The sequence below is a fragment of the Rhodobacter viridis genome (genome assembly GCF_003217355.1).
Classification (GTDB): Bacteria; Pseudomonadota; Alphaproteobacteria; order Rhodobacterales; family Rhodobacteraceae; genus Rhodobacter; species Rhodobacter viridis.
The window spans coordinates 1-55919 of sequence record NZ_QJTK01000015.1 but is presented as its reverse complement, the minus strand read 5'-3'; the positions used below and the strand labels follow the sequence as shown (position 1 = coordinate 55919).

Annotated in this window: 50 protein-coding genes, 1 tRNA gene and 2 pseudogenes (1 of these 53 running past the window's edge); 30 read left to right on the top strand and 23 right to left on the bottom strand. The window is 66.4% G+C overall.

The window, feature by feature from the left end; translation table 11 throughout:
* From C8J30_RS15395 to topA, 3 genes are all read right to left on the bottom strand, one after another.
* Positions 1-275: the 5' end (the start) of a 3-oxoacid CoA-transferase subunit B gene (locus C8J30_RS15395; RefSeq protein WP_110806724.1), read on the bottom strand. 352 nt of this gene lie to the left of the window's left edge; the window shows 275 of its 627 coding nt (coding positions 1-275); the start codon lies at positions 273-275; its stop codon lies off the left edge, out of view.
* A gap of 3 nt (positions 276-278) precedes the next feature.
* Positions 279-980, bottom strand: a complete 702-nt coding sequence (locus C8J30_RS15390; protein ID WP_110806723.1) for a CoA transferase subunit A — start codon at positions 978-980, stop codon at positions 279-281.
* Between the two features lie 75 nt (positions 981-1055).
* Complete coding sequence (gene topA, locus C8J30_RS15385) at positions 1056-3683, bottom strand: type I DNA topoisomerase (protein ID WP_110806722.1); 2628 nt, start codon at positions 3681-3683, stop codon at positions 1056-1058.
* Positions 3684-3796: 113 nt separating this feature from the next.
* On the opposite strand from topA, the gene C8J30_RS15380 reads away from it, so the two are divergent.
* The gene (locus tag C8J30_RS15380) at positions 3797-4240 is read left to right on the top strand and encodes a hypothetical protein (protein WP_110806721.1); all 444 of its coding nucleotides are present in this window, start codon (positions 3797-3799) and stop codon (positions 4238-4240) included.
* On the opposite strand, the gene dprA is transcribed toward C8J30_RS15380, so the two are convergent.
* Positions 4241-5368, bottom strand: a complete 1128-nt coding sequence (gene dprA, locus C8J30_RS15375) for a DNA-processing protein DprA (protein WP_110806720.1) — start codon at positions 5366-5368, stop codon at positions 4241-4243.
* A 182-nt stretch (positions 5369-5550) separates the two neighbouring features.
* Positions 5551-6972, bottom strand: a complete 1422-nt coding sequence (tldD, locus tag C8J30_RS15370) for a metalloprotease TldD (RefSeq protein ID WP_110806719.1) — start codon at positions 6970-6972, stop codon at positions 5551-5553.
* A 162-nt stretch (positions 6973-7134) separates the two neighbouring features.
* Between tldD and thrC the strand changes: the two genes are divergently transcribed.
* From thrC to C8J30_RS15350, 4 genes are all read left to right on the top strand, one after another.
* Positions 7135-8541 (top strand): threonine synthase, encoded by a 1407-nt coding sequence (thrC, locus tag C8J30_RS15365; RefSeq protein WP_110806752.1) that lies wholly within the window; start codon positions 7135-7137, stop codon positions 8539-8541.
* On the top strand, positions 8538-9797 hold the full coding sequence (locus C8J30_RS15360) for a M16 family metallopeptidase (protein ID WP_110806718.1): 1260 nt from the start codon (positions 8538-8540) through the stop codon (positions 9795-9797). Before thrC ends, C8J30_RS15360 begins: the two co-directional genes overlap by 4 nt.
* Positions 9797-10381, top strand: coding sequence for a GNAT family N-acetyltransferase (locus tag C8J30_RS15355; RefSeq protein WP_110806717.1), 585 nt, complete (start codon positions 9797-9799; stop codon positions 10379-10381). Before C8J30_RS15360 ends, C8J30_RS15355 begins: the two co-directional genes overlap by 1 nt.
* An 89-nt stretch (positions 10382-10470) precedes the next feature.
* Positions 10471-11880, top strand: coding sequence for an FAD-binding oxidoreductase (locus C8J30_RS15350; RefSeq protein WP_110806751.1), 1410 nt, complete (start codon positions 10471-10473; stop codon positions 11878-11880).
* A gap of 152 nt (positions 11881-12032) precedes the next feature.
* On the opposite strand, the gene C8J30_RS18725 is transcribed toward C8J30_RS15350, so the two are convergent.
* From C8J30_RS18725 to C8J30_RS15340, 3 genes are all read right to left on the bottom strand, one after another.
* On the bottom strand, positions 12033-12194 hold the full coding sequence (locus C8J30_RS18725) for a hypothetical protein (protein WP_181420909.1): 162 nt from the start codon (positions 12192-12194) through the stop codon (positions 12033-12035).
* Between the two features lie 182 nt (positions 12195-12376).
* Positions 12377-12907 (bottom strand): adenine phosphoribosyltransferase, encoded by a 531-nt coding sequence (locus tag C8J30_RS15345; protein ID WP_110806716.1) that lies wholly within the window; start codon positions 12905-12907, stop codon positions 12377-12379.
* Positions 12908-12910: 3 nt separating this feature from the next.
* Positions 12911-13789 carry an S-methyl-5'-thioadenosine phosphorylase gene (locus C8J30_RS15340; RefSeq protein ID WP_110806750.1) on the bottom strand — a complete coding sequence of 293 codons (879 nt, stop codon included), beginning with the start codon at positions 13787-13789 and terminating at the stop codon, positions 12911-12913.
* A 123-nt stretch (positions 13790-13912) separates the two neighbouring features.
* On the opposite strand from C8J30_RS15340, the gene C8J30_RS15335 reads away from it, so the two are divergent.
* Complete coding sequence (locus C8J30_RS15335; RefSeq protein ID WP_110806715.1) at positions 13913-14800, top strand: DMT family transporter; 888 nt, start codon at positions 13913-13915, stop codon at positions 14798-14800.
* Between the two features lie 82 nt (positions 14801-14882).
* Positions 14883-16124, top strand: a complete 1242-nt coding sequence (locus C8J30_RS15330) for a glycosyltransferase (protein WP_110806714.1) — start codon at positions 14883-14885, stop codon at positions 16122-16124.
* Between the two features lie 214 nt (positions 16125-16338).
* On the opposite strand, the gene C8J30_RS15325 is transcribed toward C8J30_RS15330, so the two are convergent.
* Positions 16339-16929, bottom strand: coding sequence for a flavin reductase family protein (locus tag C8J30_RS15325; RefSeq protein WP_110806713.1), 591 nt, complete (start codon positions 16927-16929; stop codon positions 16339-16341).
* Positions 16930-17007: 78 nt separating this feature from the next.
* On the opposite strand from C8J30_RS15325, the gene C8J30_RS15320 reads away from it, so the two are divergent.
* The 5 genes from C8J30_RS15320 (at position 17008) to cydX (ending at position 21391) form a co-directional block, all read left to right on the top strand.
* Entirely contained in the window at positions 17008-17493 is a 486-nt protein-coding gene (locus C8J30_RS15320; RefSeq protein WP_110806712.1) for a GNAT family N-acetyltransferase, read from the top strand.
* Between the two features lie 51 nt (positions 17494-17544).
* The gene (locus tag C8J30_RS15315) at positions 17545-18303 is read left to right on the top strand and encodes an EcsC family protein (protein WP_110806711.1); all 759 of its coding nucleotides are present in this window, start codon (positions 17545-17547) and stop codon (positions 18301-18303) included.
* Positions 18304-18525: 222 nt separating this feature from the next.
* Entirely contained in the window at positions 18526-20106 is a 1581-nt protein-coding gene (locus tag C8J30_RS15310) for a cytochrome ubiquinol oxidase subunit I (RefSeq protein WP_110806710.1), read from the top strand.
* Positions 20107-20110: 4 nt separating this feature from the next.
* Positions 20111-21268 carry a cytochrome d ubiquinol oxidase subunit II gene (gene cydB, locus C8J30_RS15305; protein WP_110806709.1) on the top strand — a complete coding sequence of 386 codons (1158 nt, stop codon included), beginning with the start codon at positions 20111-20113 and terminating at the stop codon, positions 21266-21268.
* A gap of 12 nt (positions 21269-21280) precedes the next feature.
* Complete coding sequence (cydX, locus tag C8J30_RS15300; RefSeq protein WP_110806708.1) at positions 21281-21391, top strand: cytochrome bd-I oxidase subunit CydX; 111 nt, start codon at positions 21281-21283, stop codon at positions 21389-21391.
* 160 nt (positions 21392-21551) lie between these two features.
* Here cydX and C8J30_RS15295 read toward each other — a convergent pair whose 3' ends face one another.
* Positions 21552-22124: a response regulator transcription factor gene (locus C8J30_RS15295; protein WP_110806707.1), complete on the bottom strand. Its 573-nt coding sequence runs from the start codon at positions 22122-22124 to the stop codon at positions 21552-21554.
* A complete protein-coding gene (locus C8J30_RS15290; RefSeq protein ID WP_110806706.1) occupies positions 22111-23373 on the bottom strand; it encodes an ATP-binding protein in 1263 nt (420 codons plus the stop codon). Before C8J30_RS15290 ends, C8J30_RS15295 begins: the two co-directional genes overlap by 14 nt.
* 130 nt (positions 23374-23503) lie before the next feature.
* Here C8J30_RS15290 and C8J30_RS15285 point away from each other — a divergent pair, with 130 nt between their 5' ends.
* The 3 genes from C8J30_RS15285 (at position 23504) to ribD (ending at position 25599) form a co-directional block, all read left to right on the top strand.
* Complete coding sequence (locus tag C8J30_RS15285; RefSeq protein WP_110806705.1) at positions 23504-23875, top strand: hypothetical protein; 372 nt, start codon at positions 23504-23506, stop codon at positions 23873-23875.
* 168 nt (positions 23876-24043) lie between these two features.
* Complete coding sequence (gene nrdR / locus C8J30_RS15280; protein WP_110806704.1) at positions 24044-24511, top strand: transcriptional regulator NrdR; 468 nt, start codon at positions 24044-24046, stop codon at positions 24509-24511.
* Positions 24508-25599, top strand: a complete 1092-nt coding sequence (ribD, locus tag C8J30_RS15275) for a bifunctional diaminohydroxyphosphoribosylaminopyrimidine deaminase/5-amino-6-(5-phosphoribosylamino)uracil reductase RibD (RefSeq protein ID WP_110806703.1) — start codon at positions 24508-24510, stop codon at positions 25597-25599. Before nrdR ends, ribD begins: the two co-directional genes overlap by 4 nt.
* Here the strand turns inward: ribD and C8J30_RS15270 are convergent.
* The 3 genes from C8J30_RS15270 to C8J30_RS15260 form a co-directional block, all read right to left on the bottom strand.
* Entirely contained in the window at positions 25596-27635 is a 2040-nt protein-coding gene (locus tag C8J30_RS15270) for a capsular polysaccharide biosynthesis protein (RefSeq protein WP_110806702.1), read from the bottom strand. The two genes, ribD and C8J30_RS15270, sit on opposite strands and share 4 nt — an antisense overlap.
* On the bottom strand, positions 27635-28765 hold the full coding sequence (locus C8J30_RS15265; RefSeq protein ID WP_245909856.1) for a polysaccharide biosynthesis/export family protein: 1131 nt from the start codon (positions 28763-28765) through the stop codon (positions 27635-27637). The genes C8J30_RS15270 and C8J30_RS15265 overlap by 1 nt, the downstream gene beginning before the upstream one ends.
* Before the next feature lie 82 nt (positions 28766-28847).
* Positions 28848-30134: a capsule biosynthesis protein gene (locus tag C8J30_RS15260; protein WP_110806701.1), complete on the bottom strand. Its 1287-nt coding sequence runs from the start codon at positions 30132-30134 to the stop codon at positions 28848-28850.
* A 212-nt stretch (positions 30135-30346) separates the two neighbouring features.
* Between C8J30_RS15260 and C8J30_RS15255 the strand changes: the two genes are divergently transcribed.
* The 5 genes from C8J30_RS15255 (at position 30347) to C8J30_RS15235 (ending at position 33590) form a co-directional block, all read left to right on the top strand.
* Entirely contained in the window at positions 30347-30937 is a 591-nt protein-coding gene (locus C8J30_RS15255; RefSeq protein ID WP_110806700.1) for a riboflavin synthase, read from the top strand.
* The gene (ribB, locus tag C8J30_RS15250; RefSeq protein ID WP_110806699.1) at positions 30934-32067 is read left to right on the top strand and encodes a 3,4-dihydroxy-2-butanone-4-phosphate synthase; all 1134 of its coding nucleotides are present in this window, start codon (positions 30934-30936) and stop codon (positions 32065-32067) included. Before C8J30_RS15255 ends, ribB begins: the two co-directional genes overlap by 4 nt.
* A 1-nt stretch (position 32068) precedes the next feature.
* Entirely contained in the window at positions 32069-32584 is a 516-nt protein-coding gene (locus C8J30_RS15245; protein ID WP_110806698.1) for a 6,7-dimethyl-8-ribityllumazine synthase, read from the top strand.
* A 26-nt stretch (positions 32585-32610) separates the two neighbouring features.
* The gene (gene nusB / locus C8J30_RS15240) at positions 32611-33108 is read left to right on the top strand and encodes a transcription antitermination factor NusB (protein WP_110806697.1); all 498 of its coding nucleotides are present in this window, start codon (positions 32611-32613) and stop codon (positions 33106-33108) included.
* 128 nt (positions 33109-33236) lie between these two features.
* Positions 33237-33590 carry a hypothetical protein gene (locus C8J30_RS15235; RefSeq protein WP_110806696.1) on the top strand — a complete coding sequence of 118 codons (354 nt, stop codon included), beginning with the start codon at positions 33237-33239 and terminating at the stop codon, positions 33588-33590.
* A gap of 282 nt (positions 33591-33872) precedes the next feature.
* Here the strand turns inward: C8J30_RS15235 and C8J30_RS15230 are convergent, their stop codons facing one another.
* A complete protein-coding gene (locus C8J30_RS15230) occupies positions 33873-34250 on the bottom strand; it encodes a DUF6404 family protein (protein WP_220033776.1) in 378 nt (125 codons plus the stop codon).
* 67 nt (positions 34251-34317) lie between these two features.
* Between C8J30_RS15230 and C8J30_RS15225 the strand changes: the two genes are divergently transcribed.
* A complete protein-coding gene (locus tag C8J30_RS15225; protein WP_110806694.1) occupies positions 34318-34761 on the top strand; it encodes an MmcB family DNA repair protein in 444 nt (147 codons plus the stop codon).
* Here the strand turns inward: C8J30_RS15225 and C8J30_RS15220 are convergent.
* Positions 34758-34982, bottom strand: a complete 225-nt coding sequence (locus tag C8J30_RS15220; RefSeq protein WP_110806748.1) for a DUF6324 family protein — start codon at positions 34980-34982, stop codon at positions 34758-34760. The two genes, C8J30_RS15225 and C8J30_RS15220, sit on opposite strands and share 4 nt — an antisense overlap.
* A 120-nt stretch (positions 34983-35102) precedes the next feature.
* Between C8J30_RS15220 and C8J30_RS15215 the strand changes: the two genes are divergently transcribed.
* A tRNA-His gene (locus C8J30_RS15215) sits at positions 35103-35179 on the top strand.
* A gap of 37 nt (positions 35180-35216) precedes the next feature.
* Here C8J30_RS15215 and C8J30_RS15210 read toward each other — a convergent pair.
* Positions 35217-36437, bottom strand: coding sequence for an NnrS family protein (locus tag C8J30_RS15210; RefSeq protein ID WP_110806693.1), 1221 nt, complete (start codon positions 36435-36437; stop codon positions 35217-35219).
* Between the two features lie 204 nt (positions 36438-36641).
* Here C8J30_RS15210 and C8J30_RS15205 point away from each other — a divergent pair, with 204 nt between their 5' ends.
* Positions 36642-39020 (top strand): methyl-accepting chemotaxis protein, encoded by a 2379-nt coding sequence (locus tag C8J30_RS15205; RefSeq protein ID WP_110806692.1) that lies wholly within the window; start codon positions 36642-36644, stop codon positions 39018-39020.
* Between the two features lie 171 nt (positions 39021-39191).
* Here the strand turns inward: C8J30_RS15205 and C8J30_RS15200 are convergent, their stop codons facing one another.
* Positions 39192-39890, bottom strand: a complete 699-nt coding sequence (locus C8J30_RS15200) for a Crp/Fnr family transcriptional regulator (protein WP_110806747.1) — start codon at positions 39888-39890, stop codon at positions 39192-39194.
* Between the two features lie 303 nt (positions 39891-40193).
* On the opposite strand from C8J30_RS15200, the pseudogene C8J30_RS15195 reads away from it, so the two are divergent.
* Together C8J30_RS15195 and C8J30_RS15190 are read left to right on the top strand one after the other, a co-directional pair.
* A pseudogene (locus C8J30_RS15195) lies at positions 40194-40850 on the top strand (calcium-binding protein); the annotation flags it as partial.
* 203 nt (positions 40851-41053) lie between these two features.
* A complete protein-coding gene (locus C8J30_RS15190; RefSeq protein WP_220033772.1) occupies positions 41054-45280 on the top strand; it encodes a beta strand repeat-containing protein in 4227 nt (1408 codons plus the stop codon).
* A 164-nt stretch (positions 45281-45444) separates the two neighbouring features.
* Here the strand turns inward: C8J30_RS15190 and C8J30_RS19110 are convergent.
* From C8J30_RS19110 to C8J30_RS15170, 4 genes and pseudogenes are all read right to left on the bottom strand, one after another.
* A pseudogene (locus C8J30_RS19110) lies at positions 45445-45733 on the bottom strand (hypothetical protein); the annotation flags it as partial.
* A 347-nt stretch (positions 45734-46080) separates the two neighbouring features.
* Positions 46081-46698 (bottom strand): glycosyltransferase, encoded by a 618-nt coding sequence (locus C8J30_RS15180; RefSeq protein ID WP_110806689.1) that lies wholly within the window; start codon positions 46696-46698, stop codon positions 46081-46083.
* 135 nt (positions 46699-46833) lie between these two features.
* Positions 46834-47952: an alpha/beta hydrolase family protein gene (locus tag C8J30_RS15175; protein WP_110806688.1), complete on the bottom strand. Its 1119-nt coding sequence runs from the start codon at positions 47950-47952 to the stop codon at positions 46834-46836.
* Positions 47953-47981: 29 nt separating this feature from the next.
* Entirely contained in the window at positions 47982-49100 is a 1119-nt protein-coding gene (locus C8J30_RS15170) for a helix-turn-helix transcriptional regulator (RefSeq protein ID WP_110806687.1), read from the bottom strand.
* A 136-nt stretch (positions 49101-49236) separates the two neighbouring features.
* Between C8J30_RS15170 and C8J30_RS15165 the strand changes: the two genes are divergently transcribed.
* The 5 genes from C8J30_RS15165 to C8J30_RS15140 all read left to right on the top strand — a co-directional run bounded on the left by C8J30_RS15165 (position 49237) and on the right by C8J30_RS15140 (position 53526).
* Positions 49237-50031 carry an alpha/beta fold hydrolase gene (locus C8J30_RS15165; protein ID WP_110806686.1) on the top strand — a complete coding sequence of 265 codons (795 nt, stop codon included), beginning with the start codon at positions 49237-49239 and terminating at the stop codon, positions 50029-50031.
* A 355-nt stretch (positions 50032-50386) separates the two neighbouring features.
* The gene (locus C8J30_RS15160; protein ID WP_181420907.1) at positions 50387-51781 is read left to right on the top strand and encodes a VCBS domain-containing protein; all 1395 of its coding nucleotides are present in this window, start codon (positions 50387-50389) and stop codon (positions 51779-51781) included.
* A 204-nt stretch (positions 51782-51985) separates the two neighbouring features.
* Positions 51986-52300, top strand: coding sequence for a TFIIB-type zinc ribbon-containing protein (locus C8J30_RS15155; RefSeq protein ID WP_110806684.1), 315 nt, complete (start codon positions 51986-51988; stop codon positions 52298-52300).
* Between the two features lie 320 nt (positions 52301-52620).
* Positions 52621-52917 (top strand): PepSY domain-containing protein, encoded by a 297-nt coding sequence (locus C8J30_RS15145; RefSeq protein WP_110806682.1) that lies wholly within the window; start codon positions 52621-52623, stop codon positions 52915-52917.
* A 6-nt stretch (positions 52918-52923) separates the two neighbouring features.
* On the top strand, positions 52924-53526 hold the full coding sequence (locus C8J30_RS15140; RefSeq protein WP_110806681.1) for a cytochrome b/b6 domain-containing protein: 603 nt from the start codon (positions 52924-52926) through the stop codon (positions 53524-53526).
* A gap of 83 nt (positions 53527-53609) precedes the next feature.
* On the opposite strand, the gene C8J30_RS15135 is transcribed toward C8J30_RS15140, so the two are convergent.
* Complete coding sequence (locus C8J30_RS15135) at positions 53610-55715, bottom strand: LssY C-terminal domain-containing protein (protein ID WP_110806680.1); 2106 nt, start codon at positions 55713-55715, stop codon at positions 53610-53612.
* Between the last annotated feature and the right edge of the window lie 204 nt (positions 55716-55919).

Below are 55919 nucleotides of genomic sequence, written 5' to 3'. Positions count from 1 at the left end.
CGGATCATCCCGAAGCTGGTGGCAGAGTCGAAATAGGCGGTCTGCGGCAGCTCGGTGATCGTCTGCTTGCCCGCGTTGATCAGATCCGGGTCTTCCTCGCCCTCATAGGGGAAAGGCCCCATGCCGAGCATGCCGTTTTCCGATTGCAACGTCACCGAGACGCCCGGCGGGATGAAGTTCGGCACCAGCGTCGGAATGCCGATGCCGAGGTTCACATAAGTCCCGTCTTTCAGTTCCTTGGCGGCCCGCGCCGCCATCTGGTTGCGATCCCACATGGCTCAGGCCTCCCGCTTTCTGGTGGTGCGCTGTTCGATGCGCTTCTCGTGTTGGCCCTGAATGAGCCGGTGCACGTAGATCCCGGGCAGGTGGATCGTGTCGGGGTCAAGGCTGCCCAGGGGCACGATTTCTTCGACCTCCATCACGCAGATCTTGCCGCACATCGCGGCCGGCGGGTTGAAGTTGCGCGCGGTCTTGCGGAACACCGCATTGCCCGAGGGATCGGCCTTCCATGCCTTGACCAGCGAGACATCGGCGACGATGGCGCGTTCAAGGATGTAGGTCTCGCCATCGAACTCCTTGTGCTCCTTGCCCTCGGCGACCACGGTGCCGACGCCGGTCTTGGTGTAAAAGCCCGGAATGCCGCAGCCGCCCGCCCGCATCCGCTCGGCGAGCGTGCCTTGCGGGTTGAATTCAAGCTCAAGCTCGCCCGACAGATACTGGCGCATGAATTCCGCATTCTCGCCGACATAGGACGAGATCATCTTCTTGATCTGCCGGGTGTCGAGAAGCTTGCCCAGACCGAAGCCGTCCACGCCGCAGTTGTTCGAGGCGATGGTGATGTCCTTGATGCCGCTTTCAACGAGCGCATCGATCAGCATTTCGGGGATGCCGCAGAGGCCAAAGCCCCCCGCCGCCAGCATCATCCCGTCGGAGAGAAGCCCGTCCAGAGCCTCACCCGCCGAGCCGTAGATCTTGTTCATGAAACCCTCCCGTTACCTTGCGCAAAGCTTCGCAAGGCCGAGGGGCCAAGTCAATTGCCGCGTTGCGGCGAGGCGTCAGTCCTCGACCACATCCTCGCTCGCGGCAGCCTTTTTCGGGGCGGCTTTCTTGGCGGCGGGCTTCTTCGCGGCCGTGGTCTTCGCGGCAGCCTTCTTCGCCGGGGCCTTCTTCTCGGCGGCAGGTTTGGCGGTCTTTTTCGGCGCGGTCTTCTTGGCCCCCTTGCCCGCCTTCGCCTCCAGCAGCGGCAGCGCCTCCTCCAGCGTCATCGCCTCGGGCTCGGTGCCCTTCGGCAGCGTCGCATTGACCTTGCCCCATTTCACATAGGGCCCGTAGCGGCCGGGCATCACCTGCACCACGCCGCCGTCCGGGTGTTCGCCCAGATCCTTCAGCGGTTGCGCCGCCGCGGCCCCGCGACCGGCCCCACGGGCGGCCTTCAGCGCCAGCACCTCGACCGCGCGGTTCATGCCGATGGTGAAGACCTCTTCGACATCGGGCAGGTTCGCGTAGGTGCTGTTGTGCTTCACATAGGGGCCGAAGCGACCGATACCGGCCTCGACCAGCGCGCCATCCTCGGGGTGGTTGCCGATCGGGCGCGGCAGGTTCAACAGCTGCAACGCGCGGTCCAGATCGATGCTTTCGGGCGACCAGCCCTTCGGCAGGCTGGCGCGCGGCGGTTTCGGAACCTCCTCGCTCGCCTCGCCCTTCTGGATATAGGGGCCGAAGCGACCGACGCGCAGCGTGATCTGCTGGCCTTCATCCTCGCCCAGCACCTTGCCATCCAGCACGCCCACTTCGCCATCGGCGGGGGCCGAAAGCGGCCTTGTGTACCGGCATTCCGGGTAATTGCCGCAGCCGATGAAGGCCCCGCCCGAGCGCGCGGTCTTCAGATGCAGCCGACCGGCCGAGCAGACCGGGCAGGAGCGCGGGTCCGAGCCATCTGCACGCACCGGGTAAAGATGCGGGCCAAGCACTTCGTCGATCTTGTCGAGCACTTCGCCGATGCGCAGATCCGCGGTCTCGCCCAAAGCGGCCGAGAAATCGCGCCAGAACCGGGCCAGAACGTCCTTGTAGGGACGGTCGCCCGCGGAAATGTCGTCGAGTTCCGTTTCCAGATCGGCGGTGAAATCATATTCCACATAGCGGCGGAAGTAGTTCGACAGGAACGCCGTCACCAGCCGCCCGGTGTCCTCGGGGATCAGCCGGTTCTTGTCCTTGCGCACATAGCCGCGGTCGACGATCGTCGTCAGGATCGAGGCATAGGTGGAAGGCCGCCCGATGCCGAGCTCCTCCATCCGTTTCACCAAGGTCGCCTCGGTGTAACGCGGCGGCGGCTGGGTGAAATGCTGCTCGGGGGTGATCGCCCCTTTCTTCGCGGGCTCGCCCTGCATGATCTGCGGCAGACGGGCGCCATCGTCGCCCTCGTCATCGTCGCGGCCCTGATCGTAGATCTTCAGAAAGCCGTCAAAGGTCACCACCTGACCGGTGGCGCGCAACTCGACTTCGTTGTCCTTCGAGCCGACATCGACCGTGGTCCGTTCCATCACCGCGGCCGACATCTGGCTGGCGAGCGTGCGCTTCCAGATCAGGTCGTAAAGCTTCCACTGGTCATCGGCGAGCTTCAGCTTTTCGGGCGAGGCCGACATGTCGGTGGGGCGAATGCATTCGTGCGCTTCCTGCGCGTTCTTCGCCTTGTTCTTGTACATCCGCGGCGAGGACGGAACGTAGTTGTCGCCAAAGCGGCGCTTGATCTCGTCGCGGGCGGCCATCACCGCCTCGGGCGCCATGTCGATGCCGTCGGTCCGCATGTAGGTGATGTGACCGGCTTCATAAAGCCGCTGCGCCGCCGACATGCAGGCCTTCGCCCCCATGCCGAACTTGCGGCTGGCTTCCTGTTGCAGGGTCGAGGTCATGAAGGGCGGATAGGGGTTGCGCGAGGCCGGTTTCGCCTCGACCGATTTCACGGTGAGATCGCGGCTCGTCACGGCCTGCACCGCCAGTTCCGCATCGGTCGCGGTCGTCAGATCGAACTTGTCGAGCTTCTTGCCGCCCAGAACCGTCAGTCGCGCGGTGAAGGTCTGGCCGCGCGGGGTGGTCAGTTCGGCCGTCACCGTCCAGTATTCGCGGGCGCGGAAGGCCTCGATCTCCATCTCGCGCTCGACGATGAGGCGCAGGCAGACCGACTGCACCCGACCGGCCGATTTCGCGCCCGGCAGCTTGCGCCACAGAACCGGAGACAGGTTGAACCCCACGAGGTAATCGAGCGCGCGACGGGCCAGATAGGCATCGACCAAGGCTTGGTCGACCTCTCGGGGCGCCTTCATCGCCTCGGTGATCGCCGATTTGGTGATCGCGTTGAAGGTGACGCGGCTGACCTTCTTCTTCTTCAGCTTCGGCGCGAGCGCCTGCTGCAGGTGCCACGAAATCGCCTCGCCCTCGCGATCAGGGTCGGTTGCAAGGATCAGTTCGTCATCATTCGCGAGCGCCTCGGTGATGGCGCGGATATGCTTCTTGCTGTCCGCCGCCACTTCCCATTTCATCTCGAAATCGGCGTCGGGATCGACCGAGCCATCCTTCGGCGGCAGATCGCGGACGTGACCGAAAGAGGCCAAGACGGTATAGTCGGAGCCGAGATACTTGTTGATCGTCTTGGCCTTGGCGGGGGATTCGACAACGACGACGGCCATGACTTCCTCTCGATCACTCTCGCAAACCGGTTCAGCGGCGGACCATGCGGGGGGTTTGGGGCAAATGTCAATCCGGCTTCCGTCGCAACCTGCGCGGGTCGAAAGGGGGAAAGATGCGGGCAATTGCGGTTTTGGGATGGGTTCTGGCGGCTGGCACTGCCGTGGCAGGCGACTGGCAGGAGCCCGCGCGGGGCTCGCAACTGCGGGCTGATCTGCTCGATGCGCTGCGCCCGATGGTGGAGTGGGAGCTGGGCGCGCCGGTCGAATTCGTGGTGCAGGAAATGCGGGTGCAGGGCGATCACGCCTTCGCCGCGCTGGTGCCGCAGCGCCCGGGCGGCGGGGCGATCGACATGCGGACGACGCCGATGGTGATGCGCGAGGAATTCGACCCGGAGCTGGCCGATGGCGGCGCTCATGTCGAGGCGCTCTGGGTGAAATCCGGGCGGCAGTGGGTGGCGGTGCATCATGCCGTGGGCGCGACCGATGTCTGGTATTCCTGGGAGCCGATCTGCGCCGAATTTCGCGACGTCATTCCCGAGGCTTGTGGCGGCCTGTGATCAGCCGCGGCTGAGCAATCCGCCCGGGTGGCGGGTCACCTCGCCCTCGATCTCGAGGCCGACGAGTTCGCGCGACAGCGTCGCGGCGTCGATGCCGAGATCGCGGATCACCGTATCTTCGGGCGTGGGCGCAGGTCCCAGCAGCGACAGCAGTTTCGCGCGCAGACCGGCCAGGGCGGGCTTGGGCGGCGGCGCGGGGATCGGAGCCGGGGCCGGTTCGGCGCGCGGCAGGGGGGCGATGCCCATCGCCTCCAGCACATCCTCGGCGCCGCGAAGGAGCGTCGCGCCATCGCGGATCAGCATGTTGCAGCCCGAGGCGCGGGCATCCATCGGATGGCCGGGCACCGCCATCACCTCGCGCCCGTAATCAAGCGCCATCCGCGCCGTCAGCAGACTGCCCGAGCGCGCGGCCGCCTCGACCACCAGCGTCGCCCGGCTCAGCGCCGCGATGATGCGGTTGCGCTGGGGAAAATGTCGCGCCTGCGGCTCGGTGCCGGGGGGCAGTTCCGACAGCCGCAGCCCCTCGGCCGCGATGCGCCGGGCGAGTTCGGTGTTTTCGGTCGGGTAGATCACGTCGATGCCGCCCGCCATCACCGCGATCGTGCCGGTGGGCAGCGCCGCCCGATGCGCGGCGGCATCGATGCCGCGCGCCAGACCCGAGACGACGGCGAATCCCGCCCGTCCCATCTCCTCGGCCAGTTTCTGTGCCATGCGCAGCCCCAGCGACGAGGCATTCCGCGCCCCCACCACCGCGACGCGCGGGCGGGTGAGCAGGTCGACCTTGCCAAGCGCCCACAGAAGCGGCGGCGCATCGGCAAAGGCCAGCAGATCGGCGGGATAGCCCGGCCCGCCCGGCAACAGCAGCCGCGCCCCGGCGCGGCGACCGGCGGCAAGCTCGGTCTGGGCCAGAGCGATCGGGCAGGGGATGTAATCGGAAGACCCGGCCGCCCGGGCGATCTCGGGAAGCGCGTCCAGCGCCGCCTGGGCGCTGCCGTGGTCTTTCAGCAATCGGTGGAAAGTCGTGGCCCCGACACGACGGGAGCGAGCGAGACGGAGAAACGAGAGTTCATCTTCTTCCGTGGTGGGTGGGGTGAAGGGGGTGGGGTAAGAAAACAAACTTGTTTCCATCCGTCCCTCCGCCTCGTCGCAAGATCAAATTGCCGCATTAATCTTAACAAAGAGTTACCAAAACTAAGATTCTCGTTAAAGTTGAGGAAATTTTTAATAGAAATACTATAAATTGTAGAGCGCTGCTGGTCGAGCCGCCGTTCATTGTGCGTCAGTGCGCAGGTCCCGCTAAATGTTGCGAATCAAGCGGCCGAGCCGCCCACCGTCAGACCGCCGATCAGCAGAGTCGGTTGCCCCACGCCTACCGGCACCCATTGCCCGGCCTTGCCGCAATTGCCGATGCCGGGATCCAGCGCCATGTCCGTGCCGATGGCGCGGATCTGCTTCATCGCACTCGGCCCGTCGCCGATCAGCGTCGCCCCGCGCAAGGCCGCGCCGATGACACCATTCTTCACCCGGTACGCCTCGGTGCAGTTGAAGACGAACTTGCCGTTGGTGATGTCGACCTGACCGCCGCCGAACCCGACGGCGTAGATCCCGTCCTTCAGATCGCCGACGATCGCCGCGGGATCGGCGGTGCCCGCCAGCATGTAGGTGTTCGTCATCCGCGGCATCGGCGGATGCGCATGGCCTTCGCGGCGGCCATTGCCCGTGGGCGCCACGCCCATCAGCCGGGCGTTCTGCCGGTCCTGCATGTAGCCGACCAGCATGCCGTCCTCGATCAGCACGGTGCGGCTCGAGGGTGTGCCCTCGTCGTCGATGGTGATCGAGCCGCGCCGGTCGGGAATCGTGCCGTCATCGAGCACGGTGACCCCCTTCGCCGCGACCTGCTGGCCAATGCGGCCCGAGAAGGCCGAGGATTTCTTGCGGTTGAAATCACCCTCGAGCCCGTGGCCCACGGCTTCGTGCAGCATCACGCCGGGCCAGCCCGGGCCGAGCACCACCTCGAACGCCCCCGCGGGGGCCGGTTCGGCCGACAGGTTCACCAGCGCGATCCGCAACGCCTCGCGCGCGATCGGTTGCCAATGGCCGGGCGCGATCAGCCCCGCCAGACCAAAGCGCCCGCCGCCGCCATTGGTGCCGCTTTCGCGTCGGCCGTTTTCCTCGACGATGACCGAGACATTGACCCGCGCCATCGGTCGGATGTCGGAGGTGATCCCGCCCTCGGGGCGCAGGATGAACACCTCCTGCAGGCTGGCCGCCACGGTGGCCGTCACCTGCACCACGCGGGGGTCAAGGTCGCGGGTCCAGGCGTCGATCTCGCGCAGGATGTCGATCTTGGCGGCAAAGGGCGCATCGGCCATCGGATCGGCGGCGCCGTAAAGATGGCGGTTGGTGCGCGCGGGGGGCGGCGCCAGCACGCCGCCGCCATCGCCCACCGCGAGCCGCGCGGTTTCCGCCGCCCGCTTCAGCGCGGCTTCCGAAATCTCGGTCGCATGGGCATAGCCCGTCACCTCGCCGCGCACGGCGCGCAGCCCGAAGCCTTCGGAGGCGTCATAGGAGGCCGTCTTCACCCGGCCGTCGTCGAAGACCAGACTTTCCGAGCGCATCCGTTCGAGGAACAGCTCGCCATCATCGGCGCCCGCCGTCGCCGCGCGCAGGATCGCCAGCGCCTGAGCCTCGTCGATCTGAGTCTCGAAAGGGGCGAAATTCGCGTCGGTCATCTGCGGCTCCTCTGGGTGATCCGTTTCAGATATAGTCGCACCGGGGGAAAGGAAAGGTAATCGCGCAAAAGCGAGGGTATCGCGGCCCCGGCCTTGCATGCATGGGGCTGACAAGGTTTCCGTTCTCGCGTATCAGGCGGTACCGAAATCGAAGGGCGAATGATGCGTTATATCTCCACCCGGGGGCAGGCCCCGGTCCTGAGCTTTGCCGAGGCCATGCTGACCGGGCCTGCCCGCGACGGCGGACTTTATGTCCCCGAGACGGTGCCGACCCTGAGCAAGGCCGAGATCGCCGCGATGGCGGGGCAAAGCTACGAGGAGGTGGCCTACCGCGTGATGGCGCCCTTCGTCGGCGACACTTTCACCGAGGCAGAGCTGAAAGGCGCGATCGCCAAGGCCTATGCGGGCTTCGGCCATGTCGCCCGCGCGCCCTTGGTGCAGCTGGCGCCGGGGCATTTCCTGCTCGAACTCTTCCACGGTCCGACGCTGGCGTTCAAGGATTTCGCCATGCAGATCATCGGGCAGCTGTTCCAGATTGCTTTGGCGAAACAGGGCAAGCGCATCACCATCGTCGGCGCGACTTCGGGCGACACCGGCTCGGCCGCGATCGAGGCGTTCAAGGGCCTCGAGAACGTCGATGTCTTCATCCTCTTCCCGCATGGCCGCGTGTCGGACGTGCAGCGCCGTCAGATGACGACGCCGCCTGAAAGCAACGTGCATGCGCTGGCGCTGTCGGGCACGTTTGACGACTGCCAGAACCGGCTCAAGGACATGTTCAACGACTTCGCCTTCCGCGACGAGGTGGGGCTGGCGGGTGTGAACTCGATCAACTGGGCGCGGGTGCTGGCGCAGGTCGTTTACTATTTCACCGCCGCGGTCAGCCTTGGGGCGCCGGAGCGGCCTATCAGCTTCACCGTGCCGACGGGGAACTTCGGCGATATTTTCGCGGGCTTCATCGCCAAGGAAATGGGCCTGCCGATCGAGCAGCTGGTGGTCGCGACGAACCAGAACGACATCCTGCATCGCTGCCTGACCACGGGCGAGTATCGGATGGACGGGGTGAAACCGTCGATCTCGCCCTCGATGGACATTCAGATTTCCTCGAACTTCGAACGCGCGCTCTTTTGGGCCTATGGCAAGGACGGCGCCGCCGTGTCGCAGCTGATGGAGGAACTGAAAACCAAGGGCGGGTTCACCGTCAGCCAAGGCGCGCTGGAAGCCCTGCGCGAGACCTATGCCTCGGGCCGGGTGTCCGAGGCCGAGACCGCGCAGACCATCACCGACGAGCTGGCGCGTTCGGGCGAGCTTCTGTGCCCGCATTCGGCGGTCGGCGTGCGGGTGGGCCATGCCCATGCGCGCCCGCAAACGCCGATGGTGACGCTGGCCACCGCGCATCCGGCGAAATTCCCCGATGCGGTCGAGGCCGCGACCGGCCTGCGCCCCGGCCTGCCGCCGCGCATGGCCGATCTGTTCGAACGCTCCGAGCGCGTCACCCGGGTGCCCAATGATCTTGCCGCCCTTGAATCGCTGATCCGGAAGGCCAAGACTGACGGGGAGCCCCGGGCATGATCGAACTGACCACGCTCGCGAACGGCCTGCGCATCGTGACCGAGCGCATGCCGGGCCTTGCCTCGGCCTCGGTGGGCGTCTGGGTGCTGGCGGGCGGCCGCCACGAACGGCTGGACCAGAACGGCATTGCGCATTTTCTGGAACATATGGCGTTCAAGGGCACGAAGACCCGCACCGCCCTCCAGATCGCCGAGGCAATCGAGGATGTGGGCGGCTATATCAACGCCTATACCTCGCGCGAGGCGACGGCCTATTACGCCCGCGTGCTGAAGGCCGATGTCGGTCTAGCGCTGGATGTGATTTCCGACATCGTGCTGAACTCGGTCTTCGATCCGCGCGAGATCGAGGTCGAGCGCCATGTGATCTTGCAGGAAATCGGGCAGGCGCTCGATACGCCCGACGACATCATCTTCGACTGGCTGCAAGAGGCTGCCTATCCCGATCAGGCGATGGGGCGCACGATCCTTGGCCCGTCGGAAAACATCGCCCGCTTCGGCCGCGAGGATTTCGAGCGCTTCGTGTCGGAACATTACGGCCCGGATCAGATGGTCCTTTCGGCCGCAGGCGCCGTGGATCACGCGGCGATCGTGAAACAGGCCGAGCAGCTCTTTGGTCATCTGCGTCCGGTGGGCGCGCCTGCGGTGCAAAAGGCGCTCTGGTCCGGCAAGGAACGGCGCGAATTGAAGGATCTCGAGCAGGTGCATTTCGCGCTGGCCTTCGAGGGTCCGGCCTATCGCGACGCCGACCTTTACACCGCGCAGGTCTATGCGACGGCGCTGGGCGGCGGCATGTCCTCGCGGCTGTTCCAGAAGATCCGCGAGGAACGCGGCCTGTGCTATTCGATCTTCGCGCAGGCGGGCGCTTATGACGATACCGGCATGATCACCATCTATGCCGGGACCTCGGGCGAGGAAGTGGCCGATCTTTGCGGTCTGACCATCGATGAACTCAAACGCGCCGCCGACGACATGACCGAGGCCGAGGTGGCCCGGGCACGCGCGCAGATGAAGGCGGGGATGCTGATGGGGCTGGAAAGCCCGTCGAGCCGCGCCGAGCGAATGGCGCGCAATCTGGCGATCTGGGGCCGGGTGCCGGGGCTGGATGAAGTCTCGACGCTGATCGATGGCGTGACGGTCGAGGCGGTGCGCTCCTATGCCGGTCGGATGATCGCGCAGGATCGCACGGCGCTCGCGCTGTACGGACCGGCCGAAGCCGCGCCGGATCTTGCGGGGCTGCGGCGGAGGCTCGCGGCCTGATGTTCCTGCGGCGTCGGAAACCTCAGGTCGAGACCGAGCGGATGCTGCTCCGTCTGCCCCTGCATTCCGACTACCGCGACTGGGCGAGCCTGCGCGAGGAAAGCCGCGCGTTCCTGATCCCCTGGGAGCCCTCCTGGTCGGCCGAGCATCTGAGCCGCAAGGCCTTTGCCAACCGGGTCTATTGGGCGGCCCGGGCCGAGGCGGCGGGCACGGCGCTGCCGTTTTTCCTGATCGAGCGGATTTCGGGGCGGGTGCTCGGCGCGATCACGCTCGACAACATCCGCCGCGGTCCGGCGCAGGCGGGGACCCTGGGCTATTGGGTCGGCGCGCGCTACGCCCGGCAGGGCTTCATGCGCGAGGCGATCGCGGCGGTGGTCGATCATGCCTTCGGGCCGATGGATCTGAGCCGGATCGAGGCGGCCTGCCTGCCCGAAAACGCCGCCTCGCGCGGGGTGCTGGAGAAATCCGGCTTCAAATACGAGGGCGTGGCGCAGAGCTATCTGCAGATCAACGGGCGCTGGCGCAACCATGTGCTTTACGCCAACCTGCGCCCGGATCGGCGTGGGCGCACCGATATCGGCTGAGGAAGCCGGGATCGACCGGGGAAGCCGGGGGGCTTCGCGCCCCCCCTGACCCCCCGCGAGGTATTTGAGGCAAGATGAAGGGGAAAGCCGTGCTGAACCCGGCGGATGCTGCTTTTGTGAAACGATTGGCCGTGGCGGTGCCGGGGCTGTGGCTGGGCGCGGCCGAGCCGCGCTATCTGCAAGAGCCGCGCGGACGCTGGCGGGGTCAGGCGGGCGTGCTGGCCCGGCCCGAAACAACGGCACAGGTTTCGGCGCTTCTGGCCTTTTGTCATGCCGAGCGGGTGGGGGTCGTGCCTTTCGGCGGCGGCACCGGGCTGGTCGGCGGGCAGGTGGCGCCCGACGGGCCGATGCCGGTGCTTGTGAGCCTCGAGCGGATGACGGCGGTGCGGTCGGTCGCTGGCCAGGCGCTGGTGATCGAGGCGGGGGCGACGCTGCAGGCGGTCCATGACGCGGCCGCGGCGGCGGGCAAGCGCTTTCCGCTGACGCTGGCAAGCCAAGGTTCGGCGCAGATCGGCGGCTGTCTCGCCACGAATGCGGGCGGGGTGAACGTGCTGCGCTATGGCTCGGCGCGGGCGCTCTGTCTGGGGCTGGAGGTGGTTCTGGCCGATGGCACGATCTGGCACGGGCTGAAGCGGCTCGCCAAGGACAACACCGGCTATGACCTGCGCGATCTGATCATCGGCGCCGAGGGGACGCTCGGCCTCATCACCGCCGCAAGCCTGCGGCTGCACGAGCCCCCCGCGGTCGAGGGGGTGGCGCTGATGGCCGTGCCGTCCCCCGCGGCGGCCGTGGCGCTTCTGGGCCTCGCGCAGGCGCGGTTTGCGGGTTGCGTCTCGGCCTTCGAGCTGATCTCGGGGCAGGGGCTGGCGTTTTTGCGCGCGGTCGGCCCCGAGGTGGCGCTGCCCTTTGCCACCGATCCCGACTGGTCGGTGCTGATCGAACTCGGCCTGCCTGCGGGGATGGACAGCGAAGCGGCCTTTGGCGCGCTTTACGAGGCGGCGGGCGAGCTGGTGCGCGATGCGGTCGTGGCGCAATCGGGGGCGCAGGCGGCCGCGCTTTGGGCGATGCGCGAGTCGATCCCGCTCGCCAACCGCCGCATCGGCGCGATTTCGAGCCATGACATCGCCGTGCCGGTGGCCGATATTCCCGCCTTCATCACCGCCGCGACCGCGCGGCTGGCCGAGATGGGCGATTTCCGCATCAACTGCTTTGGCCATGTCGGTGACGGCAACCTGCATTTCAACGTCTTCCCCGCCGAGGGGCGGCGGCGTGATGACTACGAGGCCAGCCGCAGCGCGGTGATGGCGGCAGTGCATCGGCTGGTGGTCGACAATTTCGACGGCTCGATCTCGGCCGAGCATGGGATCGGGCGGCTGAAGGTGGGCGAGTTGGCGCGCACCGCGGCCCCGGCGAAGATGGCGATGATGCGGGCGATCAAGACGGCGCTTGATCCGCGCGGCATTCTCAATCCCGGGGTGATCCTGCCCGCAACCACCTGAGCGGGGCCAGAAATGAACGCGCCCTGCCGGGGGCGGCAGGGCGCTGCACTTTTGGTTCACGTGTTTGCAAGCAGCAGAACCATCAGGCCCGCTCTGAGTAGCGCGATTCGGGTTGTCAAAAGGTTAAGCCCGTTAACGAACCCGATTTTTTCTCACGCGGTCAGAAGCTTGATCGCCGCGACGGTGACGAAGAGCCCGCCCGAGATATAGGCCGCATGGCGGAAACCGTCTTCGCGGGTCCAGAACTGCGCGACCGCTTGCAGGGCGCGGGGCAGGACGGGAAGGCCAACGGGGGCGAGAGCGGTGTGGGCCATGGGAAGAGCTCCTTGGTGCGGTCAACTGTTGTTACCAATATGCGACTTTCTGCAGATGCAAAGTAGATGCCGCGTCTGCATAGCCCTTTTGCGGCGGATGCATGGCAATCGTATTGACCTAATTGTGATCGCCAAATGAAAAGGCGCCCCGCAGGGCGCCCATCAGGCGATGTGACGACGCCTCATGCGCCGTCGAATTCGCACAGCACATGCACCTGCATGCCGAGATCGCGCAGAAGCTTGCGCCCGCCGAGTTCCGGCAGATCGACGATGAAGGAGCAACCGACGATCTCGCCGCCCAGACGCTCGACGAGCTTGATTGCCGCCTCGCAGGTGCCGCCGGTTGCCAGCAGGTCATCGACCACCAGAACCTTTTCGCCCGGCTGGATGGCGTCGTCATGCAGCTCCATGATCGCCTCGCCATATTCGAGCTTGTAGGACTGGCTGATCGTCTGCCCGGGCAGCTTGCCTTTCTTGCGGATCGGCACGAAGCCCTTCGAGAGCTGGTGCGCGATGGCCCCGCCCAGAATGAAGCCGCGCGCTTCAAGGCCGACGACCTTGTCGATCTGCTCACCCGCCCAGGGGTGCAGAAGCTGGTCGATCGCCATGCGGAAGCCGCGCGGATCCGCAAAGAGCGTGGTGACATCGCGGAACATGATCCCCTCGTGGGGAAAGTCAGCGATGGTGCGGATGTAATCCTTGACGGTCTTCATCTTTCAGCCTTTCAGGACGCGGCCCATCACGGGCATCAGGCGCGTCATCACTTCGGGGTCGCGCTTGGCGGGGGCGGTCATGATCGCGCCGTCAAGAACATGGGTGCAGCCTTTATCGCAAGCCTCGGCGGGGCCTTTCAGAAGCGCGGGCAGGGCGGCCACAAGCGACCGCGCCTTGCTGGCATTGGCAATCGCCGTCGCCACCACCTGCGCCACATCGACCGCATCATGGTCGGGGTGCCAGCAGTCGTAATCGGTGACCATCGCGACGCAGGCATAGCAAAGCTCAGCCTCGCGCGCGAGTTTCGCCTCGGGCATCCCGGTCATGCCGATCACATCGGCGCCCCAGCTGCGATAAAGGCGGCTTTCGGCCAGCGTCGAGAATTGCGGCCCCTCCATCGCGACATAGGTGCCGCCCTCGTGCACCTTGACGCCGGTCGCCCGTGCCGCCTCGGCGCAATGGGCCGAGAGCCGCGCGCAGACCGGATGCGCGACCGAGACGTGACCGACCAGCCCGGTCTCGAAGAAGGTCTTCACCCGCGCGAAGGTGCGGTCGATATATTGATCGACGATGACGAAATCGCCGGGCGCATAGCCTTCCTTCAGCGAGCCGACGGCGGAAACGGCCACCAGATCGGTCACGCCCATGATCTTCATCGCCGCGATATTGGCGCGGTAATTCACCGTCGAGGGGGTGAACACATGCCCGCGCCCGTGCCGGGGCAGGAAGGCCATCGCCACGCCATTCAGCCGCCCGGTCAGGATCTCGTCCGAGGGCGGTCCGAAGGGGGTGTCCACCGCCTGCCATTTCGCGTCTTCGAGCCCGTCGATGTCATAGACACCCGAGCCTCCCATCACCCCGATCATCCGGTCTGCAGTCATTCCATAGTCCTCGCCCAGGCCCTTCGCGGCCCCGGGCAGCTTAGGCGTGCGGGGCGGATCGGAAAAGGGCATAGAAGTCCTGCGCTCCGCGTCATATTTACACTTTGAGGGCAGGGAGAAAGCATGGATCACCACCGCGAACTGGGCGCCGAGAATCTCCGCGGCGCGGGGCTGATGACACTCGCGATGGCGCTTTTCGCGCTCGAGGACATGTTCGTGAAACAGGCGGCGAAGGCGCTGCCGGTGGGCGAGGTGCTGATGCTGTTTGGCGCTGGCGGCATGATCTGCTTTGCCGCGCTGGCGCTCGCCTCGGGGCAAAGCCTCTGGCATCCGGCCGTGGCAAGCCGGCTCATGGGCATCAAGGCCGGGTTCGAGATCACCGGGCGCTTGGCCTATACGCTCGGCATCGCGCTGACGCCGCTCTCGAACGCCTCGGCGATCTTGCAGGCGACGCCGCTCGTCGTCGTCGCGGGGGCGGCGCTGATCTTTCGCGAAAGGGTGGGGGCGGCACGCTGGGCAGCGGTGGGCATCGGCTTTCTGGGCGTGCTGGTGATCCTGCGCCCCGGGCTTGACGGCTTCGTGCCCGCGGCGCTCTGGACGGTGCTGGGCCTCTTCGGCTTTGCCGGGCGCGATCTGGCCACCCGGGCGGCGCCGAAGGTGCTGACGAATTTCCAGCTTGGCATCTACGGCTTTGCCGCGCTGATCCCCGCGGGCGGGATCATCCTGAGCGTCACCGGCGGCGCCCTGCCGCCCACGCCGCTGAGCCTGCTACCGGTTCTCGGCGCGATCCTCTTTGGCGTCACCGCCTATTGGGCGCTGACGAAGGCGATGCGCACGGGCGAGGTCGCTGTGGTCACCCCGTTCCGTTACACCCGGCTTCTCTTCGCGCTGGTCCTGGGCATCCTCGTCTTCCAGGAAAGCCTCGATGCGGCAACGCTCGTGGGGGCGACGCTCGTTGTCGGTTCGGGCGTCTACACATTGCTTGCTGGCGCTAGACGGCTGAAACGCTGATCCTTTATCTTGCCCGAAATATCCCGGGGTGCGGGGCAGAGCCCCGCTTGCACGCCCCTTGGGGGGCGCCTAACCTGCCGCCATGAAACCCGTGATCGTCTTTGTTTCCGCCGTCACCCCGGGCCAGTTCAATGGTCTTGCCGAATACCTGCACGACAGCGGGCTGGCCGAAACCTGGTATCTGACCTCCAAGGGCCATGTGAAGACCCACGGCAGCACCTACAAGCGCCTGCTGCCCTTCACCCCCGATGGGCCGATCGTCGGGGCGCAGAGCTATTATTACTCCGACAAGACGGAACGCTCGGCGCGGATTTCGCGCGGCGTGCTGACTGCGCTGACCGAGCTGCGCAAGACGACGAAGATCGATCTCGTCTTCGCCCATTCGATGTGGGGCGCGCCGATGTTTCTTTATGACGAGATCGATGCCGCCATCGCCTCCTATGTCGAATTTCCAAGCTATGCGGCGCATGGCTGGGACACCCGCTATCCGCCCGACCTCAGCCAGCGCCTGACCGATCGCAACATGGAGATGCTGAGCTTCCATCAGATCCTGAAATCCGATCTCACGATCATGCCCTCGGCCTATGCGCGCAGCCTGCTGCCCGCCGAGCTGCAGCCGCGGGTGGCGGTGCAGTTCGAGGGCTTCGAGATCAAGCCGCTGCCGCCCGCGCCGCCCGGCCCCTTCACCATCGGCTTTTCCGCCCGCGATCTGTCGAATGCCAAGGGCTTCGACATTTTCGTGCGGCTCGTCGACCGGCTGGTGCGCGAGGGGACGGCGGACCGGCTTGGCATCCGCTTTGCCGCGATTGGCGATCCCAAGGGGGTCACCTACGGCTACGAGCAGCAATGGGTCGATCGCAATCTCCGCAAGGGGGCGAGTTTCGCCGAATATCTGGTGCGGACCTATCCTGCGGGTGGCGAGCGCATCCTGTTCCCCGGCAAGCTGCCCTATGACACCTTCACCGAGGCGCTGTCGCAGGTCGATCTGTTCCTGTACCCGCTGCGCTTCGGGGTGGGGAACTGGGGGCTGATGGAGATCCTTGCGCGCGGCAAGCCGGTGATCGCCTCGAACGCGACCTTCGCCCCCGAGATGATCGAGGATGGCGTGAACGGGGTGCTGCTGCCGGTCGGCGAAAACGGCGAGGACGATCAATGGATCGCCGCGATCGAGCGTTTGGCGAGTGATCCCGCCCTGCGCGCGCGTCTGGGCGCGGCGGCGGCGGAACGCGGCAAGGCCTATCATCTGGATCAGGTCGCGCCGCGCTACATGGCGCTGTTCGAGCAGGCGATCGAGGCGGGCAAGCGCCGGAGGACTGGGGGCTGATCTGGCCGAGGCCATCGCCGAGGCTGCACGCGACAGACGCCCCGTGACCGCCGAGGGCCCAAAGGCACTCGGCCAGCGCCCGCCCCGCCCTCGGCGGGCGCTTCTCGCCCGCCGGGTCAGGCGCTGGCCTCTGTCGTGCTTGGGGATGCGCTCGTGCTGAAACGTGGTCGCGAGCGGGCGGGGAAAGGCAGTGCCTTTCCTTTTCCGCCCGACCTTACGGCCGCGCCATTTCAAAGGTCTCGGTCACCGTCGCGTAATCCATGTAGCCCAGACGGCTCAGTCGGTCGGGCGGGCTGTAGCGGCCGTCAATCACGCAATCGGGGCGGATATGCACCCCCACCACCGCGCCCAGCACCATGAAGTTGCTCTTGCCCAGAAGCGGCACGATCTGCACCAGACGGCATTCGAGCGCCGCAGGCGCCGCCGCCACGCGGGCGCAATCGATCACCTCGCAAGCCGCCTTCTCAAGCCCCGCCGCCAGAAATTCATCCTCGCCCGCCGCCAGCATCGCCGAGGTGGCGTTCATCTGCGCCCCCAGATCCGAGGTCACAAGATTGACGCAAAACACCCCGCTTTCGCGGATCTGCGTCACCGTATCCTTGGTGTCGCCGCGGTCGGGCTTCGTCGACGTCGAGGAAAAGATCACCTGCGCCGGGTTGGCCGACACGGCGGTGAAGAAGGAATAGGGCGCCAGATTGTCGCCCATCTGCCCGCGCGTCGAGATCCAGCCGATCGGGCGTGGCGCGACGATGGCGTGGAACGGGTCGTGGGGCAGGTCGTGACCCTTGTCGGGGCGGTAGAACATGCACGGGCTCCTTTGATTTGAACCTGACATAACCGCGTGTTAGGCGCGTTTCGAGGGCGAATCGCAAAGGGTCGGGGCATGTATCAGCTCGAAGAAGAGACCGAAGCCGACTGGTGGGAAGTCGAGGCATTGTATGACCTGTGCTTTGCTCCGGGCCGAACCGCGCTGTCGTCTTACCGCCTGCGCGATGGCGTCGAGAAGGTGGCCCCCCTCTGCCTCGTTCTGCGCGAAGATGGCGTTCTGGCGGCGGTGATCCGCTACTGGCCGGTCAAGGTCGGCGGCCAGCGCGTGTTGCTGCTTGGTCCCGTCGCCGTCCACCCGACCCGGCAGGGCGAGGGGCTCGGCGGCCTTCTGATGCACGAAAGTCTGGCCGAGGCGCGGCGTCTGGGCTGGGAACGGGTGCTGCTCGTCGGCGACGCGCCCTATTACAACCGCTTCGGCTTCGAGAAGATCGAGGGGGTGGAGATGCCGCCGCCCACCAACCCCGACCGGGTTCTGGCGCTCGAACTGGTGCCGGGCGCCTGGGACGGTGTGCGCGGGCCGGTGGAAAAGTTCCTGCCCTGATCTTTCGCGCCGCCCCGGGTCTTCCCATATGTCAGCCGACAAGGAGGCCCCATGCAGCCCGAAATCCTCTATCCGGTGACCGACACCCGCCTGACGACCGAGCTTGATGCGCTGGCGCGGCGCCATCGCGCGGCCTCGGGGCCGATGATGCAGGTGATTTCCTTTGTCGGCGCGGGGGCCGAGACGCTCGTGGGCAAGCTCTCCGCCCCGATCCGCGATCGGCTGGAAGGCGCGACCGAGCGCGCGCTCGAAACCGCCTTCACCGTCGCCACCCGCTCGCGCGAGGTGGTCTCGGACCGGCCCGATTGGGTGAATACCGCGCTCGCGACGGCGATGGGGGTGGCGGGCGGCGCGGGCGGTCTGCCCGGCGCGCTGGCGGAACTGCCCTTCACCGTGACGATGCTGTTGCGCGCCATTCAGGGCATCGCGGCCGAGCATGGCTTCGACCCGGACAGCGATGAGGTGCGGCTCGAATGTCTGCGCGTCTTTGCGGCCGCCGGGCCGCTTGACCGCGACGACGGCGCCGACATGGGATTTCTTGCCGCGCGGCTGACGATCACCGGGCCGGGGCTTTCAAGCCTGATCGCCAAGGTGGCGCCGCGGCTGGCCGCCGTTCTGGGCCAGAAACTCACCACGCAGACGGTGCCGGTTCTGGGCGCGGTCGCAGGCGCGGCGGTGAACTACGCTTTCACCAGTTACTATCAGGACATCGCCCGGGTGCATTTCGGCCTCAAGCGCCTGGCCCGCGACAGCGGCGAGGACGAGGGCCTCTTGCGCGAAGAACTGGTGATGCGGATCACCAAACGCTGATCGGCATTTGCCGCATTTTCCCTCCTCCCTTCGTTGACCCGAAAGGTGTCGGTGCTAACGTGCCGGTGCGCAAAACGCCGGCCCGCTCGCCTTGCCCCGATGTCGCTGTGACATTTTGTCCACCTGCGACAGGGCGCACAGGGGTGGTCGCCGCCGGCTTTGGCCATAGCTGAGCCGTAATCCCGCATGGGACGCTGCGGGCGAACCACCTTGGAGAGAACGATGGAGTTCGGATTAGTCGAGCTGTCACGCCTGCAATTTGCGTCGACGGCGATGTATCACTTCCTGTTCGTGCCGCTGACATTGGGTCTGTCGATCCTCGTCGCCACGATGGAGACGGTCTATGTGATGACCGGCCGCCCGATCTGGCGGCAAATGACCAAATTCTGGGGCACGCTCTTCGGGATCAACTTCGTCCTTGGCGTCTCGACCGGGCTGACGATGGAATTCCAGTTCGGGATGAACTGGGCCTATTACAGCCATTACGTCGGCGACATCTTCGGCGCGCCGCTCGCCATCGAAGGGCTGATGGCCTTCTTCATGGAGGCGTCCTTCGTGGGCATCTGGTTCTTTGGCTGGGAAAAGATGACGGCGCGGGCGCATATGATCGTCGCCTGGTGTGTCGCCATCGGCACCAACTTCTCGGCGCTCTGGATCCTGATCGCGAACGGCTGGATGCAGAACCCGGTGGGGGCCGAATTCAACCCGATGACGATGCGGATGGAGCTGGTCGATTTCTTCGCCGTGCTTTTCAACCCGGTGGCGCAGGCGAAATTCGTCCATACCGTTTCGGCGGGCTATGTCACGGCGACGATGTTCGTGATCGGCGTCTCGTCCTGGTATCTCTTGCGCGGCCGTCACATCGAACTGGCGCGGCGCTCGATTGCCGTCGCTTCGGCCTTTGGTCTGGCCTCGTGCCTGTCGGTGCTGCTGCTGGGCGACGAGTCGGGCTACGAGGCGACGCATAACCAGCGCATGAAACTCGCCGCGATCGAGGGGATGTGGGAAACGGAGGAGGCTCCGGCCTCGTTCAACCTGTTTGGCATCCCCGATCAGGAAGCGCGCGAGACGAAATATGCGATCAAGGTGCCCTATGTGATGGGGCTGATCGGCACCCGCTCGCTCAATACCGAAATGCCCGGGATCAAGGATCTGGTGGCGCAGGCCGAGGGGCGGATCCGCTCGGGCGTGATCGCTTATGACGCGCTCTTGCAGATCCGTGCTGCGAAAGGCGCCGTCACCCCCGAGGTCAAGGCGAGCTTCGAGGCGCATTCGGCCGATCTCGGCTATGCGATGCTGCTGACGACGGTGGTGGCCGACCCGAAACTGGCCACCGATGCGCAGATCACCGAAGCGGCCTGGAAGACCGTGCCGCAGGTGCTGCCGCTGTTTTGGTCATTCCGGGTGATGGTGGGGGCCGGGGTTTTCATGCTCGTCTTCATCGGCTTCATGTTCTTCACCTCGAACTTCCGCGGTGGTCGCTTCCCGACCTGGGCCTTGCGCACGGCGGTTCTGGCGATCCCGGTGCCGTGGATTGCTGCCGAAACCGGCTGGTTCGTGGCCGAATTCGGACGTCAGCCCTGGACGGTGGATGGGCTGCTGCCCACCGCGCTCTCGGTGTCGAACCTGTCGATCTGGGATGTGGCGCTGACGCTGGCGGGCTTTGTGACGCTGTATTCGGTGCTGCTGGTCATCGAGATCCGGCTGATGCTGGCGGCGATCCGCAAGGGGCCGACGCATGACATCGACGTGGTCGAGGCCTGGGCCGCCAAGCACCATCCCGTCGCCAAACCTGCGGAGTAACACCATGATCCTGCATGACCTTCTGAGCTATGAAATCCTGCGCGTGATCTGGTGGGGGCTGCTGGGTGTCCTTCTGATCGGGCTCGCGGCCACCGACGGCTTCGACATGGGGGTGGCGGCGCTGAACCCCTTCGTCGCGCAGACCGATGCCGAGCGGCGGGTGGTGATCAACACCATCGGCCCGGTCTGGGAGGGCAACCAGGTCTGGTTGATCCTGGGCGGCGGGGCGATCTTTGCCGCCTGGCCACCGCTTTATGCGGTCAGCTTCTCGGGCTTCTATCTGGCGATGTTCCTTGTTCTGGCGGCGCTGATCCTGCGGCCGGTGGGGTTCAAGTATCGCAACAAGAAGGAAAGCCATGTCTGGCGCACGCGCTGGGACTGGGCGCTGGTGGTGGGCGGCGTCGTGCCCGCGCTGATCTTCGGCGTGGCGGTGGGCAATGTGCTGCAAGGCGTGCCCTTCACCCTCGACGAGACGCTGTTGCCGATCTATCCGGGCAACCCGCTGATGAAACTGCTGGGCCTCTTGAACCCGTTTGCCTTGTTCGTCGGTGTCGTGTCGCTCTCGATGCACATCGCGCATGGCGCGGCCTGGCTCGTGCTGAAGACCGAGGGCGCGGTGCAGGCGCGGGCGCGGCGGATCGGCTCTTGGGCTGGCGTGGCGACGATCGTCACCTTTGCCCTTGCCGGGGTCTGGCTCGCCTTCGGCATCCCGGCCTATCAGTTCGTCACCGAGCCCGATCACTTCGGCCCGTCGAACCCGCTTCTGTCCGAGGTGGTGCGTGGCGGCTCGTGGATCGATGCCTATCAGACCCGGCCGTGGATCGCCGTTGCCCCGGCGCTTGGCGTGCTGGGCCTTGGCAGCGCGGTCGTGCTGATGCGGTTCTGGAGCGGCTGGGCGGTGACGGCCTCGATGATCGGCATCTTCGGCGTGATCTCGACCGTGGGGCTGAGCATGTTCCCGTTCATCCTGCCCTCGTCCTTGAACCCCTCGGCCTCGCTGACGGTCTGGGACAGTTCCTCGTCGCACATGACGCTGTTCATCATGCTGGTCTCGACGGTGATTTTCCTGCCGATCATCCTGGCCTACACGTCGTGGGTCTACAAGGTGCTCTGGGGCAAGGTGCGCCCCGACGACATCGCTCGCAATCCGAACGCCTACTGAGGGAGACGCAACATGTGGTATTTTGCCTGGCTTCTGGGCCTGCCGGTGGCGGTGATGTTCGGGGTGCTGAACGCGATGTGGTTCGAGATGCAGGAAGATCGCCGCCGCCGCGGCGAGCTTTGAGCAAGGTTTCCCGATCCCGCGTCCCTTCGCGGTTCGGGGTGCCCTGGCCGGTCGGGTTCTGCCCGGCCGGCCCTTTTGTTTCGCCGCGGCCTTGCCGCGGCGACCCGCCGGGGGCTTTGCCCCCGGACCCCCAGCGTATTTGCGCCAAGAAGAAAAGGGATCAGTCTTCGAAATCGACGATGCTGCCGATGTCCTCGCCCGCGGCCTTTCGGGCGGCGAGTTTACGCGCCAGCGTGCGGCGGTGCATGCCCAGACGCCGCGCGGTTTCCGAGACGTTGAAGCCGGTTTCCGCCAGGGTGCGCTGGATCAGCTCCCATTCCTGCGCTTTCACGCCGACCTGCGGGGCTTCGATTTCCGGCATGGCCATCCCCGCGCGGTGGGAAAAGGCGGCTTCGATTTCGCGCGCGGTGGCGGGCTTTGCCAGATATTGGGTGGCGCCGAGCTTGATCGCTTCGACCGCCGTCGCCACAGCGGCAAAGCCGGTCAGCACGACGATGGCGGGCGGGGCGTCGAGGGTGGCGAGGGCCTTGACGACCCCAAGGCCCGAGCCCTCGGCCAGTTTCAGATCGACCAGCGCATGGGTGGGCCGGATCCGCGCAGCCAGCGCGATGGCGCTGTCTTCGCGCAGCGCGGTGTGGACGGCATAGCCGCGGCGCGTGAAGGCGCTGGCGAGCGTTTCGGCCAGATGCGGGTCGTCCTCGACGATCAGCAGGCAGCGGTCAGGCGCGGGCATCGGCGGCCTCTTCGGTCTGGGGGCGGTCAAGCAGCGGAAAGGCGATCTCGACCTCGGCCCCGGTGGCGGCATTGCGCAGGGTCATCCGGCCGCCAAGGCGATCGATCGCATTGCGGGCGAGAAAAAGGCCCAGCCCGCGGCCCGGCGCGCCCGTGCCCGAGACGAAGGGGGTGCCGGGCTGCGACAGCACGGTTTCGGGAAAGCCCGGACCGCGGTCGGAAAGGCGCAGGATCAGCCGCTCGCCCGCACGGCTCAGGCAGGCGGCGACCGTGCCGGGGGCGGCGCTTTCGGCATTGTCGAGCAGGTTGATCAGCGCGGCTTCTAGGATCGGCGCCGAGAGCATCTGCGCCCCGCGCAGGCTGGGGTCGGCCGTGACCGGCACGCGCGTGCGGCCGCGCGCCCCCGACCAAAGCGCAAGGATGTGGCGGATTTCGGCCTCGGCGGGAACGGCGGCGGCGGCCTCGAGCCGCTCGCGCCCGGCCGCCTGCAGGGTGCGGGTGACGATGGCGCGGCAGCGCTTGAGCTGGGCGACCATCGTTTCCAGATCCTTTTGCCGCGCCGCGCCCTCGGGCAAGCCGATCTCGGCCCAGTCGTCGAGCGTCACGGCGAGCGTCGTCAGCGGCGTGCCCAGCTCATGCGCCATCCCCGAGGCGAGAAGGCCGAGCCCGGCCAACTGATCCGCCTCGGTCTTGGCGCGGCGCAGTTCCTCGATGGCGCGGTCGCGGGCGGCAACGGTCAGGCGCAGGCGCAGCACGAACCACGCCATCAGCGTCGAGCTGAGCCCGAAGGCCGGCACCAGCGCCGTGCCGGAAACTGGGCCGAAGGCGACAAGCGCCCCGATGCAGAGGTTCGCCAGAAGATAGATCGGCAGCGCCGCCCGCGGGGAACAGAGCGACAGCGCCAGCAGAAGTGGCACGAGGAGCAGCATGGCAAAGGGGCTGGCCGTCGCCCCGGCGAGCGCAATCAGCGCCGCCAGCGTCAGCGTGTCGACGCCCAGTTGCAGCGCCAGCATCGCATCGGGCAGCCTTGCACCGCGCCGCATCGCGAGCGCGATGATCCCGTTGAAGCCGACAAGCCCCGCGATCACCAGCGCCATCCGCTCGAGCGGTAGCGCCAGCCCCAGCACCTGCGCGGCAAAGAACGTCGCCGCGATCTGACCGGCGATCGCCAGCCAGCGGATCTGCACCAGAAGCCGTCCGGTCTCGCGCGCGGCGCGTCGGTCGCTGTCGGTAGGTTCGGGGGGCTGCATGATGCCTTGCGGAAAGGGGCGCGGTTTCCGGGAAGATGCCGCATCGCGCGGGCAGGGGCAACCGCACCGCTTTGCCCTTGCCCCTTTCGTGCAGGCTGCTACCGTGAGGCGAGATTTTCACGAGGTTCCCATGCCCATTGCTTCCGCCCGCACCGCATCTTTGCTGCTTCTTGCCCCGCTTGTGCTTGCTGCCTGTGTCGAGGGCATGCCCGCCGATCCGAAGGCGCCCCGGATGTCGCAGGCCGGGACCTGCTTTGCCTATGTCACCGCCGAGCCCGGGGGCCAGTTCGCGCTGGTGACCGGCAAGGGCGACGGCTCGCTGGCGCCGCTCGGGCAAAAGTCGAAGCCGATGTCGGCCGAGGCGGTCGATGCCGCCTATGCGAAAGAGGTGCAGGTGATGGGCATCATGCCCGAGTGCCTTGCGATCTATGCCAGGGACCGCTCGGCCGCGCAGCCCGCGGCGCTGACGACCGCCCCGGCTCCGGCGGTGCCGAAAGCCTGATCCAGGTGACCCGGCGCGGGCGCCTGAGTCCGCGCCGCCACAGTTGCCGCCCCGTATCTGGTAGGTGCCGATTTGCGCTACCCGATCCCTCGCCCTCCCCCTATAGTCCTGTGGATAACCGGGGCGACAGACCCCAATCTGAGGCAGGAACATTAGAGGGGGGACGCCATGCGCTGCCCGTTTTGCGGTAATGTCGATACTCAAGTGAAGGACAGCCGACCGGCCGAGGATCATGTGGCGATCCGGCGGCGTCGGTTCTGCCCGGCCTGTGGCGGTCGCTTCACCACCTATGAGCGCGTGCAACTGCGCGATCTGGTGGTGATCAAGACCTCGGGGCGGCGCGAGGATTTCGACCGTGACAAGCTGGAACGCTCGATCCGGATCGCGATGCAGAAACGCCCGATCGAGCCGGAGCGGATCGATCAGATGATCTCGGGCATCGTGCGGCGGCTGGAAAGTCTGGGCGAGACCGACATTCCCTCGCGCGCGATCGGCGAGATCGTGATGGAGACGCTGGCGCGGATCGATACCGTCGCCTATGTGCGCTTTGCCAGCGTTTACAAGAACTTCCAGGCGGCGGACGATTTCGACAAATTCGTGTCGGAACTGCGCCCGCAGTCGGGGGATGCCGAGTGACCGAGGCCGACAGCCGCTTCATGCGGCTGGCGCTGGGGCTGGCCGGGCGCGGTTTGGGCAATGTCTGGCCCAATCCCGCCGTCGGCTGCGTCATCGTGAACGAAGAGCGCATCGTCGGGCGGGGCTGGACCCAACCCGGCGGTCGTCCGCATGCCGAGCGCCGGGCGCTGGATCAGGCGGGGGCCGCCGCGCGTGGGGCCACGGCCTATGTCACGCTCGAACCCTGTGCCCATCACGGCAAGACCCCGCCCTGTGCCGAGGCGCTGATTTCGGCGGGGGTGGCGCGGGTCGTTTCGGCGATGGAAGATCCCGATCCGCGGGTCTCGGGTCGGGGCCATGCGATGCTGCGCGCGGCGGGGATTTCGGTGCAAACCGGAGTGCTTGAAGCCGAGGCGCGGGCGGCGCAGGCGGGGTTTCTGAGCCGGATCGAAAAGGGACGTCCGTGGCTGGCGCTGAAACTGGGCGCGAGTTTCGACGGCAGGATCGCTTTGGCGAATGGCGAAAGCCAGTGGATTACCGGGCCGCAAGCGCGCGCCCATGTGCAGGCGCTGCGGGCGCGGTTCGATGCGGTTCTGGTCGGCGGCGGCACGGCGCGGGCGGATGATCCGCTGCTGACTGTGCGCAGCTTCACGCCCCTGCGCGCGCCGGTGCGGGTGGTGGCGTCGCGCCGTCTCGATCTGCCGCGCGGGCGCTTGGCGGGTTCGGTCGGGCAGGCGCCGCTGTGGTTGGTTCATGGGGTCGAAGCGCCCGAAGCGGCGCGGGATTTCTGGGCCGGGGTCGGGGCCGAGTTGATCGAAGCGCCTGCGGGTGAGACGGGTCTTGACCCGATGGCCCTGATGGCCGCCTTGGCCGCGCGCGGTCTGACCCGGGTCTTTTGCGAGGGCGGCGGGCAATTTGCGGCAAGCCTGATGGCGGCCGGTTTGGTCGACGAGCTGATCGGTTTCACCGCGGGCGTGGTTCTCGGCGGCGATGCGAAGCCCGGGATCGGTGATCTTGGGGTGAGCCGCTTGAGTGACGCCCCGCGCTATCAGCTCGCGTCTGTGCAGCCGATGGGCGAAGACGTGCTGGCGCGTTGGCTGCGCGCCTAACGCCAGAGAAACGCAGCCCCCGCAAACAGCCCCTGCAGCTTTGCCAAGCTTCGGTTCAGCGGACCGGGGCGGGGCAGGGGGCCGTGCGCCAACCGGTCGAGCACCACCTCGGGCGGGCAGGGACGGCGGGTCACCGGATCAAGATACCGCGGATAGGCGATCAACGCGGCATGGACGAGCTCTTCAAGGCTCGGCCGGGCCTTGCGGCGGTCGGGCACTGCGCCAAGATCGCGGGTCAGACCCCAACCGGCATAAAAGGGCGCTCCGGTCACGGTGACGTTCTTGCCGCGCAAGAGCGCCTCGAATCCCAGAAGCGAGGTCATTGTCCAGACCTCGTCCACCGCGGCGATCAGCGCCATCGGGTTCGATTTGTGCAAGATCTGGTTTGCGAAACGCAGCGCCTCGGCCTCGGGGATGGCGCCCGGCCGCAACCCGGCCTCGACATCCGGGTGCGGTTTGAAAAGGACAATCGCCGCGGGGTTTGCTGCCCGAACCCGCATCAGCAAGGCCAGATTCGTGCAGATTTCCCCCGCGCCGAGGCGGATCGAGGCGTCATCTTCGACCTGCCCCGGAACAAGGATGCGATGGCCTGCGGGCAGATCGGGGGTATTCCCGTCAAGGTTGTATTTTGACACTCCACTCTTGCGCAGCGCGGCGATCAGGCGCGCGGCCCGGGCGACGCCGCCGGGCGGCGGCGGGCGGGAGATCAGGTCTTCAAGATCCGACGGGCGGGTCGGATCGAAGTAAATCCCCTGCGCATCGGTGACAAGCGACAGCGGCGGAACCAGATCGGCACCCAGACCTTTCGACCTCAGGAAACCGTCCTCGACCCGCAGCGCGGGGGCTGCAAAACCGGGCGGTTCCTTGCCCGCCCAGATCAGCAGGCTGCGCCCCGAGGCCTGCGCCGCAGCCGCGGCCTGCTCCGGGGGCTCAGCAAAGCGCAGCGGTTTTTCGCGGCCGAAGAACTGCTGCAGCGGGCGGCGTTTCCACAGCCGCATGCCGGTGGCGACATGGCCCGCACGGTCGGCGCGAAAGGCGCGGACCTCGGCTTCAAGCTGATCGACCGCCTCCTCGAAACGGCACAACCGGCCGCGACAGGGATCGAACCAGGTTGGCGCAAGGATATGGCTGACCGCAAAGATCTGCGCCCGGGTCAGCCGTCGTTGCCGCCGCGCGACCGGGTTTTCATCCTGCGTCAGACCCCAGCCCGCGTAGAAGGGCTGGCCGAAAACGCGCGGCTTGTGACCGGCCAGGATCGCCTCGTAGCCCATGAGCGAGGAGACGGTGTAGACCGCGATGGCGCCTTCGAGCAGCGCCCAGGGCGAGACCGGATCGCTCAGAAGCACCGTGCGGGCGTCCTCGTTCGCGGGGCCGTAGTGGCCCGGGCGCAGGCCCGCCCGGGTCTCGGGATGGGTCTTGATCACGATCCGCGCGCCCGGATTTTCGATCTGCGCCACGGCAAGCATCTCGCGGAAGGTTGCCGCACTCGCCCGGCCATGCAGGATCGAGGCATCCCCCGCGGTCTGGTCGATCACCAGCACATAGCCGGGCGCGGGCGGCGCAAGCTTTTCGTCGAAGTCATTGTATTTCGACAGATCTAGCGCCTTCAGCCGGGCGATGCCATCGCGGGCGCGATCGAGAAGCGCGGTGTCATCGAGCGGCTCGCGCGCCAGCATCCGTTCCAGAAGCGAGGGCTGCGCGGCATCGAAATGCACGCCGAACGGGTCGATCAAAAGCCCAAGCGGTCCGCCCGCCCCGCTGACGCGCCCCGGATGGATCGAACGGAGGAAGGCATCTTCGAGCCGCACCAGACCGACATTTCGTTTCGCCGCCACCGCCTCGCCGCGGGCGGCGTAGGGCGAGCGGCCCCAGACCGCGACGCGATCCTCGGGGCCGGGCAGGCCCAGATGCAGGCGGTAGCCCGCCGCGCGCAGCATCGCGCGCAGCTGCGGTTGCCAGAGAAACCCGGCCGCATATGGAAAAAGCCGCCCGGAGCCGGGCTCCGGAGCGGCCTTGTCCTGTCTCTCTCGGGACATCAGTTCCCGGAGGCGACGCTGTCGAGCGAGCTTGCGGCCGTGGCCGAGCCGGTCAGCGCCGAAAGCGATTTCTGCCACTGCACGAACGGCGCTTCGGTGACATAGACGGTGTCGCCGTCGCGGATCACGAAGTCACGGGCCAGGAACATGCCGTTCGGCTCGGTCAGGTTGAGCACGTAGACCAGGCGCTGATCGCCAACGAGATCGGTCCGGCCCAGCACCACATTCGCGATTTCCGCCGGCTCGTTGCGGAAGACGAAGACGCCCTTCGGGTCGGCCGTGTTCGAGGCCAGACCGCCGACGGTGGCGATGGCTTCGAGGGCCGAGAGCGTCTGCGTCTCGAAGGGCACGCGGGCCTGCGCCCCGGTCGCGCCCAGCGAGGTGAAGGCGCGGGTGTCTTCCTCGACGAGGATCACGTCGCCCGGACGCAGCGCGATGTCCATCTTCGGGTTCTTGTAAAGATCGGTCAGCCAGACCGTGCCCTGCTTGCCGCCGCGTTTGACGGTGATCTTGGTGATCTCGGGCTTGATCGTCACGCCCCCGGCGCGGGCGATCATCGCCGAGAGCTTGCGGGTCGGCCGTTCGATCGCATAGACGCCCTGACCGCCGACCGAACCCATGACGGAGACGGTGGCGCCATCGCCCGCCGCCCGCGCGATCAGCACCTGCGGATCGGGGGTCTGGGCGTCGAGTTTCTCGGTGATGATCTTGCGCAGGGCATCGGGGGAATTGCCCGCCGCCTTGATCTTGCCCGCATAGGGCACGAAGATGTAGCCCGCGCCATCGACCTGCACTTCGGTCAGCTGCGTCGCGGTCGTGCCCTGCTGCGCCAGAAGCCCGTCATCGACGTTTTCCCAGATCGTCAGCTGCAGCGTATCGCCCGGGTTGATCGTGTCCGAGCCGACGACGCCCGCGTTCTGGAAGCTGGAGGAAAAGCCGAGCGCAGGCTGCACCGCTGTCGCCCGCGCCACATGGTCATCGACGGTGACGACAAAGGCATCGCCCTTGCGCATCACCGATCCGGCAAAGATTTCGCGTTTGTTCGGGCCGGGCCGGGGCAGGCCACAGGAGGCAGTGCCAAGAAGCACCGCCGAAAGACCCAGCAAAAGGGTCCTGCGGGGAAGGGTCACGCTCACTGCTCGGGCTCCTCTTGGGGATTGCCGTTTGTTTTCCGGCCATCCTAGCGGCGAGACGGCAAAATTTCCAGCGCGATCAATTCACAACGCGCAACTGTTGCCGCGGCGCCGCTTTGCCCGCGCTCAGCGCCTCATAGGGATCTTCGGGAGAAAGCATCATGTCGACCACCTGCCGCAGCAGGATCCGCCGCCCCCGGGCCGAGTAGAACCCGCCCGGAATCTGCGACGTCTCCAACAGGTAGTGGCGATAGTCGCGATAGGCCCGCGTATCTGGTCTTTGCGGGGCGGCGAAGAACTCGGGCAGGGGTTGGGTCGAGACGAATTCCGGCTTGTCGAAGACCGCCCGGCCAAAGGCCTTGAGCGGCAGCCCGCGCCAGAGCACCTGCTGCGCGGCGGTCGAATTCACCGTCACCGCCGAGCGCGCCTGTGCAAGCAATTCCGCCAGCTTGCCGCCGCGGATGAAATGCACCCGGCCCTCGAGCCCATGCCGCGCCGTGGCGGTCTTGATCGTCTGCGGGATCGGCGCGCGTCCGTCTTCAAGCGGATGCGCCTTGAAGACAAGGTGATGATGGCGAGGGGCCCCCGCCGCGAAGCCGGCCATCACGAGGTCGATAAACTCGGTCTGGGAGGCGAAAGGCGAGTGCATCCGGAACGAGGCGTCATGTTCAAGCTGCAACAGCACCAGATGGATCGGGTGGCCCGAAAGCCGCACCCGCATCGTGGCGAGCATCCGTTCCAGCGCCTGCACCGGCATCAGCACCAGACGGCGCAGGTAAAGCCGGAACTCGTCGAAGACGGAAATCCCCCGGTGCGGCGTGAAATTGCGATACCGACGGTTCTGGACCATGACGAGGAAATGATAGAGCGCGCCATAGAACACATGCTGGCGCATGTCGCCCCACCGCGGCGGGGCTTCGGGGAAGTCGATCTGGCTTTGCGCCAGCGCCCGGCGCATCTCGGGCACCGAAAGCGTCATCAGCCGCGAATGGCCATTGGCGCCGCCGCGTTCATAGGTGACCCAATAGGGCCGGAGATAGCCTTCCTCGAAGACATGCACGGTGACGCCCGCGGCCGTGGCGGCGGCGATCGCCTGCGCATGCACCGGGCGGGTATCGCCGTAAAGCACCAGATCGGTGATGGATTTTTCGCCGATCAGCGTTGCGATGCGGGCGGGCCAGGTCTCGGGCGGCTCGGCAAAGCGCAGGAAGCTGGCCGGATCATCCCAGAACGCCTCGTCGCCGCGGTTGAAACCGACGCGCCAGACCGAGCCCCCGGCCGCGCGCAGCATCGCTCCCAATTGCCGAAAGAAAGGCCCGTGCGGGCCTTGCAGCAGCAGGAAGGTGCGGGGGGGCGGGCAGTTCATTGGACTCACGCTCAAAACGCCCCCTTTTGGCCCCTTGCTTGCAGGCTGTCACGACAAATTGCACGCGAGCTTAACCTTTTGGCGGCAAAACCGGGGCACCGCGACGGCGGGCCGCATTTTCGCGCCGCAGCTGTGCGCCCAAGCGTCGGGGCCAAGCCTTGCGTGCGGCGCCTGTGCAAGCTAGGCAAGAAGAAATCACGGTAGGGAAAGCCATGTTCACCGGAATCGTCACCGATCTGGGCGAGATCGTCGCCCTTGAAAACACCGGCGATCTGCGCGCGCGGATCCGTTGCGGCTATGACATGAGCACGGTCGAAATCGGCGCCTCGATCGCCCATGCGGGGGTCTGCCTGACGGTGATCGCGACCGGCGCCGACTGGTATGACGTGCAGATCTCGGCAGAGACCGTTTCGAAAACCAACCTTGGCGGCTGGACGGTCGGCAAGCGCATCAACCTTGAACGCGCGCTGAAGGTGGGCGACGAGCTTGGCGGCCATATCGTTTCGGGCCATGTCGATGGCGTGGCGGAAATCACCGCGCTGCGCGACGAGGGCGAAAGCACCCGCTTCAGCTTCCGCGCCCCCGAGGCGCTGGCGAAATACATCGCCCCCAAGGGCTCGGTCGCGCTTGACGGGGCGTCGCTGACCGTCAACGAGGTGGACGGCTGCAGCTTTGGCATCAATATCATCCCGCACACCAAGGCCGTGACCACGTTCGGCGCTGCATCGGTGGGCGACAAGGTCAATCTGGAAATAGACACGCTGGCCCGTTACGTGGCCCGGCTGACGGAGTGGAAGGCATGACGAACCCGGTGGACAAAGCTGGCAATCACGAAACCCCGGGCCCGGTGGAGCAAAGCTACCGCGATGCGATGTCCTCGATCGAGGAGATCATCGAGGATGCCCGCAACGGCAAGATGTTCATCCTCGTCGATCACGAGGATCGCGAGAACGAGGGCGACCTGATCATTCCGGCGCAGATGGCGACGCCGAATGCGATCAACTTCATGGCGATGCACGGCCGCGGGCTGGTTTGCCTTGCGCTGACCGCCGACCGGATCGAGGCGCTCGGGCTGCCGCTGATGGCGTCTTCGAACTCCAGCCGTCACGAGACCGCCTTCACCGTCTCGATCGAGGCGCGCGAGGGGATTTCGACCGGGATTTCGGCGCATGACCGCGCCCGCACCGTGGCCGTGGCGATCGACCCGACCAAGGGCCGTCAGGACATCGCGACGCCGGGCCACCTGTTCCCGCTGCGCGCCCGCGATGGCGGCGTGCTGGTCCGCGCCGGGCATACCGAAGCCGCGGTCGATATCTCGCGTCTGGCGGGGCTGAACCCCTCGGGCGTGATCTGCGAAGTGATGAACGAAGACGGCACGATGGCGCGTCTGCCCGATCTGATCGCTTTTGCGCAAAAGCATGGGCTGAAGATCGGCACGATTTCCGACCTGATCGCCTATCGCCGCCGCTATGACCATCTGGTGCGGGAAACCGCGCAGCGCGCCGTGCAGTCGGAATTCGGCGGCGACTGGTCGATGCGGATCTTTGCCGACCAGACCGAGGGCGCCGAGCATATCGTTCTGACCAAGGGCGATATTTCCGGCCCGGAACCGGTGCTCGTGCGGATGCATGCGCTCGATCCGCTCTCGGATGTGCTGGGGCTGCGTCCGGGCAAGATGAACGATCTGGGCCGCGCGATGGAGGCGATTGCCGCCGAGGGCCGTGGCGTCGTCGTGCTCTTGCGCGAAACCACCGCGAAGATGCCGATGCCGGGCGAAGCCTCGCCGCAGACCTTGCGCCAATACGGTCTGGGCGCGCAGATCCTTCTGGCGCTGGGCATCAGCCATCTGAAACTGCTGACGAATTCGCCGAAGCCCAAGGTGATCGGCATCGAGGGCTATGGGCTTTCGATCGACGAAACCCGGGGGTATTGAGATGGCGGCGAACGAAAACCACTACACGCTGCCGCTGCCCGTCTTCGACAAGCCGGTGAAGCTTCTGATCGTCGTCGCGCCCTATTATCGCGACATCGCCGATTGGATGATTGCGGGGGCGAAGGCGGTGGCCGCCAAAGCCGGGGCCGAGGTCGAGATCGCCGAAGTGCCCGGCGCGCTGGAGGTGCCGACCGCCATCGGCATGGCCGAGCGGCTCTCGGATTACGATGGCTATGTGGCGCTTGGCTGCGTGATCCGTGGCGAAACCACGCATTACGACACCGTCTGCAATGACAGCTCGCGCGGTCTGATGATGCTCGGCCTGCAGGGGTTGTGCATCGGCAACGGCATCCTGACGGTGGAAAGTCGCGCCCAGGCCGAGGCCCGCGCCAAGCCCGAAGATCAGGACAAGGGCGGCGGTGCGGCGGCTGCGGCCTTGCATCTGATCGCGCTCTCGCGCAAATGGGCCACCCGGACGCAGGGAATCGGCTTTCGCCCCAAGGGCGACACCGTCTGACCGGGCCACCTGAGGATCGCACAATCATGACCGACACCACCCCCGAGACGCCCCGCAAGCCGACGCCGGAAGAAAAACGCCGGATGCGCTCGGCCGCGCGGCTTTATGCCGTGCAGGCGCTCTTCCAGATGGAAGCGGCGGGGCAGGGGGTGGACCGCGTCGCCCGCGAATTCGAAAGCTTCCGCTTCGGCATGACCACCGACGAGGGCGAAGAGCTGGCCGAGGGCGATTATGACCTGTTCCGCCGTCTGCTCGATGATGCGGTGATGTGGCAGGCGAAGATCGACCAGACCACCGACCGCGCGCTGGTCGCCACCTGGCCGATCGAGCGCATCGACCCGGTGCTGCGCGCGCTCTTCCGCGCCGCGGGGGCCGAAATGGTCAATCCGGCGACGCCGATCAAGGTCGTGATCAACGAATTCGTCGAGGTTGCCCGCGCCTTCTTTCCCGAGGGCAAAGAGACGAAATTCGTCAATGCGGTGCTTGATCACATGGCCCGCGAGGTTCGCCCCGAGGCGTTCTGAGCCGATCGTCCCGCCGGGACGGGACGCCTTCACCAATATTTTGTGACGGAACTGCGGCAAAACGGCAAATTTGCGGTTTGAATTCGCGCAGACTGCGCTAGAATGATTCCAACGACGGAGGAATCGTCATGCCGGAACTCGTGCGCCTCTACATTCGCAACGTGCTCTTCGGGGCGGGGCTCTCTGCCCTGTTCGTCGGTTTGCTGCTGGGCTTTGATGTCGCGCATCTGCGGCATCTGATCTTCAGTTCCGACATTGGCTATATCGCCGTGACCCTGCTTTTCGTCTTCAACACCGTGGTCTTTGCGGGCGTGCAATTCGCCATCGCCGTGATGAACATGGCCGAGGATCAGACGCCGCCCGGTGGCGGCAAGCGCGATGCGATCCCGAGCCATGACATGGCCGCCGAGCTGATCGCCATCCCGGTTCCCGTGCGCAGCGAAAGCCGTGCCCGCCGCCAGCTCGGCCGCACCCTGCGCTAAGTTTTCTCGAAGGCCTCCGGAAGACGAAAATCCCCTCGCTGAAAAGCGGGGGGTTTTCGATTTCGGGCTGTCGTGAGGTGGCGGAAACCGCAGCGACCGTGGGGGCGAAATTTCCCGAGAGCCTGACAAGTCAGGTGGGTGCCAGATACAGAGGCCAGGGCCAAAGCAGAGCCGGCTCCCTCAGGAATGGTTATCGGCCACTGGAAAAAGGCCCCGTTCACGCGAAGAGCAGTAACCGCCAAGACGCAAGATAGGGGCAGGAAGAGACCGCGGCAAGGGCGGTCAGAGATCTTCCCAACGGCTCAGCTTCACCGACTGCCAGCGCCGCAGTTCATAGCCCAGCATCAGCATCGAAAACAGCGCCACCGTCATCACCGTCGAGACGACGGCCTCGCCCGGCTCGATCGGGCGGTCTTTCCAGCGCAGGAAGAAATTCGCCGCGGTCCAGATGAAGGCATAGGGAATCGCATAGGCGCTCATCCGCACGCCGAGCGGCAGATAGGGCCAGGGCCGCGCCTCGCCACCGAAGAGCCGCATCACCCTGTCCTGAATCGGATGCGGCAGTCCGCGCAATCCAAGTGCTTCGAGTTCTGCCCGGGCGGCGGCGAGTCGGCGTTGGTAGTCTTCCATGGTGCAACCTTTGATGGTTCTGGAAAGCATGTTTGCAATCGAGGACTTGCGCGTCAACCCTCTCGACAGATGTTCATGCTTCGTTCATATTTCCCGCATGGCGAATGATCTTTCCCCCGGTCAACTTCTGGCGCGCGGCGTGAGCCGGTGCCTGATGGATCACGGCTTTGCCTGTCTGACCGAGGTCATGCCCCGTCCGGGTCTGCGGGTAGACGTGATGGCGCTCGGTCGCAAGGGTGAAATCTGGATTGTCGAATGCAAATCTTCGCGCGCCGATTTCACCTCGGACCGGAAGTGGCAGGGCTATCTGGATTATGGCGACCGATTCTTCTGGGCTGTCGACACCGATTTTCCGGTCGAGATCCTGCCCGAAGAGACCGGCTTGATCTTGGCCGATCGCTTCGGCGCCGAGATCCTGCGTCATGGTCCCGAGGCGAAACTGGCCCCCGCGCGGCGCAAGCTTGTGACGCAGGGATTCGCCCGCACCGCGGCCTTGCGGCTGGCGGGGCGGGGCGATCCGGGCGCCGGCTTTCTGGCCTAGCGCTTGCCCTTCGGCTTGCCGCCCTTCGCGCCGCCGTCGGCGATGGCGCGCGCGACCTCGGCCGCATCCATCAGCTCGCGGGCGATTTCCTCGGCTTCTTCGGGGTCGAAATCGAAGGGCAGTTCGAAGCCGTCGCCCGTCACGAAGATTCGCACCATGCCCTGATCGGTGGGGCCGATCTGCAGGTCGCCAGCCAGGTCGTTTTCGTCGTTGATGCCCATCGGAGCCTCCATTTTGCCCGTGCCTAGCCAAACTGCGGCGACGGGGCAAGCATCGGCTGTGCGGGACCCGATTTTCCCCTCTTGCATTCCCCCGCCCCGCCCGCTAAATGCCCCCTCAGTGCCGCCTTAGCTCAGTTGGTTAGAGCGCTGGATTGTGGATCCAGAGGTCCCCCGTTCGAGCCGGGGAGGCGGTACCATCTCCCCCATCATCGATGTGCGCGGTTCGCAATGTCCTCAGGATCTTGCGCGTGGCCCCAGCAGCGCCGGGGCAAGGGCGATCAGGAACAGCACGAAGGCGAAGGCCCAGAGCGTCGCGGCCAGGATCGTGCCCGGGTAGTAAAGCGCCAGCGGCCCGGCCGCCGCGATCCAGCGCAGCAGCGCCGCCACCGGGATCAGCGCATAGGCCAGCGCGACGGGGAAGGGCGCGACGAGCGGGCGTCCGGTGTGGCCCAGCGTGGCCCGACTCATCACCCCCATCACCATCGTGCCAACCCCGCCCACGGCCGAGAAATGCATCGCGCCGATCTCCGAGCCGATGCCGAAGGCGGCCAAGCCTTGCAGCAGGGCGCCGACACCGACCAGAGCCATCGCCCCGTGCAGCACGACGAGGATTGGTTCCGACCGCACCGACCAGCCGCGCCAGCGCGCGATGCGCAGCAGTTGCGCGGTGCCAAGGGTCAGTTCCGCCGCGCCGATCAGCGCGTCCGGCAGGCCGAGCGTGATCGCCACGGCGGCGGTGATGGCCGCCCCGATCGCCACGCGATCGGCCTGCGGTAAGCTGACCGGCAGGCCGGGGGCTCCGGCCTTGCCAAGATCGGGGGCCGCCCCCGCCAGCATGGCCTTGCGCGCCAGCACATTGCGGGTGAAGGCGGGGGTGATGCGCCCGCCGACGATGACGATCAGCGCGATCAGCGCCGCCAGCGCCCCGTGCAGCCCCGCGACGGCTTCGCCCAGCGGCCAGCCAAGCGCATCGAGCATCACCCGTGCCTCGGCCAGCCAGATCAGCCCGACCAGCGCCAGAACCATCAGGTTGGCCGGTTTCGGCGCCTGCCGCAGCATGGCCCAGATCCGCGCTGCAAGCAGCGGCAGGAACGCGAGCGCGAGCGCGGCCGCCAGCGGTCCGGGGACGATCCCCCAAAGCCACAGGCCGATCCGCCCGGCCAGCCAAAGCGCCGCCGCCGCGATCAGGAACCGCGGCCCGGCCGAGGCGGCGCCGGTCCAGTTCGGCACGGCCGTCAGCAGGAACCCCGCCGCCGCGGCAGAGCCGAAGCCGAAGATCATCTCATGCCCATGCCACCACTGCGGCGGCAGGTCGGCGGGCAGGTCCATCATGCCGCCGAACGCATGCACCGCAAGCCACAGCCCCCAGATCAGCATCGCCAGCGCTCCCCAGAGCCCCGCGAGCAGGAAAAAGATACGAAACCCTTCAGAGAAGAGACGGGTGAGGGCGGTCATGGCAGGTCCTTTCGCGAGCGTGCTCCGATCCTTGTGGGAAAGTGCCTGCGACCCCTTGATGAAAGTCAAGGTGGCCACTGTGGCCGGGCGGAGTCGGACCTGCAAGATCAGCCTTGCACGCTTTGCGTGTGGTTTTGGCTTCTGTTAATCTTGCGCGCGTAGACTTGCGGACCTGTCGTTCTGTTTTGTTCCGAAAGCCGCCGCATGTTTTCCAAGATGAATGCGCTGGACCTGTCCCGGCGCCTGCCAATGATCATGATGATCGTCGCGCTGCTTGCGGGAATGTTCCTTGCCGTGCCTGCCTATGTCATCACACGCCAGACGCTGATCGAGAGTGCGAAGACCAACCTCGACACGCTCGCCCGCGGTCCGGAGCAGGCGCTGGGTCTGCTTCTGGACGGCACGAAGGCGGATCTGATCTCGATGTCGCGCGACCATGCGATCCAGCGCGCGCTCAGTGCGATGACCGCGGTCTATCAGGCCATGCCGGATGCCCGCGCGAGCTTGCAGGGAACCTATATCGACAAGAACCCGAACCCGCTGGGCGAAAAGAACCGTCTGATGTCTGCGGGCGATCACAGCCCCTATGACGCGCTGCATGCCGATCTGCATCCGGGACTGGCCAAGCGCCTCTCCGAGCGGGGTTTTTACGATATCTTCCTGATCGATCCGGCGGGCGACGTCGTCTACACCGTGTTCAAGGAGCGGGACTTTGCCTCGAACGTGCTGACCGGGGACTGGAAGGACACCGGTCTGGCCGAGGTGTTTCGCGATGCGATGGCCCTGCCCGCGGACGGCGCGGCCTTTCGCGATTTCGCCCCCTATGCCCCCAGCGCCGATGCCCCGGCCGCCTTCATTGCGGCGCCGGTGCTGACCGAGGATGGCAAGCGTCTGGGTGTGATCGCCATTCAACTGCCGATCGCGGCGATGAATGCCGCGGTGCAAAGCGTCACCGACGGCAGTGACGGCAAATCGGCCTATCTGGTGGGCGCCGATCGGCTCTTGCGCTCTGATCTCTTGTCGACCGCGCAAGACGACATTCTGAAAACGCGCGAGGACAACGCGGCCTTGCGCGCGGCGCTGGCGGGTGAGTCGGGGGTGATGCGACTGAGCGATGCCGCGGGGGATCGCTACATCAATTATCGCCCGATGACGTTCCTTGGCACCCGATGGGCGCTGCTTACCAGCCAGAGTTCGACCGAAATGCTGGCGGCGCTGACGAAGATGACGATGGCTTTCGGGGCGATTGCTGTCCTGGTGATTGCGGTTGCCGCCGCTCTGGCGGTGCCGCTGTCGCGCTCGATCAGCCAGCCCTTGACCCGGCTCACGCTGGCGATGAACGAGGTCGGACAGGGGCAGCTTGATCACGAGGTTCCGCACCGCGACCGTCTGGACGAAGTCGGCCGGATGGCGCGGGCGCTGGAACGGTTCCGTCAAGCGCTGCTGTCGGCGCGTGAGACCGATGCACGCCTTGCCGCCGAGCGAACGGCCAATGCTGCGCGGGAACGCGAGCTTCTGGTGCAGGAGGCGGCGCGCGAGCGTCTTGAACAGGAACGTGCCCGGGAGGCCGAGGAGGCCCAGCGTCTGGCCGAGGATGCCCGGCGTGCCGAGATCGATGCCGAACGGGCCCGCGCCGATGCGGCATTGATGGATGTGGTGCAGGCGCTCAGCAATTCGCTGCGGGCGCTTGCCGATGGACGGCTGGACGTCTCGATCGACACGTTCTTCGGCGAGACCTACAAGGGGCTGCGGATGGATTTCAACGCCGCCGCCAAGAGCCTGCGCCAGATCGTGACCGAGATTTCGACCGCGGCGCAATCGATCCGCACCGACAGTGACGAAATCGCAAATGCCGCCGTGAACCTGTCGCGGCGGACCGAATCCTCGGCCGCGGCTCTCGATGAAACCTCTTCGACGATGCACGAGATGCTGACCGCGGTCGGGCAGACCAACTCCGGCATCAATCGCGTGCGCGCGCTGGCCCATGATGCCTGCGACCGGGCAGAGCGCTCGCAGCAGACCATGCGCGCGGCGGTCGAGGCGATGCAGCGCATCGAGGCCTCGTCAGAGGCGATCAGCCGCATCATCAGTGTGATCGACGATATCGCCTTCCAGACCAACCTTCTGGCGCTGAATGCCGGGGTCGAGGCCGCCCGCGCGGGGGAAGCCGGCCGCGGTTTTGCCGTCGTCGCCTCGGAGGTGCGGGCGCTGGCCCAGCGTGCCGCCGACTCGGCCGCGCAGATCGGGTCCTTGATCGCCGACAGCGGGGCCCAGGTGCGCGAGGGGGTCGCGCTGGTGCGCGACTGCGGGACAGCGCTGGAAAACATCTCCGGCGCCGTTTCCGATATTTCGGGGCGGGTGAGCGAGATTGCCTCCAGCGCCAGCGAACAGGAGCAGGGCATTTCCGAAGTGACCAAGGCGCTGGGGCAGCTCGATACGGCGACACAGGAAAATGCCGCGATGTTCGAGGAGACGACGGCGGCCACAACCTCGCTTGCGGCGGCGGTGGCCGATCTTGGCAAGCTGATCGCGCAATTCACCGGCTGGGAAGAAACCGCCGAGGCGGAACGCAAATCGGCCTGAGGGGCAAGGCTGCAGAGCGAAGGCGCAAGCGGAAAGCAACAAGATCTGGGCGCCTGATGCGAAAGCCTTCCCGACGGTCGCGCGCCTTTTCGATGTGGTTTGCGGGCGTTCCCCGCGGTCGGCAAGGGCCAGAAGCCGCCTCGAAGACCCCAGACCTTGTCCGGTGCCGGTCTAGCGTGACCAGGACAGGCCCGGGTCTTCCTCGACATAATCGCGCAGCGCCGCGACGTCTTCGATCTCCGCCACCGACTGACGCACCTGCACGCCCTTTTCGCGCAACCGGGCAAAGGCGCGGCTGAGGCTTTCCGGCTTCATGCCCAGACGTCCGGCGATCAGCACCTTGTCATAGGGCAGAACGACGGCGCAGGGACCGCGCTCTTCGTTCACATGTTCAAGCAGGAACTCGGCCACGCGCTGCGCCCCCGAACGCGCCTTCAACTGCTCGATCTGGCCCACAAGGCGATGCAGATGCGCGAAGGTGGCTGCCAGAAGCGAGACGGCCAGACCCGGTTGCCGCTCGATCAGCCGCAGCATTTCGGCGGTTTCGATCCGGACGAGCATGACATCGGTCGCGGCCTCGGCCGAGACCGGATAGCTGCCGCCGGTAAAGGCCACCGCCTCGCCGAAACTGTCACCCCGGGTGAAGACGCTCACCACCGCCTCGGAGCCATTCGGCGCGACGCGGTAGAGCTTCACCCAGCCTTCGATCACCACATAGACCGCGCTTGCCTCTTCGCCCTGCAGGAAGATGGTCGCCCCGCGGTCAAAGGCGCGGTCGCGCGCGCTGGCGAGGATCAGATCCTGTGCCGGTTTCGGCACATTGCCCAGCAGCAGGGATTTCCGGGCGATCCGGTCGGCATCGGGGGTCATCAGCAGCATTCTCCTTGAGTGCGGTATCGCATGGCGGCGTCTGAAGCGAAAGCCGGAGGTGGCGCACAGGCGGCCTGCCCGATGCGGCCCGCGCCTGTCAGGCGCCGATCCATCCTTCCTCCCCCGGATACGTCTGCCAGATCTTCCCCGTGGCACCACGCCGCAGAGGCGCCGAGTTGACGCCTTGGGCACCGCGGGCGCAGAACAAAACGATAGTTCTGAATATTTGCCGTGCCGTCTTCGGCCTTGCCTTGCCGATGCCGCAGGGTCTCGCAAGTTGACGCAATTCGCCGGAGTGTTCCCATGGTCGACATCGCCTCCGATCCCATCATCATCATCGTTGATCCCTATGTTCCCCCGGTCACGATCACGGGCACGATCTTCCCCGAAACGCTGTCGGGAGGCGAGGGGGATGACACGATCAATGGCGGCGGCGGGCCTGACCTGATCCACGGCAACGGCGGCAACGACAGCCTGCTGGGCGGCGATGACCCCTCGAACGACAGCCTTTACGGCGATGCGGGCAATGACACGCTTTTGGGGGGCGTGGGCAACGATCGGCTCGATGGAGGCGAGGGCGCCGATGATCTGGCGGGCGAGCTTGGCAACGACACGGCTTATGGCGGTGCGGGCAATGACACGCTCGATGGCGGCGAGGGCAGCGACGTCCTTTACGGCGAGGACGGTGACGATGTTCTCTGGGCCAGAGCGGGCAACAACAGTCTTTACGGCGGTGCGGGGCAAGACTCGCTTTATGGCGGTACGGGAAGCGCCGATCTGCTGGATGGCGGCGATGGCACCGACTCCATCGAGGGGGACGGCACGGACGACACCCTTTATGGCGGCGCAGGCGACGACAGGATCATCAATGCCCACATCGGCTATGGCGGGGACGGCCGTGACAGCATTCTCGGCACGGATGTCAACGACAGCCTCTATGGCGGGTCACATCATGACGACATGAATGGGGGGATGGCAACGATCTGGTCGATGGCGGCGACGGAGATGACGCCATCGAGGTTTGGTCGGGGTCGGATACCCTCATCGGCGGCAACGGCAACGACAGGTTCACGATCACCCGGACCGGTCTTGATGGCGCGACGATCGTCATTCGCGGCGATGCCGGACTGGATATCGTCTCCATCATCTCGCAGCCCGAAGCCTTGCTGGTCGATCTGCGGACCCAGAGCGTTTCCGGCACCGGGGACATGACGCTTGTCCTGTCGGGAATCGACGGCTTTGTAGGGTCCAGGTACAACGACACGCTGATCGGCTTTGATGCGGAAGGCACCGTGCCCGGCAGCGCCTATACGAACAATCTGTCGGGCGACTGGGGCGATGACCTCATCTTCGGGCTGGGCGGCAGCGACGGTCTTTATGGCGGTGGCGATAACGACACGCTTTATGGCGGGTCGGGCAATGACCTGCTTGATGGCGGGCAGAACGACGATCTGCTCTACGGCGATGAGGGCGACGATACGCTTGACGGAAGCGATGGCAAAGACACGCTTCTGGGCGGCCTGGGCAATGACAGCCTTGTCGGCAGTTGGGGCGACGACGTGCTGGACGAGAGCAGTGGCGATGACACGCTGTCGGGCGGCGATGGCAACGACCTGCTGAAGGACACCGAGGGCCGCAACGTGTTTTCGGGCGGTGCGGGCGATGACACGATCTTTGCCGGGACAGGTGCAGACAGTGCGCTTGGCGATGCCGGGGCGGATCAGATCGATGGCGGTCTTGGCGATGATACGCTGTCTGGCGGCGCCGACAATGACACGCTTTCGGGCGATGAGGGCAACGACGAAATTTGGGGCGATGACGGCAACGACAGTCTGGACGCTGGCGCAGGTGACGACACGCTGGCGGGGGGCGCGGGCAACGATCGCCTCGACGCGGGGGCTGGCGACGACCTTCTGATGGGGGAAGCGGGCCGTGACATCTTTGCCGGGGGCGCGGGCGACGATCTGATCGTGCTGTTTGCGGGCGGCGTCGGAACGGCCATCGTGGATGGGGGAGGCGGGGACGAACGCCATGGCGACACGCTCGACGCCAGCGCTCTGACGGCGGACATCTTGATCGGTGATACGTCCCTGCATCTGCGGGGAACCAGTTTCCAGTCGGCGCAGGGCGATGCCTCGCTTTTCGGCTTCGAACATGTGATCCTCGGATCGGGCAGCGACACCACCCTCGGCGACGCCGGCAACGACGACTTTGCCGGCGGGGCGGGGAATGACCTGCTGTCTGGCGGCGGGGGCGACGACACGCTGAGCGGCGACACCGGCGGCGACACGCTGGCGGGCGGTGCGGGCAACGACAGCCTTTCGGGCGGGAGCGATGCCGATCTGTTCGAGATCGGCTCTGGCGCGGGCACCGACACGATCCTTGGCGGGGAAACCGGCACCGACACCGACAAGATCACCTTTGCCTCGGCCTCGGCCGGGGTGAGCCTCAGCTTCGACGGCTTCGGCGCGGGGGTATGGAGCTTTGGGACGGGGCTGGGTGCGGGCAGCTTCAACGAGATCGAGCGGATTGCGGGCTCAAATGCCGCTGATCTGCTCGACGCCTCGGGAACGGCCGGGGCGATCTGGCTCGAGGGGGGGGAAGGCAACGACACGATCAACGGCGGCAGCGCTGCGGACACGCTCGAGGGGAACGCGGGCGACGACGTGCTTTGTGGCGGGTCGGGCAACGACACGCTGCGCGGCGGCGATGGCAACGACTTCCTTTATGGCGGCAGCCTGTTCATTGGCGCCGATCCCGGCAATGAATATCTGCAGGGCGATGGCGGCAACGACACGCTGCAGGGCGACAGGGGCGATGATTGGCTTGCGGCGGGCGAGGGCAATGACTCGCTTGTGGCCTTGTCGGGCAATGACATGCTGTCGGGCGATGCGGGAGATGACACGCTTGAAGGCGGGGCGGGCGACGACAGCGTGCAGGGCGGTGACGGGGCCGATCTGTTCCTGATCGGCAGTGGCGACGGCACGGATACCCTGATCGGGGGCGAAGGCGGCTCCGATATCGACAGGCTGCGTTTTGCGACCTCCGAAGACGGGGTGACGGTGATCCTTGAGGGCGCCGAGGCGGGCAGTTGGCATCTGGGGGCGGGCTCTTCCGGGTCGTTCACCGAAATCGAGTGGATCGAGGGGACCGCAGCGGCGGATATGCTGGACGGCGCTGCCGCCACGGGCGCGGTTACGCTGTTCGGTGGCAACGGGGATGACACGCTGACCGGCTCTGCCTTTGGAGATTCGCTGGAAGGCGGTGCGGGCAAGGATACGCTGGAGGGCGGCGCGGGGGACGACTGGCTCATCGGTGGCGACTCGGGCGGCTCGACCCTGTCTGGCGGGGCGGGCAACGATTCGCTGAGCAGCGGCGCAGGTGGCGACTGGCTTGACGGCGGTGGGGGCGACGATCTGTTCACCCAGCCCTATGGCGCCGACACGCTGCGCGGCGGTGACGGGCGTGACACGATGCAGATCGCCCAGTTCCCCGGCATGTTCGGGCATGAGATCACATGGCTGATGCTGGATGAGGCCGCCAGCATCGAGGTTCTGAGCGCCTATAACGATGTTTTGGGCAGCGACCTCGGTGACATGTTCACCCTGACCGGGGTGCAGACCTATACCGACTTGGCGCAATTCCAGCTTCTTGCGGGCGATGACACTTTCCTTGGGGCCAATGCGGCCGAGACGATCTTTGGCGGCGCCGGCCATGACACCTTGGCGGGCAATGGCGGGGACGACGCCCTTTACGGCGGCGACGGCGCTGACACGTTGAGCGGCGGGGATGGCGTCGACTGTCTCGATGGCGGGGCGGGGGATGATGTCTTTGTCATTTCCGCCGCGTCGCCCGGCCTTGCGGGGGCCGACCTGATCATCAGCGGCGGCGGCGCGGGCACGGATACGCTTCGTCTGACGGGCATCGATCCGGCCCATGCCCGTTTCAAGATCGACGGACAGAACGTGCTTTTGCAGGTTGCCGATGTTGCGGGCGCCCCCGTCACCGTTGCCGTCCAGCAGGCGCAGTTTGCCCTCGACGGCACGATCATACTGGCGTCTTTGGTGGAGCGCGTCGTGTTCGACGATGGCACGATCTGGGACATTTCGCTGGGTCTGCCGGGAACTGCGGACGGTGAGACGGGCGATATCGTTGGAACCGGCGGCGACGAGCGGCTCCTGGGCACAAATTTTGCCGATACGGTCCTCGGCCTTGGCGGAAATGACACGCTGGTCGGGCTCGAGGGCTACGACAGTCTGGACGGTGGCGCGGGGAATGATCTGCTTGACGGCGGTACCGGCGCCGATACGCTGACCGGCGGTGCTGACGACGACACCTATGTTACGGATGGCGACGACACGATCACGGAGGCGGCAAGCGCGGGCACCGACACGGTGCGCAGCTCGGTCAGCCTGGCGCTGGGGGCGAACCTTGAAAACCTGGTGCTGACCGGGGCCTCGGCGCTCAGTGGCACCGGCAACATGCTGGCCAACAGCCTGACCGGCAATGGTGCGGCAAATACCCTGATTGGCGACGAAGGTGCCGATACGCTGACCGGCGGTGCGGGGGCCGATACGCTGTCGGGTGGTGTTGGCGACGACACCTATCTGACCGAGGGGGGCGACACGATCACCGAGGCGGCGAACGCAGGCACCGACACGGTGCGCAGTTCGGTCAGCCTGACGCTGGGCAGGAACCTCGAAAACCTGGTGCTGACCGGGACGGCCGTGATCAACGGCAGCGGCAACAGTCTTGCGAACCGGCTGCTTGGCAACAGCGCGGCGAACACGCTGAGCGGTGGTGGCGGCGCGGACACGCTGGCGGGGGGGCGTGGCGACGACACCTATGTGACCGAGGGGGGCGACACGATCACCGAGGCGGCGAACGCAGGCACCGACATGGTGCGCAGTTCGGTCAGCCTGACGCTTGCGGCGAACCTCGAAAACCTGGTGCTGACCGGGACGGCCGCGATCAACGGCAGTGGCAACAGCCTTGCGAACCGGCTGGCGGGCAACGGCGCGGCGAACACGCTGAACGGCGGCGCGGGGGCGGACACGATGGCGGGGGGCGCGGGGCACGATACCTTCGTGTTCAACACGGCCCTCTCTGCCACCAATGTGGACCGCATCACCGATTTCTCGGCGGTCGATGACACCATCCGCCTCGAGAATGCCGTCTTCACCGGTTTGTCGACGGGCGTCCTTGCCGCCAGTGCCTTCGCCGCGAACGCCAGCGGTCTGGCCATGGATGCCCAGGACCGGGTGATCTACGAGACCGACACGGGCCGCCTCTACTTTGATGCCGACGGGACAGGGGCGGGTCACCGCATGCTTGTCGCGGTGCTGAACATCGGATTGGCCATGACGGCGGCGGATTTCACGGTGATTTGACCCGATGCGAGATCACCCCGCTGAATGACCGCGCGACGCGGCATCGTCCGCCGCGGCCAGAGAGAGCCACGTCAGACCGGGCCAGGTCGGAGAATCAGGGGGACTCTCGTGGCGTTGCCGCACAAAGGCTGCCTGAAGCGTGATTTTCCCTGTCCCGTTCAGGTTCAGGCCGGGCGGACGACCTTGGCAGTGCCGAGCGCGTTGGAGCGATTGATGAGGGCGACCCGGATGTCGATTTCGGCGGTTTGGCGATCAGGATCCCTCGCGGCGATGCGCTCGCCGAAAGCCTTCAGGTCAAGCAGGTTCAGCGCCACCGGTTCGCGCGAACCGGCGAGGGCATCTTGGCCTTCACGCGACGGCGGGTGTGGTATCCGGTCCACCGCTTTCGAGACATGCCCGATCGTAGCAACGCGTGGCGCGCAGGGTTTCGTTGCGCGCCTTGGCAGCCGTGCAGGCCCTGTCGCCGGGTGTTTGTCAGCCTCCCGGCGACAGGCCCGAGATCAGAGGAATGCTGCCATTGCGCGGTCTTTGGCCCTTTGATGCGAAGGGACGCTTTCCCAAAGATCGCGCTGTGCGTCAAAGAATACTTTGCTGCACACCTGCGCTGATGTGCAGCGATGTCTCCCTGTCGTGCTGGTCGGACCATCATTTGGGGCTGCCTACGGGCAGCGCCTAGCTGCGCGAGGCAAGATCACAAGGCTCCTGTCGTCGGGTCGCAAAAGGCGGTGCTTACAGCTACGCCATGGACAGCGTGCGCCGTGCGTGCCGCGAGTGGCCACGCGAAACGACAACGGAAAATTTTACGGGGTTTCGTGTTGTTCGAGAACTGAAAGAGATATCGCGGTCGCAAGGCCGGTAACAGGCTGCGAGGTGGCGGTGGAAGGCCGAGCGCAAGCCGACCGAGAGGGTGTGGCATCGGTGCCGCCCCGCACCCATCGCTGCTGCCTGGGTTTTCCCTTGTCGGGCCTGTCCTTTTGGAGGTCGCCGATTGTCACGGGTGCGCAGCCCTCAGCCGCCGGTTGGTCATCCCGGCGCTTGCTGCCGAAGCGGCCGCTGACCGTGTCGCAGCGTGAGGCGTGCGATGCTGCCCTGCTGTCTGAAGCAACATGACGTCGGGCACTGATGAACAGGGCGAAAATCTGACAGAAGCGGTTGTTGCTGTGCATCTGCGCAACGAGGATCTCGGCAAGGGCGAGGGCATGGCGGCGTGTGCCGTCGGTAGATGCATCGTCGACAAGCACGATCTCATGCGCGCAAACCCGTTGCATCGCCGCGCAAATGCCTGCGACGAGTTCGGCGGGGTTTGGCTCTTCGTCGCGCAACGGCACCACGACGGACACCACCGCAACACCCGGCAAGAGCCCCTCGCCACCCCCCGAAGCAGGTGTCACCAGTTTGCGTTCGATTGCGATGTTCATCCGAGCCCCCTCTTGAGGCCCGGCCGCGGTCACGCGCGGACCCGGGTTCCGACCGCTTCGCGCCGAGGGGCCGGGATGCGGAACCGGTCCGAGGCGAAAGCGGCATCGCGGGCAGGGGAGAAGAAGCGCACGCGTTCATTGGCTCGACCATCCTGACGGCGATACAGAAGGGTGCGGTCCGAGGCATCTTTGCGAACGAGGCAGGCGCAAGTCTGACGGCACGATCTGGAAGCGGGCATCGCATGTCAGAAACGCGAGGATCCGGGCAGGGACTTCGGGGGCAAGGGTGATCGGGTTGCGAGCGTAATTTTGGGGATCGCCGGTCGGGTCCGGTTGGAACAAATGGTTCAGGCCCGCCATGACCTCGACTTGCACCCCTCTTTCCCGGAACAGATTGCGCAAGGCTGCGGCGCTCTCTGCGGCATCGACCTGGGTGTCGCTGCCACCGTAAAGCGCCAGAACGGGCCCTTGAAAAGCGCCGATCAGGGTCCGCGGATCATGACGCGCGGCATCGAACCCCCAGGGCGTGGCAAGCGTGGCGGCATAGGTCTGGCGCACCTCCGGGGGCAGCGGGGCAAGGGCCGCCTCCAACCCCGGGTGCGCCGCCGCAAGGTCGGGCGCCGCGCGCAAGGCGGCAAAGCTTGCCTCCAAGGCGCCATCAAGCGCGGCGATCTGCTCGGCCGAGGCGCCTTGCAGGGCGGCGATGCTGCGGGTCTGATGGCGCAGCACCTGCTCCATCGGCACCGCGGGACCGGCCAGAAGCACCAGCGCCGCCACCTTGCGCCCGCGCGCAGCAAGGGGCGCGGTCAGCCCGCCCTCGGAATGGCCAAGGATCGCGATGCGCGTGGGGTCGATCTCGGGCTGTGCCGCCAAAGCGTCGAAAGCCGCCCCGGCATCGCGAGCAAAATCCATGATCGTGGCGGTGGCGAAATCGCCCGCGCTGCCGCCGACCCCGCGCTTGTCATAGCGCAGGCTTGCGATCCCCGCCCGCGCCAGCGCATCCGAGAGCACGAGGAAGGGCCGATGTCCCGCCACATGCTCGTCGCGGTCTTGCGGCCCGGAGCCCGCCAGCAAAAGGATAGCGGGGAACGGGCCCGGGCCTTCGGGCAGCACCAGTTCCGCGGCAAGCGGTCCCGCAGGCCCCGGTACCCGCAGCGCGCGGTGCGGATAGGGGCGGGATCCGGGATCTTGCGACCGCAGGCAGGCCATCAGGGGCAAGACGGTCAGCAGAGCCAGAAAAGAACGACGGGTCATGGGAGCCTCCGGGGTTTTCCCCGGATCTCTCAGCTTTGCACGCCCCCGGCGACCGGGCCGATGGGGCCGGACGCCCGCCAGCGGCTGGGGGTCATGCCCGTGCGCTTCAAGAAGGCTGCGTTGAAGGTGGATTTGGCGTTGAACCCGGTGGCATGGGCGATGTCGAGCACGGTGTGATCGGTCGCGCGCAACAGCTCCTGCGCCTCGCGCACCCGCCAGCCGTTGACGTAGTCGTAAAAGCTTTCGGCCCGTCCCTGATTGAGCGCCTGACTGACGTAGAAGGGCTTGGCGCGGGCGGCCTCGGCCAGATCGGCGAGCGAGAGGCCGGGGGCGCGCCACAGGCTGTCGCGCCGCATCGCCGCGTCGATCCGCCCCAGAAGCTGCGCCATCGCTTCGGCATCTAGCCCCGACCGGGCGTAGCTTGGCAGGGCGGGCGGGGTCTCGGTGGCGGCAATCACGGCATCGGCCCAGTCGGGCCAGTGCATCCGCAAGGTCAGCCCGTGCAGCGCCGTCCCGAGGATCAAAGCGAACAGGAACAGGTCCGAGAGAGGCCCGATCAGCACCCGGCCAAGGGACAGAAGGTCCAGAAGCTGGATCGCGAACAGCGCGGCAAGGAAGGTGCCCAGCAGGGCAACGCCACTGAGCCGGGGCGTCGGCGGCGCAGCGATGATCTGCGCCAGCGCCTTTGCGTGGCGTTTCAGCGCGCGCAGGATGCCGATCCCGGCCAGCGCCGTTCCAAGGCAGAGCGCCAGCCAGAACAGTCCGACCCCGGCCAGCGCCACCAGCAGCCACAGCGGCGAGATCGTCGGCAGAAGACCGGCCTCGAGGGCGGCGCGGACCTCGGTGGGCATCAACAGGAAGGGCAGGCACAGAAGGCCGCTGGTCGCCAGCGCCGCCTCGATCCGCGGCCAGCGGGCGGGCCCCGCCAGACTGCGGACATGTTGGGCCAGCAGGACCGGCAGCGGCGGCAGAACCAGCACCTGCCAGTCCTCCCAAGCGCTGCCGTCAAGCGCCAGCAGCGCCGCCAGCCCGAGCGCAAAGAGCGCAAGACAGGCCACCGCCGGGGCCAGCCGCGGATCTGCGCCACGCCCCCGCAGCCAGATCGCCAGCGCGGCCATCGCCGCCATTCCCGCGAAAATTCCCGTCATCCGCCCCCCGCTTCAGGGCAGAATGCGGGGAAGTCGGATCGGGCGCAAGCGCGGCCCGGCGTCCGGCCCCTTTGGATCGGTCGCCCGCCGCACAAGAACTCGCCAAGGATTGCGGCACATCCAGCCCGGAGGCCCCATGACCCCCCTTTTTCGCGCCGCCCTTCTTGTGCCCCTTCTGACGGCTTGCGCTGCGCCCGCGCCAGAGGTCACCCGCGCCGCCGGTCCGACCGTGATCTTCGAAGCGGGGCTGGGCGATACCGCGTCGGTCTGGAGTGGCGTCGACACGCCCCCCGGCCTTGGCCGCTTTGCCTGGACGCGGGCGGGATACGGGTTCGGCGCCGATCTTGTCGCGGGTCAATCCTGGCCCGGCGATGCTGACGGCCGCCGCACCGGCGCAGAGGTGACGGCCCAGCTTGGCCAGGCGCTTGCCAAGGCGCAGGCAGGGCCGCCCTATATCCTTGTCGGCCATTCGATCGGCGCGCTTTACGTGCTCGACTTCGCCCGCACCCATCCCGAGGCGGTGAAGGGCATCGTCCTTGTCGATCCGCGCCTGCCCGGGTTCACCGCGCGCTGCAAGGCCGCGCATCTGCACGGCTGCGAGATCCCGCCGCTGCTGCGCCTGACGCTGTCGGAGGTCGAGCGGATCGAACTCGACGGCGTCCCCGAGACCGAGGCGGCGCTGCGCGACCTTGGCGCCCTGCGCGACATTCCGCTGACGATCCTTTTGGCCGAAAAGGCCGGTCTGGGCGAGGACCCGCGCTGGCGTGCCGTCTGGGCCGACCATGCCCGGGCCTTTGCGGCGGGCTTCAGCCACGCGCGGCTGATCCCGGTCGCGAGCGGCCATTACATCCAGACCACAGCCCCCGATCAGGTCTCGGCCGCGATCAGGGCGGTCAGCCGACAGGATCGCCGGGCCGAAAGCGCGGAGTGAGAAGCGTCCGGATGTCGAGCTCGTCAAACGTTACCGGAGCCAGAAACCAAACCCGGCCCAAGGATCACGTCGCGGGAATGACCCGGATGATCGAAGACGCGCCGTCGCACACCAAACGAATACATCTGCAAACTCTGCCCCTAGGGATCGGAGCATGGCATCCTCGAGCCGGTCCACCGAATGCACTCACGGAACATCTAAGCGCCTGCTTATTCGGGCGTGTCCCCCGTAGATCGGGGGGTTATTTGCACGATCGGCCAAGGCGAAGCCGGGAATTGGCGGTTGCGAGCCGCAAGTCCTGCGGCAAGATGCGAGTGAACACAGCCCCCCATTCACGGCAGCAAAGGAAATGCGCATGCCCACGCTGATTGACGGCACCGCCGGAAATGACTTGCTGACCGGAACTTCGGGCAACGATTTCATCCGCGGTTACGCGGGGAATGACCGGCTGGTCGGGCTTGCGGGAGATGACACGCTCGATGGTGGCGCGGGCACGAACCAGATCGATGCGGGGGATGGCAACGATACGATCCTCATCGACGGCAGCGCCTCGAACGGGGTGATGAGAACGCCCGCCACCGGCATTGATGGCGGCGCGGGGGTCGACACGATCCAGTTTGCCGGGGCGATTTCGAGCTTTCACATCGTGCAGATCGCGGGCGGCTGGTTGCAGGTCGATGATCTGGTGAACGGCGGGCGGACACTGGCGGTCAACGTCGAGCATCTGCAGTTCACCGACACGGACCTTTGGCTGGTGCCGCAGGACAGCGCGCCCGTCGTCTCGGGGGATCTGGCGATTTCGGTGACGGAGGGGGCGGGTCTGGTGACGATCGATGCGCTGGCGAACGCCCATGATCCGGAGGGCGCGGCGCTGGCGGTCACGGGGCTGTCGGCATTGCCCGAGGGGGTGAGCTTCGACCCCCTGAGCCACAGCTTTACCGTGGACGGCAACGCGGGCGCATTCGACGCGCTTGCCGCCGGAGAGCAGCTGACACTGCGCATCGACTATGGCGTGACGGATGGCACATCGGTGACGGCGACCTCCGGTCTGATCACGGTGACGGGCACCAACGACGCGGCGCAGGTCGCGGGCGTGCTCGCAGGGGCCGTCAGCGAAGATTCGGTCCTCACGGCCTCCGGGCAGGCAAGTGTCAGCGATGCGGATCACGGGCAATCGGCCTTCGTCGCGGAAACGATGGCGGGACTTTATGGAAACCTGACGATCGATGCCGACGGGCTTTGGTCCTATGCGCTGAACAATCGCGGCTTGGCGGTGCAAAGTCTGGCCCAGGGGCAGATTGTTCAGGACCTCTTGACCGTGCAGTCGGTCGACGGCACGACCTCGACGATCACCATCGCCGTTTCAGGGGCGGCAGATCGACTGATCGTCGGGACAGAGGCGTCCGACCGTCTCACCGGGACGAAGGCCGCCGAGCAGATCTTCGGGCTTGGAGGTTTCGACCGGATCAACGGCGGCGGCGGAAACGACACGCTCACCGGGGGCGCGGGCGGCGACACCTTTGTCTTTTCGGGACATTTTGGCCACGACACGATCACCGACTTCGACCCTTCGGCCGCGCGCGAAGTGATCAATCTGTCCCGGGTGACGGGCGCGCACGATTTTGCCGATCTCGTCGCCCATCACATGACGGAAACGGGCGGAAGCACGCTCCTGGCCTTCGGAGACCAGACGATCACCCTTGAAGGCGTGAGCATGTCCAGCCTGACGGCTGCGGACTTCCTGTTCTGAGATTGCCCGATCGGGCCGGGCCCTCTCTGCCATCGCCCTGGCAGACGCATTCGCGGATCCGCGTCAGGCAGCTGCAAGGTCAATGCAGCTAGAACATTTCTTGACGCGCGTCGTCCTGAAAAGGCGGAGGCTGGCGGTTTCAGACCTGCGGCTGACTTGCTTCGGCGGCGGCGCGTATCGCGCAAACAGCGGAGTCTCCTGCGAATGAAATGTCCGATCGACAATGAAACCCTGCTCATGACGGAACGTAGCGGCGTCGAGATCGACTATTGCCCCAAGTGCCGTGGCGTCTGGCTCGATCGTGGCGAGCTGGAGAAGATCATCGAACGTGTGGCAACGGTGGCGCCGGGATTTGCCCCCTCCTCTGGCCATGATCAAGACGGCCTGCGTCGTCATTCTTCGGGCCATGGACACGACAATCACGATAGCCACGGGCGCGATCCCCACCACGGTGAGCATGCGTCCAATGCGTATCGTGGCCGGCGTGAGGGTCTTCTGAGCAATCTGTTCGATTTTTGAAGGCCGATGCCAAAAGAGGTTGGCGCCCCGCGAGGCTGACTTGCGGGGTAAGGCTGGCCGTCTCTCTTGCCGCGGGATGAGCCATCGCCCTTGCCGGCGCCGCACCGGTCAGGGTCCCGAAACGTCGGCCTTGGAATGGATCCGAGTCCTCTGCGCCCGCACCGTGCCCTGCGACGCAGCGGCCCGACGCTCGCGATTTTCCCGGTCACCGCATGTCCCAATGCTGAACCCGAACTGACAGAAATTCTTGTGTCCCTTCAGGTTGCCGTAAGTCTGATGCCGCAAGTCGAGCCGCATCAGTAGGTGAAAAGCGGGTAGCAATGATCAAGAAGGCAATGGTGCTGACGGTCCTTGGCGAGAACGTCTGCGCGGCGGAAGACTGCGCCGCGCCGATGATCACGTGGCAGCCGATCGCGGCAATCGAGGCCCGCGCGCAGGCGGCGGGCTGGCAGGTGGAGTGGCTTCAGGTCGAGGACGGTTGCTACGCGCTTGGCGCCCACGATCGCATGGGCCGGGATCTGAGCGTGACGCTCGATCCCGCGACGCTCGCCATCATCGAAACGAACAGGAACGACGAACGGCGCAGCCGCTCTCGTTCGCAAAAGCAAGAGGAGTGAGAGGGAATGGTTCGTGTCTGGGATCCGGTTGTCCGGGTGTTTCATTGGGGACTTGCAGCCTGTTTCGCGCTGGCCTGGTTGACCGCCGAAGAGGTGCAGCCGGTGCATGAGTTCCTGGGCTACACCGCCGCCGCTCTGGTTGCGGTGCGCGTGGTCTGGGGCTTTACCGGAACGCATTATGCGCGGTTTGCGCAATTCGTGCGCGGCCCCGGGGCGGTGCTGGCCTATCTGAAGGATATGCTCGCGCATCGCGAGCGGCGTCATCTTGGGCATAACCCCGCCGGGGCCGCGATGATCGTCGTCTTGCTTGCGTCAATGGCCGGGACCGCATGGACGGGCTGGATGATGGCCGAACCGCAGCGACAATCGATGCTGCCCTCGATCGTGACGCCTGCCTATGCGGACGATGACGAAGCTGGCGAGCGGGGCGATGGCGGCGGAGAAGGCGCGATCAAGGAGGTTCATGAAGCTCTGGCGAACCTGATGCTGCTGCTGGTGGTCCTGCATGTCGGGGGCGTGGCGCTGGCCTCCGTGCGGCACCGCGAAAATCTTGCACGTGCGATGGTGACGGGGCTCAAGCGTCCCGCTGGCCCCGAAGATATCGGCTGAGTTACGTCCTCTCGGATACCATGACGTCGGAGGCGCCCGCCGGAGAAGATCTGGCGGGCGCTTTGCGTTTTCGGGGGGAATGTCTATTGCCGGGACAGGGTGATCACCGCTGCCTGGCCGTCGGTGAACCACGGATCGCCCGCCACGGACCGACCCAGACGCGGTTGCGTGAGCCGCTGGGCCGTCACGCGGCTTGCGGCGCCTTGCGCGCGCAGGTCTGCCACCAGCGTCGCGCGTTCTGCATCGATGTCGGGCGCGATATGATGCAGCAGATTCCAGTCGAGGCCATCGTCAAAACTTGCCGCACCCACGAAGAGCCGCTGCCCGGTCTCGGTGACGAATTCGGTGCGCCAGAACCGAACGTGATGACGGTGTCGCAGCGTCGCTTCGGCGGTCGGTTTCTGAAAGGCCAGATCGTTCGGCGTATTGCGCCAGAAATACGGGGTGACCGGCGCCACAGGATCGGCGGAATTCGTCCAGACGGCCACTGCGGCACGCAGCAGCGACACCAGATCCGGCGGTTGCGCCGGATGCCACCCCGCCCCCGTCAGCGCATCGGCAAGCTCCGCCTCATCCGCGGCAAGAACGATCACGTTGATCGGTTCGAGCGGTGCCCCGCCCAGCGAGGCCGTTTGCGCAGGCAGATTGCCCGCCGCGATCAGGCTGTCGAGCGTGGTGAACGTCACGTCTCCCACCGGGCCGGGGCTGATCTTGCGGGCTTTCTCGTAATCGGCGACCTGCCAGACGGCAATGAGTACGAGCGCGACGACGGCCGCCGTTCCGCTGCGGCGCAGGGAAGCCGTGACAGGAGGCGTCACTGGGGGCGTCCTGGTCCGGGCGGCGCGCCACCATTCGGCAAAGGCGATCCCGATGACCAGCCAGATGGCCCCCACCAGCCAACCGTTGATGACATCTGACAGGTAGTGCTCGATCAGCGTGATGCGGCTTACACCGATCAGAAACGCGATCACCGCGGCCCCGAACGCAGCGCTCACGGCGCGCAGCAGCCGCAAGCGCCAGAGCATGAAGGCGGCAAAGCCATAGAACGCCACCGAAATCGCGGCATGTCCCGAGGGGAAGCTACCCGAGGTCTCGACGAAATAGGCAAGCTCCGGGCGCGGGCGGTCGAAGATGCGCTTGAGCGCCGCCACCGAGGCAAGATTGCCGCAGACCGCGACGGCCAGTCCGCCAAGCAGATCCGGGCGCCGCCGCAGGAGGGTCAGGATCCCTGCGGCGGCGATCAGGGTTGCGATGACCTTGGCATCCCCCAGCGCGGTGACATGGGTAGCCAGCCGCAGCAGGTCGGGCGACCAGACGTCGTGGATCAGATTGGCCAGCCGCAGGTCCGCTTGCACGATCGGATCAAGCATCAGCAGATCGAAGACCGAGCCGAGCCACACCCAGATCAGATAGAACGCCGCAAGGCAGAGCAGGGTCGCCGTCCGCCCCGAAAACCGGTTGCGATCGAAGCGGCCTTCGACAAAGCGGGACAGGCGCGGGTGTCGCCCGCTCCAGTCGCGCACCTCCGGAGTGTCGCGGATCGCCGCCCCGACCGAGCGCAGGATCGACCGCGCGAAGGGCGCAAGTCGCACCATGCGCGCAATCAGTCCCCAGAGCAGCACAAGCGCCAGCACCAGCAGCACGATGGCCAGACCAACACGGTTGACGAGTGGTCCAAGACGGCTTGCGACACCCCCGACCAGGACCCCGACGCCGGAATGGACGAGCGCATACAGAACCGCGCTCACGATGTTCCAGACCATGAAGCGCCGCCGCGGCAGCCCTGCCAGCGCCGCGACCAAGGTCACCAGACCGAAAAGCGGCCCGAGGAACCGCCCCGGCATCAGGGCGAAGCCGCCGTGGCGCTGAAAGAGCCGCGCGGCTTTGCGATAGGCGATGGATTTCGGCGGCTGCCACCTTGCGCTCAGCATCCTGCGCGCCAGACGGCCAAGGCCGTAGCTTGCCTCGCCGCCGAGGATCGCGCCCGCCGCAACGAACCAGACGAGATCCAGGTAATCGAGCAGGCCCTGCTGCACCAGTATGCCCCCTGCCTCGACGATCAGGGTGCCCGGCATGAAAAGGCCGGTCGGAACGAACGCTTCCAGAAATGCGGCAAGGCCGAGCGCCCAGTAGGACCAGAGCCCCAGCGCGGCAAGGGAAGGCAGGAAGGCGTCGAGCGGCAGGGTCATTTTCTCCTTGGTGCGACGAAACGAGGGACCCTTGTCGTGCGGGCGACGTCGGGCCTTGGCCTATCGTCGCATATCCCGACGCGAAGGGGGAGACGTGTCGGACGCAAGACACGGCCATCCTCGCCGCGGCCGGGTGATGCCTGCCAAGGTTAAGCCCGCCCTCCTGACGGTTATCAGGGCGTAAATAAGCGGCTGCTTATTGAC

Excerpts from the sequence above, each read along its gene's own strand:
- C8J30_RS15390 (WP_110806723.1), bottom strand. The coding sequence starts at position 980 with ATGAACAAGATCTACGGCTCGGCGGGTGAGGCTCTGGACGGGCTTCTC.
- topA (WP_110806722.1), bottom strand. The coding sequence starts at position 3,683 with ATGGCCGTCGTCGTTGTCGAATCCCCCGCCAAGGCCAAGACGATCAAC.
- C8J30_RS15380 (WP_110806721.1), top strand. The coding sequence starts at position 3,797 with ATGCGGGCAATTGCGGTTTTGGGATGGGTTCTGGCGGCTGGCACTGCC.
- dprA (WP_110806720.1), bottom strand. The coding sequence starts at position 5,368 with ATGGAAACAAGTTTGTTTTCTTACCCCACCCCCTTCACCCCACCCACC.
- tldD (WP_110806719.1), bottom strand. The coding sequence starts at position 6,972 with ATGACCGACGCGAATTTCGCCCCTTTCGAGACTCAGATCGACGAGGCT.
- thrC (WP_110806752.1), top strand. The coding sequence starts at position 7,135 with ATGCGTTATATCTCCACCCGGGGGCAGGCCCCGGTCCTGAGCTTTGCC.
- C8J30_RS15360 (WP_110806718.1), top strand. The coding sequence starts at position 8,538 with ATGATCGAACTGACCACGCTCGCGAACGGCCTGCGCATCGTGACCGAG.
- C8J30_RS15355 (WP_110806717.1), top strand. The coding sequence starts at position 9,797 with ATGTTCCTGCGGCGTCGGAAACCTCAGGTCGAGACCGAGCGGATGCTG.
- C8J30_RS18725 (WP_181420909.1), bottom strand. The coding sequence starts at position 12,194 with ATGGCCCACACCGCTCTCGCCCCCGTTGGCCTTCCCGTCCTGCCCCGC.
- C8J30_RS15345 (WP_110806716.1), bottom strand. The coding sequence starts at position 12,907 with ATGAAGACCGTCAAGGATTACATCCGCACCATCGCTGACTTTCCCCAC.
- C8J30_RS15340 (WP_110806750.1), bottom strand. The coding sequence starts at position 13,789 with ATGACTGCAGACCGGATGATCGGGGTGATGGGAGGCTCGGGTGTCTAT.
- C8J30_RS15335 (WP_110806715.1), top strand. The coding sequence starts at position 13,913 with ATGGATCACCACCGCGAACTGGGCGCCGAGAATCTCCGCGGCGCGGGG.
- C8J30_RS15330 (WP_110806714.1), top strand. The coding sequence starts at position 14,883 with ATGAAACCCGTGATCGTCTTTGTTTCCGCCGTCACCCCGGGCCAGTTC.
- C8J30_RS15325 (WP_110806713.1), bottom strand. The coding sequence starts at position 16,929 with ATGTTCTACCGCCCCGACAAGGGTCACGACCTGCCCCACGACCCGTTC.
- C8J30_RS15320 (WP_110806712.1), top strand. The coding sequence starts at position 17,008 with ATGTATCAGCTCGAAGAAGAGACCGAAGCCGACTGGTGGGAAGTCGAG.
- C8J30_RS15315 (WP_110806711.1), top strand. The coding sequence starts at position 17,545 with ATGCAGCCCGAAATCCTCTATCCGGTGACCGACACCCGCCTGACGACC.
- C8J30_RS15310 (WP_110806710.1), top strand. The coding sequence starts at position 18,526 with ATGGAGTTCGGATTAGTCGAGCTGTCACGCCTGCAATTTGCGTCGACG.
- cydB (WP_110806709.1), top strand. The coding sequence starts at position 20,111 with ATGATCCTGCATGACCTTCTGAGCTATGAAATCCTGCGCGTGATCTGG.
- cydX (WP_110806708.1), top strand. The coding sequence starts at position 21,281 with ATGTGGTATTTTGCCTGGCTTCTGGGCCTGCCGGTGGCGGTGATGTTC.
- C8J30_RS15295 (WP_110806707.1), bottom strand. The coding sequence starts at position 22,124 with ATGCCCGCGCCTGACCGCTGCCTGCTGATCGTCGAGGACGACCCGCAT.
- C8J30_RS15290 (WP_110806706.1), bottom strand. The coding sequence starts at position 23,373 with ATGCAGCCCCCCGAACCTACCGACAGCGACCGACGCGCCGCGCGCGAG.
- C8J30_RS15285 (WP_110806705.1), top strand. The coding sequence starts at position 23,504 with ATGCCCATTGCTTCCGCCCGCACCGCATCTTTGCTGCTTCTTGCCCCG.
- nrdR (WP_110806704.1), top strand. The coding sequence starts at position 24,044 with ATGCGCTGCCCGTTTTGCGGTAATGTCGATACTCAAGTGAAGGACAGC.
- C8J30_RS15270 (WP_110806702.1), bottom strand. The coding sequence starts at position 27,635 with ATGTCCCGAGAGAGACAGGACAAGGCCGCTCCGGAGCCCGGCTCCGGG.
- C8J30_RS15260 (WP_110806701.1), bottom strand. The coding sequence starts at position 30,134 with ATGAACTGCCCGCCCCCCCGCACCTTCCTGCTGCTGCAAGGCCCGCAC.
- C8J30_RS15255 (WP_110806700.1), top strand. The coding sequence starts at position 30,347 with ATGTTCACCGGAATCGTCACCGATCTGGGCGAGATCGTCGCCCTTGAA.
- ribB (WP_110806699.1), top strand. The coding sequence starts at position 30,934 with ATGACGAACCCGGTGGACAAAGCTGGCAATCACGAAACCCCGGGCCCG.
- C8J30_RS15245 (WP_110806698.1), top strand. The coding sequence starts at position 32,069 with ATGGCGGCGAACGAAAACCACTACACGCTGCCGCTGCCCGTCTTCGAC.
- nusB (WP_110806697.1), top strand. The coding sequence starts at position 32,611 with ATGACCGACACCACCCCCGAGACGCCCCGCAAGCCGACGCCGGAAGAA.
- C8J30_RS15235 (WP_110806696.1), top strand. The coding sequence starts at position 33,237 with ATGCCGGAACTCGTGCGCCTCTACATTCGCAACGTGCTCTTCGGGGCG.
- C8J30_RS15230 (WP_220033776.1), bottom strand. The coding sequence starts at position 34,250 with ATGCTTTCCAGAACCATCAAAGGTTGCACCATGGAAGACTACCAACGC.
- C8J30_RS15225 (WP_110806694.1), top strand. The coding sequence starts at position 34,318 with ATGGCGAATGATCTTTCCCCCGGTCAACTTCTGGCGCGCGGCGTGAGC.
- C8J30_RS15220 (WP_110806748.1), bottom strand. The coding sequence starts at position 34,982 with ATGGGCATCAACGACGAAAACGACCTGGCTGGCGACCTGCAGATCGGC.
- C8J30_RS15210 (WP_110806693.1), bottom strand. The coding sequence starts at position 36,437 with ATGACCGCCCTCACCCGTCTCTTCTCTGAAGGGTTTCGTATCTTTTTC.
- C8J30_RS15205 (WP_110806692.1), top strand. The coding sequence starts at position 36,642 with ATGTTTTCCAAGATGAATGCGCTGGACCTGTCCCGGCGCCTGCCAATG.
- C8J30_RS15200 (WP_110806747.1), bottom strand. The coding sequence starts at position 39,890 with ATGACCCCCGATGCCGACCGGATCGCCCGGAAATCCCTGCTGCTGGGC.
- C8J30_RS15180 (WP_110806689.1), bottom strand. The coding sequence starts at position 46,698 with ATGAACATCGCAATCGAACGCAAACTGGTGACACCTGCTTCGGGGGGT.
- C8J30_RS15175 (WP_110806688.1), bottom strand. The coding sequence starts at position 47,952 with ATGACCCGTCGTTCTTTTCTGGCTCTGCTGACCGTCTTGCCCCTGATG.
- C8J30_RS15170 (WP_110806687.1), bottom strand. The coding sequence starts at position 49,100 with ATGACGGGAATTTTCGCGGGAATGGCGGCGATGGCCGCGCTGGCGATC.
- C8J30_RS15165 (WP_110806686.1), top strand. The coding sequence starts at position 49,237 with ATGACCCCCCTTTTTCGCGCCGCCCTTCTTGTGCCCCTTCTGACGGCT.
- C8J30_RS15160 (WP_181420907.1), top strand. The coding sequence starts at position 50,387 with ATGCCCACGCTGATTGACGGCACCGCCGGAAATGACTTGCTGACCGGA.
- C8J30_RS15155 (WP_110806684.1), top strand. The coding sequence starts at position 51,986 with ATGAAATGTCCGATCGACAATGAAACCCTGCTCATGACGGAACGTAGC.
- C8J30_RS15145 (WP_110806682.1), top strand. The coding sequence starts at position 52,621 with ATGATCAAGAAGGCAATGGTGCTGACGGTCCTTGGCGAGAACGTCTGC.
- C8J30_RS15140 (WP_110806681.1), top strand. The coding sequence starts at position 52,924 with ATGGTTCGTGTCTGGGATCCGGTTGTCCGGGTGTTTCATTGGGGACTT.
- C8J30_RS15135 (WP_110806680.1), bottom strand. The coding sequence starts at position 55,715 with ATGACCCTGCCGCTCGACGCCTTCCTGCCTTCCCTTGCCGCGCTGGGG.